We start from the raw sequence: 56,731 nt of genomic DNA on the forward strand, positions 1-56,731 counted from the left end.
TCCGCCCCGTGAGATCGAAGCCGTTTGCGGGAATCTCGAGAGTCGAGGATCCGTACTCGAGGCTGTACGAACGAGAGAGCACCGGCGGCGGCAGTTTGCCGACCTTCCGCACGGCAACGACTCCCGCACCCATCTTCGCGGCCGCACCGGCACCGAGCAGGAATCCACGAGCATCGACGGCGGCGATCGTGTCGGCGTCCGGAGCACAGGCGACAAGGGCATCGAGCACGGCCCCGAACCCCTCGGCGTCGGCGAACACCGGAGTCAGATCGGCGAACCGAACACCGGGACCGGGAAAGTTGTCCGCCCAGCGGGTCAGCCGAACAACGGCGTCCCCGGCAGCCCGGTGGATTGCGATCAATTCTTCAGTCGTGTGCAAGGCAACACCATTCGAGACGCTCATCTGCGTAGTACCCATCTGTCCATGTTCCAGCCGGTAGCGGCCCGAGTCGGATTGACCAACACTGCCGACATGCCTGGAGCTACAGCGACAGTTCGTAGTTGATTGAACAGTGGAATCGTAGGCACCTGGGTCCACAGGATGTTCTCCGCCTCCACCGAGAGTCCCAATTGCGCACTCGTGCTCGCATCCACGTTCAACTGATCGATGATCTGATCGATCCTGGCATTTCCGTACGTACCGAGGTTTGCGCCGTTGCCCGATCGCAGCGCTCCACGCGCGTCGATCATGCTCGCTGTTCCGCCTGCGCCGACTTTGCCTGCCATGCCGGAAAGCACGGCGTCGACTCCCCCAGTCTGCAGACTCGCAGGATCGAAGCTGTCGCTACTTGCGTCCTCGACCGTGATTCCCGCCGGAGCACACGCGGCTTTCGCTTCGGAGACGATCTGCGCCCGCACCGGGTCCGGTGCGAGGTACCCGACCCGGACGGTCAACTGGTCGAGGTCGGCTTCCGACAACGACGTCTTCGCAGCCTCGATGTCGGCATTGGCGTACCGATCACCGTCGACCGCAGCGGCGTCGCTGTAAACGAGTGAATCCGGCGCCATCAGTCGCGAATCGACCACGCCGGAACCCAGACCCGCCTGCGGCGCATTCTCCGTCTGCCCGAACTTCTCGAACAGGGTCGTCCGCGGAACACAATGCGCGAACGCTCGACGGGCGGCTTCGTCGCCCAGCGAACCAGAGGTCGCGAGAACGAACTGCTCGATCGACCGCGACGGAATCTGTTGGACGTCGAACCCGGACGGAGTACCGAGTTCGCCAGCCGAGCCGGAAGCGACGTCGACTACCTCGATCGAGTTCTTGTCGAGATCCTCGGTCAGATTCACACCACGTGGCCAGACGACGATGCGATCGGTCGCCGGCTTGTTGCCCCACCACCGCTCGTTCGCGACCAGCACCAGGCCGTCGTCGGCACTGTACGAGTCGATTCGATACGGACCAGCGGAGGGCAGTACGGAGGTGTCCACCTGACCTGGAGTCAGGTTCCACCCGGTGTTCCAGAAGTCCGCGATCTTCGACAACGCTTCGGTGTCACCGGCATTCACCGCGCTCACCACGTCGCCCACTCCGGCGCGCTGCGTCACGATGTGTGAAGGCATCAGCGCAGTCGCACCGAACAACGACCGCCAATCGGTGAACGATCGCCCGGGTTTGAAGAACACCGTCGCGTCCTTCGCCCCGCTCTGGCAGTCGATCCGGTCGATGTCCGCGTATCCGAGATTGTTCGCCGTGTCGAACATGGGCTTCACGGCACCATCGACGTCTTCGGTGAACTTGCCACTCGACGCCGCCCAGGTGAGGACGAGATCGTCACAGGACATCGGAATCCCGTCGGAGTACACGGACGCCGGATTGAGCTTGTACGAGACCGTGAGCACGTCACCGGGCAACTCCGACGCCGTTCCGATGTCGGTGTCGGAGACGGGTGCTCCGGCCGGGCCGGTGAACGTGAAGCCGGGAAGCACCCGGCCGAACGCGGCCATCGCCCCGGACACCGATCCAGCTGTCGTGTTGGCGTTGTACGTGGAGATGGAGTTGTCGATGGCATATCCGATGGACGGAACCTGCTCGGCGCTTTCCGAGCAGGCCGCCAACGAACCCGCAGCCACAACGGTGGCCGCAACGAACGTCATCGATCGAACCAGTGTGCGTGTTCTTGGGAGCATGTTCAGTGCCCCTTCTTGTTTCGCTTTCCGGTCGGCCGCGCACCCGGCTGCGGAGCAACCGGCGCACGGCGTGCAACTGGTGCGCCGACGGCTACCGTCTGCGTACCCTTCTCGGCCAGCGTAGCCCGGCGCGAGAGCACCTTACGAGTGTGCGCGGCAACGGGTCCCCAGCGTTCCTTCATCGACACCAGGAGCGGCGTCGCGAAGAAAATCGAGGAGTACGCACCCACGATGATGCCGACGAGCTGAACGAGCGCAAGGTCCTTGAGTGTGCCGACGCCGAGCATCCAGACCGCGACAACCATCAGAGCGATCACCGGGAGCACGCTGATGACGGTCGTGTTGATCGATCGCATCAAGGTCTGATTCACCGCGAGGTTGGCCTGCTCGCCGTACGTCCGGCGCGTCAGATGCAGAACACCGCGGGTGTTCTCTTCGACCTTGTCGAACACCACCACGGTGTCGTACAGCGAGAAACCGAGAATGGTGAGCAAACCGATCACCGTCGCGGGCGTCACCTCGAAACCGACGAGCGAGTAGACGCCGGCAGTGACGATGATGTCGAAGAACAACGCAACGATCGCAGCTACCGCCATGTCTCGCTCGAAGCGGATGGCGATGTAGATACTCACGATCACCAGGAACACAATCAGCGCGATCAGCGCCTTCTTGGTGATCTGGCCACCCCAGGTTTCACTCACGTCCGCAAAACTGATGGCTTGCGCCGACGGGTTCCCGTTCTTGTCCTTGGGCTGGAACTCGTCGAAGAGAGCCGACTGAAGATCGTTGATCTGCGTCGCGTTCAACGTCTCCGACCGGATCTGCACGGTTGCGCTGGCACCCGAGCCGACTGTCTGCACGCTGACCGGTTCGAACCCGAGTGTGTCGGAGTAGACGGTTTCCACCGCCGACGTCTCGACTCCGCCCTCGGCCGGGAACTGAATGCGTGATCCGCCTTCGAAATCGATACCGAAGGTGAAGCCGCGCAGAATGATGCTCAGCAGCGCAATGGCGACCAGAGCGCCGGTCAGTCCGTAGTAGAAGCGACGCTTGCCGACGACCTCGAACGCACCCGTTCCGGTGTACAACCGCGAGAGCCAGCTGTGCTTGGGCATCGCGCCCTGATCGACGCCTGAGTCGGTGATCTCCGACCGGGCCGCCGCATCGGCGGACTCGGCGGCGGAACTGTTGGTGGACCCCACCGGGGAGTTGTTGGACTCGCTCATGCTCGTGTCTCCTTAGCCGACGCAGCGGCGGCAACCTTACGTTCGCGGGCAACCTCTTGCACTGCGCCAAGACCGTTGACGCTGGGCTTGGACCAGAACGCCGAACGGGACGCCATGCTGACCAGTGGCCACGTCACGAGGAACACGACAATCACGTCGAGAATGGTCGTCAGACCCAAGGTGAAGGCGAAGCCGCGCACCTGTCCGACCGCAAGCACGTACAGAACTGCGGCGGCGATGAAGCTCACCGCGTTGCCGGAAAGAATTGTTCGGCGTGCTCTTGCCCAACCGCGTGGCACCGCCGAGCGGAAGCTACGGCCCTCACGCATTTCGTCCTTGATGCGTTCGAAGAACACGACGAACGAGTCGGCGGTCATACCGATACCGATGATCAGACCAGCCATGCCGGCCAAGTCGAGCGTGAAGCCGATGTATCTGCCGAGCAGAACCATGATCGCGTAGACCATGACTCCGGAGAGAATCAGCGACAACGCCGTCAGGACGCCGAGCATGCGGTAGTAGACGAGGCAGTACAGCAGAACGAGAACGAGACCGACCGCGCCGGCGATCAATGCCGCCTGCAGTGAGGCCAGGCCGAGCGTGGCCGAGACCGTCTCGGCCTCAGAGGCTGCGAACGAGAGCGGAAGCGAACCGTACTTCAGTGTGTTGGCAAGTTCTTTGGCACTCTCGGCAGTGAAACTGCCCGTGATCGAGGTGGCGCTACCCGCAGGCGTTGCACCTTGAATCGTGGGAGCGCTGACGACCTTCGAGTCGAGCGTGAACGCTGCCTGCTTGCCGATGTTGGCTGAGGTGAACTCGGCCCAGGTGTTGCTGCCGGTCGTCTTGAACGAGAGGCTGATCTCATGGCGCGACTGCTGCGAGTTGAAGACCGAAGACGCGTCGGCAATCTCCTGTCCGTCGATGATCGAAGGACCGAGGAGATAGATGTTCAGTCCGTCTTGCGAGCAGGCGACCAGCGGCAGGGTCGGGTCGTCGTTTCCACGGAGCGGATCCGCGACGGAGCAGTCGAGGTTCGCCACTGCTTGCTGCTGCACTGTCGGATCGCTGCTCTGCCGGAGGGCGCGCGCTGCGGCGATTTCCGCTGCTGCTGCGTCGCCTTCGTCGGTGCCGTCGCTCGGAGCGTCCCCGGTGGGGGCCGGAGTCGTTGTCTGCGGCGCGGGCGTTGCCTCGGGAGTAGTCGGGTCCTGAGCCAGGAACGGACGGTTCTGCGGCGTCTGCGTCCCGTCAGCGGGTGCTTCGGGGGCCGGTGCATCAGTGGCCGGAGTTTCGGCCGCCGGCGCCTCAGGCGTAGCTGTCCGATTCGCGTCACGGGTGGCGACGTCGATCGAACCCGTCACCGGGCGGATGTACAGACGAGCGGTCTGGCCGAGCGAGCGAGCCTGCGCACTGTCGTCGCCGGGAACGGTGATGACGAGGTTGTCACCGTCGACAACGACCTCGGAACCGGAAACGCCGAGACCGTTGACGCGGGTCTCGATGATTTCCTGAGCCTGCTTGAGACTGTCCTGACTGGGAGCGCTGCCGTCCGGGGTACGAGCGGTCAACGTGACGCGCGTTCCACCCTGCAGGTCGATGCCGAGTTTCGGCGTGGCCGACTTGTCTCCAGTGAAGAACACCAGGGCATACAGTGCCACTACCAGGACCCCGAAAAGGGCCAGGTAGCGGACCGGATGCACCGTTCCGGTGGAAGGTGCCACGATCTTCAAGTCTCCTCGGTAGGTGCAGAGCTTCAGTAAGTGCACGGCTCGGGTGGTCGACGACCACCCGAGCTGCGGCGTTCGAACTGCAACGATTGATCAACGGGGTGAACTGAGCTGCTGGTGTAAGAGCGGACAAACCGATCTGGACGTGTGTCCGAGTTCACAACTCTAGAACACGTACCAGTTCGACGAAGTCAGGACTCCTTGGTGAGCCGGATTTCGGTGTCGGCAGCAGACTCTTCGATCTCGGAAATCGAGTCGTCGTCGTACTCGTCGGTCTCGGTCGTCTCGACGACGCGCTCACGGATGACCAGACGCGACCAGGTGGTGATGACACCGTCCGCGATCTCGAGGTCCACGGTGTCGTCGTCCAGGGAAGCGATCGTGGCGTAGAGCCCGGCCGTGGTCTGCACCTGATCGCCGACCTGCAGCGAGTCCTGCATCTCGGAAGTCGCGGCCAAGGCCTTCTTCTGCTTGCGCATGCCCAGGAACATGGGCACCAGCAGTGCGAGGATCAAGAGGGGGAAAAGCAAACTCGACATGTGTTGATCAACCTCGGTTGTGTTGCACGTTTTACGCCGCGATGGTCCCGGATGGACCTACGCAATACACCAGTGTGCCATTAGTTGCTGAGGATTCCTGACAGATCGGCCGTTCAAGTAGGCCTTTCCAGTCGAAATTCACTCGCCGTTCGGATCGAACAACGTGGCCTGCGGTTCGTTGACACGAACCTCGATACCGCCCGCTGCGGCATCCGGCGGCGGTGTCATTCCGAGTTGAGTCCAAGCAGCGGCGGTAGCCACACGTCCTCGCGGCGTCCGGGCGATCATTCCGGCCCGGACCAGGAACGGCTCGCACACTTCTTCCACCGTCGACGGTTCCTCGCCGACGGCCACCGCAAGCGTCGACACGCCGACGGGCCCGCCGCCGAACGAACGCACCAAAGCACTCAGTACCGAACGGTCGAGACGGTCCAAGCCCAACTGGTCCACGTCGTAGACGGCCAAGGCCGCCTGAGCGACGTCCATGGTGACGATTCCGTCGGCGCGCACCTCGGCAAAGTCGCGAACCCGGCGCAGCAATCGGTTCGCGATACGCGGTGTCCCCCGCGAGCGTCGTGCGATTTCGGCACCGGCATCGACTTCGAGATCGACGCCCAGAATTCCGGCCGAACGCATCAGAATCTGTTGCAGCTCTTCGGGTTCGTAGAAATCCATGTGAGCGGTGAACCCGAAGCGGTCGCGCAACGGACCGGTCAGCGCACCCGACCGCGTAGTCGCACCGACCAGCGTGAACGGTGCAACCTCCAGAGGAATCGACGTGGCGCCCGGCCCCTTACCGACGACGACGTCGACACGGAAGTCTTCCATGGCCAGGTACAACATCTCCTCGGCCGGACGAGCGATTCGGTGAATCTCGTCGATGAACAACACGTCGCCCTCGACGAGGTTGCTCAGCATCGCAGCCAGGTCTCCGGCGCGTTCGAGCGCCGGTCCGGACGTCAACCGCAGAGAAGAGCCCAACTCCCCCGCGATGATCATCGCCATCGACGTCTTGCCGAGCCCGGGGGGACCGGACATCAGGATGTGATCAGGCGTGCTGCCACGAAGTTTTGCTCCGGTGAGCACGAGCTGCAGTTGTTCGCGAACACGAGGCTGACCGATGAAGTCGTCGAGACTCTTGGGGCGCAGACTCGCTTCGACATCACCGTCTCCCGCCACCAATTCGGCAGAGACCTGCGACTCGTCGTCGAAATCGTCGAGCGGGTCGAAGTTCATCGAGTCTTACCGAGCAGCGACAGAGCAGAACGCAGTGCGACCGACGTGGTGGCCTCGGGCGATTCCGCCAGAACTGAATCCGTGGCCTGCTCAGCCTGCTTGATCGGGAAGCCCAGACCTTCGAGAGCCTCGACGATCTGATCACGGATCGAGCTGCCGACGACGACGCCGGACGCCGCGCCGGCCGTCGTCGCGACGGCGTCGACCTTGTCGCGCAGTTCGACAACCATGCGCTCGGCGCCGCGTTTTCCGATACCGGGCACCCTCGTCAACGCCGTCAGGTTGCCTTCCGAGAGCGCCCGCCGCAGCGCGTCCGGTTCGAGAACTGCGAGAGTTGCCATCGCCAGGCGCGGTCCGACTCCGGAAACCGTCTGCAGGAGGCTGAACAGGTCCTTCGACTCGGTATCGGAAAAACCGTACAGCGTCATCGAGTCTTCGCGAACGATCATCGTCGTGAACAGTCGCGCTTCGCTTCCCCGGTGCAGCGCACCGAGAGTCACCGGGGTGGCATTGACCCGATAGCCGACACCTGACGCTTCGATGACCGCGTGATCGAGCGCAATATCGAGTACCTCGCCGCGTACCGACGCGATCATCGTGAACCTGCCTTCTTCGTCTCGGCCAATTTTGCCTGATACTTACGCATTTGTTCAGCGGCCATCGCCTCGGCGCGGGCCATCCGCTCGATCATCGGTGCTCGCCAGCAGTGACAGATCGCCAGCGCCAGAGCGTCGGCAGCGTCAGCAGGTTTCGGCGCCGTCTTCAAATTCAGAATTCGCGTCACCATCGCAGTGACCTGCGCCTTGTCGGCGTTACCGCTGCCGGTGACGGCGGCCTTCACCTCGCTGGGCGTGTGGAAACACACCGGAATGCCGCGTCTGGCGGCAGCGAGCGCGACAACTCCGCCTGCTTGCGCCGTCCCCATCGCGGTACTGACGTTGTGCTGCGCGAACACGCGCTCGATCGCGACCACCTCCGGCTTGTACTGCTCGATCCACAGTTCAGCCGCATCGGAGATCCGCAGAAGCCGAGAACCAAGGTCCATCTCGGCCGGAGTCCGCACCACGTCGACCGCAATGGGGCGCACTTTCCTGCCGTTGCTCCCGTCGACCACTCCCAACCCGCAGCGAGTCAAGCCTGGGTCCACTCCGAGCACGCGCACTTGTCACACCTCTCCATACCGAACAGCTGTTCGATAGCTTAGCGGTGCGCGGGACTACTACCCCGCATCAACACGCAACCCGGCCCGGACGCGGACGTCAGGACCGGGTTGAGTTGAAAAGCAATCAGTCTTCGAGAGCCGCGAGAACCTCGTCGGAAAGATCGATGTTGGTGTAGACGTTCTGCACGTCGTCAGAATCTTCGAGCGCGTCGACGAGCTTGAAGATCTTGCGTGCGCCGTCGACATCCAAGGGAACCTCGACGGAAGCGCGGAAATCGGCTTCAGCGGAGTCGTAGTCGATGCCGGCTTCCTGAAGTGCCGACCGTACGGCAACCAGATCCTGTGGCTCACTGACGATTTCGAAGGTTTCACCGAGATCGGTGACTTCCTCGGCACCGGCGTCGAGCACAGCCATCAGGACGTCGTCCTCCGACTGGCCGTTCTTCTCGAGTGTGACGACACCCTTGCGAGCAAACAGGTAGGAGACGGAACCCGGGTCAGCGAGGTTGCCACCGTTACGGGTCATCGCGGTGCGAACTTCACCGGCTGCGCGGTTGCGGTTGTCGGTGAGGCACTCGATCAGAACGGCGACGCCGTTGGGTCCGTAGCCCTCGTACATGATGGTCTGCCAGTCTGCGCCGCCCGCTTCTTCACCGGCGCCGCGCTTGCGCGCACGCTCGATGTTGTCATTGGGAACAGACGTCTTCTTCGCCTTCTGGATGGCGTCGTACAAGGTGGGGTTGCCCGTGGGATCGCCACCGCCGGTTCGTGCCGCCACCTCGATGTTCTTGATCAGCTTCGCGAAGGATTTGCCACGACGTGCGTCGATCACAGCCTTCTTGTGCTTGGTGGTGGCCCATTTTGAGTGGCCGCTCATGCGATTCAAGCCCCTTTCCTGCTGCGTTGCGCACGCCGAATGCGCGTCTTTCAGCTCTGCCGATGTTACCCGTCCCACGTCACAACTCGCTGCATCCCCCGACACGAATTAGTCAAACCGCGCATTGTTTGCATAGAATGCAAACATGTTGGTCCGAATAGATCACGCCTCCACAACTCCACTAGCGGAGCAGATTGCAGCCGGGGTTCGTGGCTCGGTCATCCGCGGTGAGATCGGACCAGGTGACCGCCTGCCGTCCGCTCGCGCTCTCGCCGAGTCGATCGACGTCAATCTCCACACGGTTCTTCGTGCGTACGCAACACTCCGCGACGAAGGCCTGATCGACCTCCGACGCGGACGTGGCGCCGTCATTCGCGCCGAGTTCGACTCGGGAAGGACAGCTCTCAACGAATCTGCGCGCGAGTTCGTACGGCAGGCCCGAAATCTCGGACTCGACACTGCGCACATGCTCGACCTCATCAAGGAGACCAGCACACAATGACGACCAGCAAGATCCGACTCTGGACAGCAGCTTCGCTGACTCTGATCCCGACCCTGATCCTGGTTCTCGCACGCTTCGCGTGGGGTGACCGCCTACCCGAGACCGTCGCGAGCCATTGGTCCGGATCGACCCCGGACGGCTTCAGCACCACGACGACGTTTTTCGCCATCGCGCTGGTGATTTCTCTGGTGGCTGTCGTTTGCGCCTGTGTCGTCGCGGCCCGTTCGAGCGACAACGCGCCCTTGTTTCTCGCCGTAACCTCGATCTCGAGTGCGACACTGGCGACGATCTGGATTCTGAGCGTCGCCCTGACGATCGACGCCGGGTCGCCGGAAGCCGCGCGTATCGGCTGGTGGATTCTTGCGCCGATCGCGGCGGTACTCGTAGGAGTTCTGGCATACGCGCTGCCTGACCAGCAACGAAGCGGCCCGGAGTCGCCACTGCCGACCCCGACGCTCGACACTCCGCTGACGGCCTCCGAACGTGCAGTGTGGGTCGGGCAGGTCCGCAGCGTCTGGCCGTGGATCGTTACCGCCGGCCTCGTAGTTCTCGTGATCGCGACTGCCGCGTACTCGGATTGGTGGGTTGCCGTGATCCTGGGTGTGTCCACCCTCGCCGTCACAGCATTCGCGTCGGTCACCGTGCGCGTCGACCGTCACGGTGTCGGCATCAGTTCCTGGGGCGTTCAATGGAAGAAGATCCCCATCTCGAAGGTGAAGTCCGCATCAGTCGACGCGATACGTCCGGCCGAATGGGGCGGATGGGGTTACCGAATGACACCGCGCGGAACAGCCGTCACTCTCCGCTCGGGTGAGGCCATCGTGGTCACTCTCGAGAACGGACGACTGTTCGCCGTGACCGTCGATCACCCGGAAGACGGTGTGAAGCTGATCAATTCGTTGGTTCAGGCTGGTTGATTCACGAACAACGTCAATTCACGAACAACGTCAACTCACGAACAACACGGCAGCGGCATTGCCGGCGAGGTAGAAACCGGCAATGCCGAATATCCAACCCATTGCGCTGTCGCCGTAGCGAGAAATCAGCGAGTCCACTCGGCGCAGCGGCTTGTCGAGGCGGTTGCCGGCCACGACCCGCCCGCACAACAGAAGCACTGCGGGCATGGCCATGATCAGGCAGTATCCGGCAAGTATCGACGCAGACGTGACTGCGGGCAGCCCAGCAGCGGTGATCATCGCGATCGCCGCCAAGTAGGGCAACATCGTCACCAATTCGGCGGTTCCGGCAGCAATCGCCAGAAGTACAACACTTCTCGCGGAACTGGCCGAGCCGAGCACCCGCTCTCGCCAAACATGGGTTCGATCGGCCTGACCGGATGTGCGTCTCTTCTCGGAATCGAATCGAAAGCTCCACGCGAACAACGCGATACCGAGAATCAACTGCGCAACGCGGGCGGCGGGGGTGTCGAGTAGCGGGGCGACGACAGGCATGCCTGCCCGTGCCGGCGTCCAGACGACCACCCCGACAACAAAATAGAACGTCGTGATGACCACCAGATATGTCAGCAGCCTGCGAACCTGCGGTCGTCCCGGCATCAACAACATCCAGACCGGGACGACCAAGGTTCCGATGCTCGTACTGTCCAGCAGGGCGAGCCCGCCCAGCGTGGTGAGCAGGACGAGTTCCACGTCAGTCGTTTCGGCGCTCGGGTATCGCTGTCTCCCTCGTTCGGACTGCATTCACGATGTCGAAGGCACCGATGATCGCGAGGATCACGCCGAGTGGTCCGCCGCGAAACCAGAAGAACTCGGCGTCACGCCCGAACAGCCACAGCCAGCCGCCACCGACGACCAAGAGAATGCCGATCATCAACTCGAAGCGAATTTTCATACGTCGAGCCTGTCTTCTCTATCGAATCCGCACATCAGCCATCGGAACAACGCCGACCTCATCATTTGGTATGACAAGTCAGGCGCCCCGATGTGCTCTGATAAGTCTGTGGTGACCAGAAGTCGGAGTGTCGGCAAGTGGAACGATCCGCTCACCGCCTTCGGCCTGTTCGCGATCGGGGTACTCCTCTACCTGGTCGGCCTGTACCAAATGTGGACCGATGTCGGAGGTGTCGCCGACGTTCCCGCCGGGGTTCGGATCGGGATGCTGGCATTGCTGTGTGCGATCGACTCGTTCCGGCGGGTGCGTCCGGCAACAGCTTTGGCGGCGGGGGCCGTCATCGTCGCGGTCGACGCTGCCCTGGGACCCACTCTGCCGATGTGGCTGGTCCTCTCGGATCTCACCTACGCCGCAGTTCTGTACGGGACGGCGCGGCTGGGCCGAGTGGTGTGTTCTCTGACCGCGGTGACGGTTGCCGCGCTCACCGCACTCGTCTACCTGTCCACCCAGGACGTCCGCGCTGCGGCTGGGGCAGGCGTGGTGACCGCTCTGTTCTTCGGTACACCGGTGTGGTGGGCACTGGTCATCCGTCGACAAGTCGAACTGACCGAGGCCGAACGCGAGCGTTCCAGAGTCCACGAAGCACTCGCCACTCTGGACCGCGAGGCCGCAGTCGCTCACGAACGAGCAACCATGGCGCGCGATCTGCACGACGTCATCGCAAGCCACCTCTCCGCCATCGCAATCCATTCGGAGGCGGCACTGTCCACCTCAGCTCTCTCCGGTGAACGGGGCCAACCAGACGACGGATTGAGGGAGATGATCGGAGCGATCAGATCGAGCAGTCTCGCGGGCCTTTCCGAGATGCGGTCGATGATCGAACTGCTCCACGCCGGGGACGACGAGACCCCGGATCCGCGTTCCTCTCCCCCGCGGCTGACCGAGTTGCCCGTCGTCCTGGACGCAGTTCGGGCAGCCGGCGCCGCCGTGCACGTTGCGATCGACATCGATACTGCCGACCTGCCGAGCGTGGTCGATCACACGGCGTACCGGATCACCCAGGAGGCGTTGACCAATGCGCTCAAGCATGCGCCTGGTGCACCGATCTCGATGTCGATCTCTCTCCAGCACAATGCATTACAGATCGAGATCCGAAACCCCGTCGGTCGCGACACATCCAGTTTTCGGGCGGGAACGCACGGACTTGCAAACATGCGTCACCGCGCCGAACTGCTGGGCGGTTCACTCGACGCACTTCCGGTCGACGGAGAATGGACGGTATGCGCACAGATACCGGTCCCCGCGCCGAACGGAACGGATCGGTGATCACCGTCGCCCTGGTCGACGACCACGCCGCGATCCGGTCGGGACTCGCGATGATCCTGCGGCAGCACGACGACATCGATGTCGTTGCAGAAGCCGGTGACGGAGCGTCGGCGATCACCGTCACCCGCACGCATCAACCCGACGTCGTACTCATGGACGTCCGGATGCCAGGCACCGACGGCATCGAGGCGACGCGTCAGATCATCGGGACGACCCGCAGCCGGGTTCTGGTGTTGACCACCTTCGACCTCGACGAATACGTCTTCGCGGCCCTGCGCGCCGGTGCTTCGGGATTCCTGCTCAAGACTGCGACCGCGGACGAGCTGACCAGCGCTATCCGCAACGTCGCGGCCGGAGATGCAGTGCTCGCTCCGCGCGCGGCGCGTGTCCTGATCGGCGAGTTCGTGCAGCGCGCACCCAAACCCACCGAACCGCTGGGATTGAGCGAGCTCACCGACCGTGAACGCGAGGTCCTCGCGCTGTTGGGGACGGGTATGTCCAACGCCGAACTGTCGCGTGAACTCGGAGTCGGTGCTCCGACGGTGAAGTCGCACGTGTCGCGAGTTCTGTCGAAGTTGCACCTCACCTCACGCGTCCAGGCGGCGATCCTTGCCCGCGAACTGGAGCTGTAGGTTCGGCCGAGGCTGACTACTCCAGTTATCCGCGAACCAGATCGACGAACATCTCGTGCACTCGACGGTCCCCGGTAACCTCGGGATGGAAAGAAGTGGCGATCACCGAGCCCTGCCGAACCGCGACGATCCGGCCCGCGGCCTCCCCCGCGGCGGCGGGAACCTGCGCAAGGACCTCAACGCCCGGCCCAACTCGCTCCACCCACGGCGCGCGGATGAAGACAGCGCGAATGGGATCACCGATGATGCCCTCGAACTCCAGGTCGGACTCGAAAGAATCGACCTGCCGACCGAAAGCGTTGCGGCGCACCGTCATGTCGATGGCGCCGAGATGCTCGGCGTCCGGCCGGGTGTCTAGTACCTCGCTGGCGAGCAGAATCATGCCCGCACACGATCCGTAAGCCGGCAGCCCGCCGCGGAGTCGCTCACGAAGCGGTTCCAGCAGCTCGAATACCTGCAGAAGCCGGCTCATTGTGGTGGATTCGCCACCGGGGATCACGATGCCGTCGACCTTGTCGAGTTCCTCCGGGCGCCGGATACCCACCGCATCCGCTCCCGAATCATCGAGTGCGGCAAGGTGTTCGCGAACATCACCTTGGAGGGCGAGTACACCGATCAACGGACGCGTCATCACACAGTTCCTGTCGTGTTCTCACGGCTGTTCTTGCTCTCATGGCTGTCGGGTTCGCGTTCGAGACGCGTCAAACCCTCCTGAACCACCGCTGCCACCATGTTGCCATCGCGATCGTAGATACGCCCCTGAGTGAGCGCGCGACCGAAACCTGCCGACGGCGACGTCTGGTCGTAGAGCAACCACTCGTCGGCCCGGAACGGACGCAGGAACCACATCGCGTGATCGAGCGAAGCAGTCTGCGTCTTCACGCCGCGGTGCGGGACTTTGGAAGTTCCGAGCAGGGTCATGTCACTGAGGTACGCGAGGGTGCAGATGTGCAGCAGCGGACGATCCGGCAGAGCCTCGCGGTAGCGCATCCACACGCGTTGTTGCGCGGCGAGATCCGGCGCTGACGCGCTCTGCTCAGCGGGCACAATTCTGATGTCCCAGTTCTTCCACTCCTGATAGAACTGCGATTCAGCCAACTTCGGAACGGTCTGCGCATCCGGCAAATCCTCCGGCGCCGGAACGGAGGGCATCCGGTCCTGGTGCTCGATACCTTCGTCGTCGACGTGGAACGAGGCCGACATCGTGAAGATCGTCTTGCCGTCCTGAACTGCATTCACCCGGCGGGTGCAGAACGAGCGCCCGTCGCGGATGCGGTCCACCAGGTAGACCGTCGGAATCTTCGGATTGCCCGGGCGCAGGAAATATCCGTGCAACGAGTGCACGTGGTAGCTCTCGTCAACGGTGCTCACGGCAGAAACCAACGACTGCCCGGCAACCTGCCCGCCGAACGTCCGTTGAAGTGCGGTGGGATGGACCGCACCACGGAAGATGTCCTTCTCCAGGTGTTCGAGCGCGAGGATCTCCTCGATACCAACCATGAGTCCTCCGAAAACATAGACCGCCGCACTGGGCGCGATGACGGTTCACAATATCGCCTCGGCGAGCGGGCACGGCACCATGGTGGGCGTGAGTACATTCATCCCGTCCAGTCCCCTCGCCTTGGCCGAGCAGATTGCAACGCTGAGCGGATCGTTTCCGTCGGTGGCGGTAGTAGCGATCGACGGACCTGATTGTGCACAGCCGTCTCGGCTCGCGGAACTGGTCGGCACCGCCGTCGAGTCGCGCAACAGGCCGAGTGCTGTTGTGTCACTGCACGACTACGTACGGCCGGCTTCGCTGCGATACGAGTTCGGCCACGAGGATACGCTGAGTTACCGCACTATCTGGTTCGACTATCGGGCACTCGATCGTGAAGTGATCACCGCAGCCCGCACCAAACGGGCGTTCTTGCCGAAACTCTGGGACGAACCCACCGATCGATCGGCTCGTTCGACCCGTATCCCCGTCCATGAGCGCGCGGTCATCGTGATCGCCGGTCCGATGTTGCTCGGGCGCGGGCTGGAGTTCGACGTCAGCGTCCGCCTGGACATGAGCGAACCTGCCATGCGGCGGCACACACCGGAGGCAGATCTGTGGACCGTCGAGGCACTCCTCGAACACCGATCAGAAGTGTCCGAGGAGGTCGATTTCGAGGTCAGATACGACCATCCGGCCCGGCCTGCGGTGCGGTCTCGCCAGTGAAGGTCTCACTGCGATTGATCTCACGTCGGCCGACCTCACTTCGGGCGATACAGCCTGGTCAGACCCTCCTGGACGACTGCAGCAACCATATTTCCTCGGCTGTCGAAGATTCGTCCTTGCGTCAGTGCGCGACCGAAGCCCGCTGACGGCGACGTCTGGTCGTACAACAGCCACTCGTCGGCGCGGAACGGCCGCAGGAACCACATGGCGTGATCGAGCGAAGCGCTTTGCATGGCGACGTCCATGTGGGGGCCGCGGGAAGATCCGAGCAGCGTCATGTCGCTCATGTAGGCAAGCGTGCACACGTGAAATACCGGGTCGTCCGGGAGTGCCTCGCGGGAACGGAACCACACTTGCTGCTGCGCGGCAGCGCCCGGACGTTTGTCGATGTCGGCCTTCGGCACCATTCGAAGGTCCCAATCGGACCACTCACGCGCCAGCCACGCAGTCTCGGGATCCTCCGAATCCTGGGCGATGGCCAAGGTCTCGGGGTCAGGAACGGGTGGCATCTCATCCTGGTGCTCGATGCCTTCGTCTTGGACGTGGAAGGACGCCGACATCGTGAAAATGGCTTGCCCGTCTTGAATTCCGGTGACCAAGCGGGTCGCGAACGATCGACCGTCCCGAACACGATCAACCAGAAAAACCGTCGGCTCCATCGGATTTCCCGGACGCAGGAAATATCCGTGCAACGAATGAACCGAGTAGGCCGGATCGACCGTGCGTACCGCCGACACCAATGCCTGTCCGGCGACCTGGCCGCCGAAAGTGCGGGTCAGGGTGGTCTCCGCGATGATTCCTCGAAAGATGTCCCGCTCGAGGCGTTCCAACTCCAGAATTTCTTCGATCCTCGCCATCGATGCTCCACATCTTCCCGTGTACCGACGTCTACCGACCTTCACACAATGCCTGACGCACCCCCGGCCACCAAAGTGGGCATCCGAAAACACTGAGCGACGGGGCGCATCGACTCAGAATGGCGGTGGATCGTCTCCGCCGTCGAAGGTCCTCCTCCGGGCCTTCTTCTTCATTCGGAGGTGCATTCGTAACCGCTGCCGCCGGCGTTCACCCCGCACACGAGCGGCTTTGTTTTCCAGACGTGTGCGCCGACGCCGACCACCCTCGGGCAGTACAGGCTCGAGCATTCCCGCCAGCAGACCTGACGGCCTCGTTCGGTAGCAATGTCCGGTCGGCGAGGTCAGCATGACACTCCGGTCCGGGTTCGAGATATGCAACCACTGACCGGAATGCTTGAGGCGGTGATGGTTTCGACAATACGCACTCAGATTCGACGCCACGGTCTTTCCACCACAAGTGGGATCGCGATGATCAAAGGGCTCAGTGTGATCAAGATCTGAATTCCATGCAGCGACATCGCAGTGCAACCACTGGCAGCTTCCTGCGATCACCCGCACCCAGGTGTCGAGGACAGCGCCGGGGCGGTAGACCGACGCCGAAGGAACAACGGGCGGAGGTACTGGCTCGCCCTCACCGGAAGACTCGAGCGCGGCATCGGCTGGTACCTTCACCTTCCGAATCAGCGCACCCGCGGCGATGTCACGCGCATGCTCTGCACTGATCACTCCATAACCGTCGAGGTGAGCGGGTTCGTCTGCACCTGGTGCGTCACCGCCCTGAAGCGTTGATTCCAGCATGACCACGTGAACCAACGGCCGACGCACCACCACAATCCCGCTTCGATCTTGTGGGCACTCGTCCCGGCCGCAATCGCACGGCAGAATCGTCGACCCGGATACCAACGCTCCCAATGCGTCAGCTCGTCGTTGCTCGTACTTACGGGAATCGTGTCGACACACCGACATTGCCAACTCCCGCAACCGACGGTCGAAAGCCCGTGCTTCCTCCGCCGGAATACTCCCCAATATCCGCGCCATTCCGTCCTCGGCAGCGCTCACACCCACGAACCGATCAGCCAGGGCGCGGCGTCGACGTTCGCGTATCCCCTCGGGATCCACCACGGCGACGATCCGGTCGATAGCCGCTGTCAATCGGCGACCCGTCAAGCCGGTACCGCCAGGCATCGGTGGCGCCGAGATCTTCTCGAGGAGTTGCCGTTCCACCTCGTCGATCAAATCGTCGGCTACGTTGGCCGTAGCGGAGTCGATCAATCCGACTCGATACAGATCCAGTTCTCCGCGCGCCATGGCGGCACGCGTGCGATGGAGGCGAGTCTTGAGAGAAAAGCCGAGACCGATCAACTTTCCCGCTGCGGCACGGCCCATGGTCAATGCCGCGCCGAGCTCGGCCTCAGCCAGTTCGTGAGCGGTAGACGACCAAGCACCGTTATCAGTGTGGTCAGCGCTGCGACGCTCGAAAAACTCGGCAATGGCAGCCAGTTTCCGTTCCACGAGCATCGATTCGCGCGCATGCAGATCGGCGATGAGATCGATGAGGGCGCAGTCGGATTCAGCACCGGACAGCTGCGCTGCGGTACCCGAACTTCCTACTCCGTCATCGAACATTCCTCAACATTATTCGAATATACGTTCGATATCCATGATTTCCAGGAATCCAGTCCGAACAATCCTGATTGACCGAAAATTGTTGAGGAGCAACCTTTGCGGCCACTCGTGTTCCGGCAACGGATTCCCCTACTGAACCAGGGCCTTGATAATGCGGGCAGCTTCGGCCGGGTAGATGGGGCGGTCGGACCCACCACTCAATACCCAGTGGACTGGACTACCTTCGTCTAGGACTCGGAGTTGCACGTCGAGCGGAAACGCATCGATGTCAGCCGAGTCGACTGCAAAGACATGGACAATCTCATGCCCAGGTCGCCCCTCGAACTCGAAGATGTTCTCTACGACCTCGAGCAACTCGACGCTTCCCAACGTGACGCCGAGTTCCTCCGCGAACTCGCGCCGCAGCGCTGCCTCGGCCGTCTCACCGAACTCGATACCGCCACCGATCAATCGATGAAAGTTCTCCCCCGTGACAGAGTCCGTGCCGTCGAGTATGAGTATGTGACCGGAACGGACAGGTATCCCCAGTGAGATGTTACGAATTGACGACATACGACACAGTTTAGGTGGCCAACTCGAACACCATTTTGAATCCGACGACGGCGAATATCACCAAAAGTGATGGGGTGGGCGCAAATACGACTTGGACTTGCCGAGACTCCCGATGACAGACTCGAACACCATTCCCGGACAAAAGAACCCATTGAGGAACCGATGAACGACGCAAGTACCTGGACCGCACGACTCGCCGCACTCGACCTGACGCTCCCGCCTGTTGCCACCCCCGCAGGCTCATACCTTCCCGCCGTTCAGACGGGGTCATACGTCTATACATCGGGGCAATTGCCGCTCGTCGACGGCACTACGACGTGCATCGGCAAGTTGGGCGAGGGCGTCTCCGTCGAAGACGCCGCCCAGGCGGCGCGGTTGTGCACTCTCAACGGACTCGCGGCAGTCGATGCCTTGGTCGGGCTCGATCGCATCGTTCGGGTCGTCAAGGTCGTTGGATTTGTTGCGTCCGGATCCGGATTTTCGCAGCAACCCCAGGTGATCAACGGTGCGTCCGACCTGCTGGCCGAGATCTTCGGTTCGGCTGGACAACACGCCCGCTCAGCGATCGGCGTCGCCGAACTACCCCGAAACAGTGCCGTCGAGGTCGAGTTCGTGTTCGAGGTATCGGACAGCATCTGATCGGTCTGCCACACCCCGAAGGGGCGGCGGTTGCCAACGCAACCGCCGCCCCTTCGTCTGTGAGGACTTTCAGGCACTGAGCCCGGTCGTCGAACCTGCTGTCACCAACCGCGCTCTGCGAGGCGGTGTCCGACGGGCAGGTCGTCGACGTTGATACCGACCATTGCCTCGCCGAGCCCGCGCGAGACCTTGGCGAGCACGTCCGGGTCGTCGTAGAACGTGGTGGCCTTGACGATGGCCTCGGCGCGCTGCTTCGGGTTGCCGGACTTGAAGATGCCCGATCCGACGAACACGCCCTCGGCGCCGAGCTGCATCATCATGGCAGCGTCTGCCGGGGTGGCGATGCCGCCGGCGGTGAACATGGTGACCGGCAGCTTGCCGGCCTTGGCGACCTCGACGACCAGTTCGTACGGGGCCTGCAGTTCCTTGGCGGCTACGTACAGTTCGTCCTCGCTCAGCGAGGTCAACCGGCGGATCTCGCCGCGGATGGTGCGCATATGGGTGGTGGCGTTGGAGACGTCTCCGGTGCCTGCTTCACCCTTCGAGCGGATCATGGCCGCGCCTTCGTTGATGCGACGGAGCGCTTCGCCGAGGTTGGTGGCGCCACAGACGAAGGGAGCGGTGAACTTCCACTTGTCGATGTGGTTGGCGTAGTCGGCCGGGGTCAGGACCTCGGACTCGTCGATGTAGTCGACGCCGAGGCTCTGCAGGATCTGCGCTTCGACGAAGTGACCGATGCGTGCCTTGGCCATGACGGGGATGCTGACGGTGGAGATGATGCTGTCGATCATGTCCGGGTCGCTCATGCGCGAGACGCCGCCCTGTGCGCGAATGTCTGCGGGGACCCGCTCGAGTGCCATGACGGCGACGGCGCCTGCGTCTTCGGCGATCTTGGCCTGCTCAGCGGTGACCACGTCCATGATCACACCGCCCTTGAGCATTTCAGCCATGCCGCGCTTGACGCGGGCGGTGCCGATGGCGGTGGTGGGGGCAGAGTCGGGGGTGCTCACAGCAAACTCCTGCAGTAGTGGCGTGACGAAAGAAACGAGGCACGGCGAACACACGAGTTCATTCGCTCGGAGGCCTCTGGCCAGAACTCTAGGACTAACCGGCCTTCGATTCCGTATCCAATTTGCCATTGCTGGCCTTAAACTGCCCGCGAGCACTGAACGACCGAACGATCAGCGGATGGAACGCACTTCCGGATCCTCGGTACCGTCCGCGATCGTCGCCGCTTCCACCAGGAGGTTTGCCAGATCCAACGGGTAGACCGGCTCACCGGACTTGGCCAATTGGCGGATCTCGTCGGCGCTGCACCAGCGATGGCCGGTGATGGCACGCTGCTCCAATTCCGTGTGGCCTTGGAAGACCGGCTCGAAGCCGTGAGTGCGCGTAGCGAAGAACAGCTCTTCCGAACGGATCAGCTCACCGTCGAACGGGAAGATCGCCACCCGACGCCAGAGCGGACCTCGCAGATTCTCCGGATCCACGACGAATCCGGTCTCCTCCTCGATCTCACGAACGGCAGCCGCTCGCAGATGTTCGCCGCGTTCGAGCCCGCCGCCGACGGTGAACCAGAAGTAAGTGTTCGGGATCTTGGGATCGTGCCCGCGCAACAGCAGCACCCGATCTTCCTCGTCCAGCATCACCACGCGGGCAGAGGTCCGTGACGTATCCACGGTGATGCCCTCGGGCACCGCCGCCGCGGTCGTGCGCTCCGATATCTCGAAGTACTGAGGTAGCGGTGCCGTTCCCCCGAGGTGCAGCCAGCGAACAAGTCGACGCGTACGCAACGCGAGAGTGTCGCGCACCGCGTCGTTGTGGAACCGCCGAGCGATCAGGACCCTCGCCTCGGCATCGGCCAACTCGGCCACCAGTTGAGGTCGCAGCGACGTCGTGCCGTAGGCAGCGAGAGCATTGGACAGCCGGTTCTCGGCAAGCTCGCGATCCTGACGATCCGCACGTTCGGCGGCGTCCGCCAAGGTGACGAATCTGCGGGCGTCGTCGGCGCTCATGTCCACAGCCGCCGCGCGGACAACCGCGGCACGACGGGACAGAGCCGCATCGAGCGCCAACCACGACTGATCCGAACGCACATGCAGTCGATCGAGTCGGTTCGCCGTCCCGTACGCCCACAGTCCGACGACCAGGACGACGGCAGCGACGAGCCCGAGAATGAAGATCGTCAGAGCGGAGAAGGTCATGAACCCACCACGCGTACGCCGGTACCGCCGACCGTGACGGTCTCGTAGACACGCAGGATCTGCTCGGCTACCACCGGCCAGTCGTATTCGGCAACAACACTTGTCGCGGTGTTGACCAGCGCGCGTCGTCGATCCGGGTCACCGAGAACGGAATCGATTGCCTCGGCCAAGGCATCGGAGTTCCCGATGGGGACCAGCAAGCCGGCCTGACCGTCGCGAAGAACACGGCGAAAAGCGTCCAACTCACTGGCCACGACGGCAGTGCCAGCCGCCATGGCCTCGACCAGCACGATCCCGAAGCTCTCACCGCCGAGATTGGGCGCGCAGTAGACGTCCGCACTGCGAAGCGCCGACGCTTTCTCCTCGTCACTGACCTGCCCGAGCAGGCGGAGATGCTTGAAGTACTTACCCGCCTCTTTGCGGAGTTTCTCCTCGTCGCCGCGTCCGACCACGATCACTTCGAGATCCGGGTGACGCTCGACCAACTCCGGCAGCGCACCGAGGAGGACGGCCATCCCCTTGCGCGGTTCGTCGTAGCGACCGAGGAACAGAATGGTTCCGCCCTCGCGCGGGTAGCCGGGCAACAGATCGGCCTCGGCAAACGCTGCGACATCGACGCCGTTGGGGATCTCGACCGCGTCGGATCCGAGAGACTCGACCTGCCAACGACGCGCCAACTCCGAGACTGCGATCCGGCCGCTGATCTTCTCGAGATACGGAGCCAAGACACCCTGAAACGTGCTCAGCACCAACGACTTCGTGGTCGACGTGTGGAAGGTGGCGACGATCGGGCCTTCCGCGATGCGCAACGCGAGCATGGACAGACTCGGCGCATTGGGTTCGTGGATATGTAGAACGTCGAAGTCACCTTCCGCGATGAACTTGCGGAGGCGGTTGTTCGCCGTCGGGCCGAAAGACAACCGCGCAACAGAACCGTTGTAGGGAATCGCGACGGCTTTACCTGCGGAAACCACAAAATCCGGCAACTCGTCGTCATCGGACGACGGCGCAAGCACACTCACTTTGTGACCACGTTCGATCAGCACCTCGGCCAGATCCACCACGTGCGCCTGGACGCCGCCGGGGACGTCGAAGGAGTACGGGCAGATCATGCCGATTTTCATTCACCCTCCATGCGGGCGAGCCGCGATTCGGAAAGGTCCGAGCGCCACAGCGGTTGAAGCATGTGCCAGTCAGCGGGGTGCGCTGCGATGTTGACCGCGAAACGGTCGGCAAGTGCTTGCGTGGCCGGGCCGACTCCGCCGGATACGTCGATCGGTGGGTCGATCTTGAAACCCCATCCGTCGGGTGTGAACCAGCAGTGGACCGGTAGCAGCGGCGCGCCGGTGTCGATCGCGAGCTTCGCCGGGCCCGCGGGCATCCGAGTAGGTTCGCCGAAGAAGGTAACGGGCACACCCTTCTTCGCCAGATCGCGCTCCCCCAACAGGCACACGATCTTGTTCTCACGCAGATGCTTGGAGAGTTCGACGAACGGTGGATGCTCCCCGCCGCTGAGCGGGAAGATCTCGAAGCCGAGACTCTCGCGATAGTCGACGAACCGTTCGTACAGGGATTCGGGCTTGAGCCGCTCGGCAACGGAGGTCAACCCGCCCCACTGCTGAACGCACCACACGCCGGCCATGTCCCAATTACCGCTGTGAGGCAACGCCAATACCGCGCCATGACCTGCCGCCATTGCCTTTTCCAGATGTTCTTGGCCCTCGACCAGCGCATGCAGCGCCTTACCTGTCGCGACCAGGTCCATCGACGGAAGACGAAACGCCTCACGCCAATACCGGGCGTACGAGCGCATCGAATCCTTGATCAACTGATCCGGAACTTGCTCCGGCGTCGTGCCCAGAACTCTCGCGAGGTTCTTCCTGAGTTGTTCGGGTCCGCCCTTGCGTACCGCGAAATCCGCTCCGGCGTCGAACAGCTTGACCGCCACCGATTCCGGCAGGCTTCGCACCAGACGCCAACCCGCGGCGTATCCCAGATCTGTTGCACGCTCGGCAAAGCTCATTTCTCTGCCTCGCCGTCCGTGTCCGGCGCACCTTCGACCGTCGATGCGGCCGGGGCGATCGGCAGAAGTTCCCGAGCGCCAGGCGAATTGCGCACCGCGAGCACTCGTTGGAAGACCGTCACGATACTTCCGGCGGCAAGTACCCACATCGCGATGTGAATCGCCCACGGTAGACCCATACCTGTCAGGCCAGATCCGACCAACACGATGATCAGTCGGTCCGGGCGCTCGATCCACCCGCCGTCCGCAGTCAGCCCGCTCGCCTCCGCGCGCGCCTTCGCGTACGAGATGACCTGCGAGGTGACGAGGCAGATGAGCGTCGCGACGAGCAGCCACTTGCTGTTCTCGTGGTAGACCGCCCACCAGGCCAGGCCGGCAAAAATCGCGCCGTCGGCGACGCGGTCGCAGGTCGCGTCCAGTACCGCCCCGTACCGCGTTCCGCCGCCGCGAGCACGAGCCATTGCGCCGTCGAGCATGTCGAACATGACGAAGAACCAGATGAACATGGTTCCCCAGAACAGATGTCCGGACGGAAACAGCGTCACCGCACCGGCGACGCTTGCCACCGTGCCGATCACCGTCACCGAGTCCGGCGTCAGACCGGTCTTGACCAGCGCCTTCCCCATAGGTGCCGTCACCTTGGACACCGATGCGCGCCCGAAGAAGCTCAACACCGCAGGAACCCTCCCCGTCGTGAGTTCCGGTTCGGAACTCGTTGCAGCAATGCATCCTGCCATGAAGCCGGATGCGTCAACCTATTGTTGCCAGGCACCGGCGAGTAGTCCCCTGGTCTCCCGCAGCAATTGCGGCATCACCTTGACCCCACCGAGCACGGTGATGAAGTTGGCGTCGCCGCCCCAACGTGGCACTACGTGTTGGTGAAGGTGCTCGGACAGCGAACCGCCCGCAGCGGCACCGAGATTCAGGCCGACGTTGAATCCGTGAGGATTCGACACGCTCTTGATCACCCGCAACGCCTGCTGGGTGAACGCCATCAACTCGGCGCTCTCCTCCGGCGTCAGGTCTTCGAGTGCCGCGACCTTGCGGTACGGAACCACCATCAGGTGCCCCGGGTTGTACGGATACAGGTTCAGAACCGCATAGACATGCTCACCGCGGGCAACGATCAGTCCTTCTTCGTCCGACATCTTCGGAATGTCGATGAACGGTTCACCTGTCGTGCCCGGGGTGTTGGGCGCCTCGGTGATGTACGACATCCGATGCGGCGACCAAATGCGCTGCAAATGGTCAGGGTCACCGACGCCGTGGTCGATCAGCGAACCCGGACCGTCGTCACCGGGGGCGCTCACTGCGCCACGCTTGGCTGCACCAGTTCGGCTGTCGGCGAGGCGTTCTCGCGGCGGCCGATCCACTCGGTGATGATCCGGACGGCGTCGTCGACGGGAATGCCGTTGATCTGCGTGCCGTCACGGAAACGGAAGCTGACCGCGCCGGCCTCCACGTCACGCTCGCCCGCGAGGAGCATGAACGGGACCTTTTGCGTGGTGTGGTTACGGATCTTCTTCTGCATACGGTCGTCACTGAAGTCGACCTCGGCGCGAACACCGGCTGCCTTGAGCTTCTTCGTGACGTCGAACAGGTGATCGGCGAACGCCTCGGCCACCGGGATTCCGACGACCTGCACCGGCGCCAGCCACGCCGGGAACGCGCCCGCGTAGTGCTCGGTCAGGACACCGAAGAACCGCTCGATCGAGCCGAACAGCGCGCGGTGGATCATGACCGGACGAGTCTTGACGCCGTCGTTGCCGGTGTATTCGAGCTCGAACCGCTCGGGCAGGTTGAAGTCGAGCTGGATGGTCGACATCTGCCAGGTGCGGCCGAGTGCGTCCTTGACCTGAACGGAGATCTTGGGACCGTAGAACGCGGCTCCGCCCGGATCCGGCACCAGAGTCAGGCCGGAAGCTTCGCCGACCTCGGCGAGCGTTGCAGTTGCCTCTTCCCAGACGTCGTCGCTACCGACGAATTTGTCCGGGTTCTTGGTGGACAGCTCGAGGTAGAAGTCGTCGAGGCCGTAATCCTTGAGCAGGTTCAGCACGAACTGCAGCGTGGTGGTCAGCTCGTCGCGCATCTGCTCACGGGTGCAGTAGATGTGAGCGTCGTCCTGGGTCATGCCGCGCACGCGGGTCAGGCCGTGGATGACGCCGGACTTCTCGTAGCGGTAGACCGAGCCGAATTCGAAGAGCCGCAACGGCAATTCACGGTACGAGCGTCCGCGAGCACGGAAGATCAGGTTGTGCATCGGGCAGTTCATCGGCTTGAGGTAGTAGTCCTGGCCCGGCTTGCGCACGGTGCCGTCCTCGTTCAGTTCCTCGTCGACGTGCATCGCCGGGAACATGCCGTCGCGGTACCAGTCGAGGTGACCGGAAACCTCGTACAGATGCCCCTTGGTGATGTGCGGAGTGTTGACGAACTCGTAGCCCGCCTCGATGTGACGGCTGCGCGAGTAGTTCTCCATCTCGGTGCGGATGATGCCGCCCTTGGGATGGAACACCGGCAGACCCGAACCGAGCTCGTCGGGGAAGCTGAAGAGGTCCAGTTCGGTACCGAGCTTGCGGTGATCACGACGCTCGGCCTCGGCGAGCAGTTCGAGGTATTCGTCCTGAGCCTCGGTGGACTCCCACGCGGTGCCGTAGACACGCTGAAGATCGGCGTTGTCCTGGTTGCCACGCCAGTAGGCGGCGGAGCTTCGGGTCAACTTGAAGGCCGGGATGTGCTTGGTGGTCGGAATGTGCGGGCCGCGGCACAGATCGGACCAGATCTTGTCGCCGGTACGAGGATCGAGATTGTCGTAGATGGTCAGCTCGTTGCCGCCCACCTCCATGATCTCGGGATCGTCGATACCGGACTTGTCGTCGATCAATTCGAGCTTGAACGGCTCGTCGGCCAACTCGACCCGAGCGTCTTCGATCGAATCGACCACTCGACGCGAAAAGCGCTGTGATCCCTTGATGATCTGCTTCATACGCTTTTCGAGCTTGGCCAGATCCTCCGGAGTGAACGGGCGGTCCACCGCGAAGTCGTAGTAGAAGCCGTCCTTGATCGGCGGACCGATGCCGAGCTTCGCGTCGGGGAATTCTTTCTGAACCGCCTGCGCGAGGACGTGGGCCGCGGAGTGCCGGATGACGCTGCGGCCGTCTTCGGTGGATGCTGCCACCGGCTCGACGTCGACATCGACCTCAGGTGTCCACGACAGATCCTTGAGCGTTCCCTCGCCATCGCGGACAACGACGATCACGTCGGGCCCCTTCGTGGGGTATCCGGCTTCGCGCACTGCAGTCCCGGCGGTCGTCCCCGCGGGCACCCGAAGTGGGGCGGCTGAGTGCTCTGGCGCGGGACTGGTCACGGCGATGTGCTCCTAAAGGTATTGCGACAAGTTAGACAGGCGTCGTACCCACTACGAGCACGCGCACGATCATGTTATCGGCCCTACCGACATGGTGAGACAACCGAGTGAAGGAAACCGGGCCGCGTTCAACTCACAGCGGCGACTCGAGCCACGAGTAGTCCAGGCCCACCCATGTCCCGATCAGGCCGAAAGTGCCGAGCACCCACAAAGTCGCCAGGACGATCACTGTGGTGAACAGAACGCCCAAACCTTTGACGAACAGCGACTGCTTGCCGAACCATTCCATGAACCGGTCGTATCGAGCCTTCGCGAAATGAAGGAGTCGATGTGCCCACGCGAACTCCGACGCCAGGATGCCGAGGCCGGCGAAAACGATGAGCCAACCGGGCCCGGGGTACGGAATAGCCACGATGCCGGCGGCGAACACGATCGTGCCCACGACTCCGACGCCGATGCGGTACGCAAGATTGAGGGTGGGCCGCGCGGCGATTCCCGCGCGCCACCGCTCCCAGCGGGACTCTGCGTCCTGGAAGACGGACAGGTCTGAATCGTCGACGGAAGAATCGACCTTTTCGGTACTCAAAGCAGTCACCTTTTCGGTCGCGAAATGTCTCTTCGACCAGGCTACCGAAATCGTCGCCCGGCGACCTGCGACGACGGTCTGCATGCCGAAATAACCGTGCCCTCGAACAGCTGTGCCCTCGACCAGCTGTGCTCTCAAACGACTGAAGGCGTCCCCGATGATCGGGAACGCCTTCAGTGTTTTTCTGTGGTCCCGGCTGGGATCGAACCAGCGACCTTCCGCGTGTGAAGCGGACGCTCTCCCACTGAGCCACGGGACCGTAAGTCATCCGAACGCATGCGCTCGAACGAGTTGGAACATTAACACGGCTGCGCGATGAATACGAATCACCAGGTTGGCATTCGTTTTGCTCCAGGCGACCCCGAAATCTACGAATTCGAGCTGATTTCAGACCGTATTCATCGCCAAGACGGACAGTTGCAACGCGCGCAACGGGCCGATTCGACTCCGAACACGCCACTGAGCTGGTGATTTGTGTGTATCCGACACGGTCGGCTAATGTTTCCAACGCACCGAGGAGAGCGAGCAGCTCCCCAAGCAACACGGTGCGATGCGGACGTGGCGCAGCTGGTAGCGCACAACCTTGCCAAGGTTGGGGTCGCGGGTTCGAATCCCGTCGTCCGCTCGAGAGGTGTGACTCAACCTTTTACGGTGGAGTGGCCGAGTGGTGAGGCAACGGCCTGCAAAGCCGTGCACACGGGTTCGATTCCCGTCTCCACCTCGCGCGATTAGCTCAGCGGGAGAGCGCTTCCCTGACACGGAAGAGGTCACTGGTTCAATCCCAGTATCGCGCACCACGTCAGGCCCTAGGGCCTGATGGTCAAGACCTGCTTGCAGGTCTGATAAGTTAGAAAAGTACTGAGTTCCGGTAACGGAGTTCATTGCTCATGCGGACGTGGCGCAGCTGGTAGCGCACAACCTTGCCAAGGTTGGGGTCGCGGGTTCGAATCCCGTCGTCCGCTCCATTTTTCTCCAGAACCCGCGCGATTAGCTCAGCGGGAGAGCGCTTCCCTGACACGGAAGAGGTCACTGGTTCAATCCCAGTATCGCGCACCATTTGAGAATGCAAGAAGCCGGAACCTCAGGGTTCCGGCTTTTTGCGTTCGAGCGCCGAACACACGGGCCGCAGTACTGACGCAAGCCCCCTCGGGCATCCACGTCAGTACTGCGGTTGATGTAGCTGATCAGATTGTTGTAACTGCTCAGTGAGAGAAGCGGTTCGCTGCCGAAGTCATCGCGCGCAGCGAGGACTCCGTCGACGACTCCGCAATACCCATCGCCCAGCTCCGACGGCCGTCGCACTCGGTGAAGATGAACGTCGCAGTGCGGTGGCCGATCTGGTGCTGATGGAAAGACAGGATCTCGAGCGAGATTCCCGCGTCGTGCAGCATCGACGTCATGGCTGAGATCGCGCCGGTCGAGGTGGCGGACGCTTTCTGGATACGCTCCCCCAGACCGAGAGTCGCTTCGAAGGTCCAACGACCCGGCGCAATCTTCTCGGAGGACCACGCACCCAGACGGATCGGGCCGCTCATAGCCGCATACGTGGACTCGAACTCGGTCCACGACATCGCTGAGCATTCGGCACGCAAGCCGGCGGGCAGAGATTTGCCGTGACGCGCCGCAAAGGGATCAGCAGCAGAAGAAGAATCAGAAGCGAAAGCGAAGTTGTAAGTCATGATCGTGGTCTTCCTGGAATGAAGTGGAGGACCAACTGGTAGCAAGACGACCCGCAGCGAGGGGTCGGTCCGATTCAGACCCCGCTACGGCGGCTTACTACGAGAATTCGCTTCATGAGAGACGAGGCTAGGCGGCCCGGTTCGAGAATGCAACCCAGACCGCCGCCGCACAGGTCAGACCTGAGCCGCTTTGTGCTCGGCGATCAGGGCGCGATACCACTCGAACGAGGTCTTCGGTGTGCGCTTCTGGGTGTCGAAATCGACGTGCACCAGGCCGAAACGCTCCTTGTATCCCGCAGCCCATTCGAAGTTGTCGAGAAGTGACCACACAAAATAACCGCGGACGTCGACACCGTCGTCCATTGCCGATCGGAGGGCGCGAAGGTGCGCATCGTGGTAGTCGATTCGTGCTTCGTCGTCGACGACGCCTGCGGCATCCGGGGCGTCGTGGAATGAACATCCGCTTTCGGTGATGTAGATCGGCGGCAGTGCGTCACCGAAGCGGGCGTGGAACGTCCGCAAGATCTCGCCCAGCCCCTCGGGAACGATCGGCCAACCGAAATCGGTTGTGGGATAACCGGTAATCGCGACAGGGGCAAAGGGCAGGCCCGGGGGCAGGTCGACTTCGAGCACACCTTCGGTCCCCTGGCCTTCCACCGGAGCAGCAATCATCGTCGGCTCGTAGTAGTTGATCCCGTACCAGTCGAGCGGCGCCCCGATGATTTTCAAGTCCTCGTCGACAGGACCGCTGAGCAGCTGAGCGAATTCGTCGGCCGGGTACTTCCCGACCAGAACCGGGTCGGCGAACATCCAATTGACGACGTGGTCGTAGATGTCGGCAGCCATCACGTCTTCCGGCGAATCCGAAGCGGCACGCACCGGAGCATGGTTCGAGGCGATTCCGATGTTCGTGCATCCGGTTGCCCGAAGCGCTTCGACAGCGAGGCCATGCCCGAGCAGCTGGTGATGTGCGGCTTGGAAAGCCTCGAACCCCAAGGCCAGTCCGGGGGCGTGAACTCCGAGGGCATGCCCGTAAAGCGTGTGCACAACTGGTTCGTTGAGCGGCATCCACATTCCGACCCGATCCGACAGCCGCTCGCCGACGACCTGCGCATACTCCCCCAGCCGATACGAGGTGTCGCGGTTCATCCAGCCGCCCTGCTCCTGCAAGGCAAGGGGCAGATCCCAGTGAAAGAGCGTGACGGCGGCAGTAATTCCCGCCGAACACAGTCGGTCGATCAGGCGGTCGTAGAAGTCGAGCCCCTTCGCATTCACTGCCCCCGATCCGGTGGGCAGAATGCGCGACCACGACAGAGACAGCCGATAAGCGTCGAGCCCGAGCTGATTCATCAGCTCGATGTCCGACTCCCAGCGGTGATAATGATCGGCAGCGACCGTCCCGGTGTCGCCCCCGACGACAACACCGGGACGGTCACAGAACTCGTCCCAAATCGACGGTCCGCGACCGTCTTCGGCCACAGCTCCTTCGATTTGATAGGCCGCAGTGGCGGTTCCCCAGACGAAGGAAGACGGAAATTCTGGTGTCGGCTGCCGAGTCATGTCGGTCAGTTAATCAAAGAACCGTGCAAAACACGCAGCTTTGTTGGACACTCGACCAGTATCAAGATCCAGTACCGTTCGGCCTAACCGAACGAACGAGACAAAGGCCCTGCTTGATGACGGATAACACCCGCACCCTGACGAGGGCTCGGATCGCCACTTCGGTGGCCTTCGGACTTCAAGGATTTCTGCTCGCCGCCATTCTGACGCAGCTGCCGCAGTACAAGGACTTGTTCGAGCTGAGCGAGACACTGGTTGTGGTTGCGGTTGTCACCGTGTCCGTCATCGCCGGGCTCGGCAGCGTGCTCGCCGAGATGCTGGCCGTGAGAACGTCGAGCAAGATGACCCTGCGAACTGGGCTCGCCGTCATCGCAGTCTTCGGCGGGGCAACCGGAATTGCGCCCAACGCAGCGATGTTCTTCGTCTTCCTGGCGATCTACGGCATCGGACTCGGCATGGTCGACGCGGCCGCCAACATGCAGGCAGTCTCGATCCAACACGCCAAGGGCCGCTTCATCCTCTCCTCGTTCCATGCTTCCTGGAGCGTCGGAGCGATTGTCGGCGCCCTGTTCATCTCTGCTACCGCAGGCCTCGACATTTCGATCCGCGTCACGCAGGTGATCGCGGGAGTTGTTGTCGGACTGATGCTTCTGGCCTTCGGCCCGCAACTGCTCGATCGGTCCGAGTCTCCGGTTGCCGAGGCAAACATCACGAGCACCGCGAAATTCGCGGTACCCACCCGCGCCTTCGTCCTCCTCGGCGTCGCGATGGCATTGTTCTACGCGGTCGACTTCAGCGTCGGAAACTGGTCGACTCTGTACGTCAAGGACGAACTGCTCGCCGACGCCGGGACCGCTGCCCTTTCCGTGGCGGCGTATCAGATCGCGGCACTTGTCGCACGACTGACCGGGGACTACTGGGTCGGGAAATTCGGTGAGACCACCGTCGTGCGGATCGGCTCTCTCATCGGTGTAGTCGGTATGACAGTTGTCGTCCTCGCGCAATCTCCCGCCGTTGCCATCGCCGGGTTCCTCATCGTCGGGCTCGGGGTACCGGTGATCGCTCCGATCTGCTTCAGCGCTGCCGGCAGGATGGCTCCCCCGGATCAGGTCGATGCGGTGATCGCACGCATCAACCTCTTCAACTACGTCGGCACAGTCGTCGGCGGCGGCATCGTCGGCGCGGTCGCTGCCTTCAGTGACCTTCGAATCGGGTTCCTGATTCCGCTGGCGTTCTGCGCGATCTTGATAGTTCTTGCTCCCGCGTTCGCACCGAAACGAGCCACAACTCCGGTGGCCGAGAACGCCGCTTGAGCATTGCGCCCGAGGAAAGTGGTGTACTTGATCGACCGAATTGTGTGCGCGAGAGGCAGAAACTGACGTGACGATCACCGTTGACCGGGCCGGGATCTGGGATTCCGAAGCAATCGCCGACGTGGCAGCGGTGACGTTTCCACTGGCGTGTCCGCCGGACGCGTCGGACGACGACATCAGTGCCTTCATCGACAATGTTCTCTCCGTCGACAAGTTCTCCGAGTACCTGACCGATCCGACGCGAACCGTTCTCAAGGTCATTCGCGACGGTTCGATCGTCGGCTACGCGATGCTTGTCGACGACGAGCCCGCCGACCCGGACGTCAAAGCTGCTGTGACACTTCGCCCGACAACGGAGCTGAGCAAGTTGTACGTGCTTCCGGGTAACCACGGGACCGGCGCGGCGGCATCCTTGATGGACGCGGTTGTCGACCACGCACGACGCAGCGGAAGTGCCGGGATCTGGCTGGGCGTCAATCAGGAGAACCTGCGCGCCCAGAAGTTCTACGCAAAGCACGGTTTCACACAGGTCGGCACGAAGACTTTCCTCGTGGGCGCACAACTCCACCACGATTTCGTGATGGAGCGCCCCGTCAGCTGACAGGCGTGCAGACTAGCCGGCCGCGACCTCGAAACGAGAAAGTGCGAGCAGGCGCGAGGTCGCGCGCAAGTACTTCTTCTTGTACCCACCGGCGAGCATCTCGGGGGTGAAGATCTCGTCGAGGCGTGCGCCGGAAACGGTGACCGGGATGCTCGCGTCGTACAGGCGGTCGGCGAGAACCACGATGCGCAGTGCAACGGACTGATCCGTTGCCGGGTGGACACCGTCGATGAACACGGCCTTCACACCCTCGACCAGCTTGTTGTACCGCGACGGGTGCAGGGTGCTGAGGTGCTTGCACAGCTCGTCGAAGTTGTCGAGCGTGGCGCCGTCGATGGCGTCGGCCCGAGAGACCAACTCCTCCGAGGAGACGGGCTCGGGTGCGGGCGGGAGATCGCGGTGACGGTAGTCGGGGCCGTCGACGCGAATCGTCTCGAAGATCGAGCCGAGCTTCTTGATCTCGCGCAGGAAGTCCTGGGCGGCGAAGCGACCCTCCCCGAGCTGGCCGGGAAGCGTGTTCGACGTCGCGACGATGGACACGCCGCGCGCGGAAAGCTCCGAGAGGAGGCGGGATACGAGCATGGTGTCGCCCGGATCGTCGAGCTCGAACTCGTCGATGCAGAGAACGCTGTGGTCGGCGAGCGCTTCGACCGCCTTGTTGAAGCCGAGAGCGCCGACGACGTGTGTCAGCTCGACGAAGGTTCCGAAAGCCTTCGGCGACGGAACGCTGTGGAAGATCGACGCCAGCAAGTGAGTCTTACCGACACCGAACCCGCCGTCGAGGTACAGGCCGGCGCCGGTCGCCTGGGTCTTCTTGCCGAACAGTCCGCGGCGTCCACCACTACGGATCTTGGTGACGCGCTTGGAGAATTCCTCGGCCTTGGCGACAGCAGCTGCCTGGCTCGGTTCCTTCGGATCAGGAATGTAGGACGCAAAACTCACCTCGTCGAACATTGCGGGAGGCACCATTTGAGCTACCAGTTGATCGGCGGGTACCACCGGGCTGCGATCGACAAGACGTTCATGCATCCGTCAAGGGTATCTACGTGATGTGATCTCTCATGTGCACCGTATGGATATTGCGACCTACTTCACACCAGGCCACGACGACGAACTCCGCGGCTTGTACGCCTATCCGGAGAACCTCTCGCAACCCTGGATGCGCGTGAACTTCGTTTCCAGCATCGACGGGTGCGTCGCCGTCGACGGAGTGAGCGGTGGACTGGGCACACCGGCAGACAAGTCGGTATTCGGGATCTTGCGCGAACTTTGTGACGTCGTCGTGGTCGGCGCAGGCACAGCGCGAGCCGAGAACTACGGGGGTGTGCAGGTCTCGGACGAAGCCCGGGCGCGTCGCACTGCCGACGGCCTCGCTCCGGTCCCACCGATCCTCGTCGTCTCGGCGCACGCGTCGATCGACCCCGAAAGCCGACTCCTTCGCGATACCGAAGTTCCACCGATCCTTGTTGTCGGTCGCGACGCGGACTCCGCGGCAATTTCGGCGCTGAGATCTGCCGGAGCGCAGGTGGAGGTGACGGACTCACCGAACGTCACCAGCGGCGACATCGACAGGGCCTTGTCGGCTCGCAAGCTCCGTCACGTGCTGTGCGAGGGCGGACCGTCACTTTTCGGGCAGTTGATCGAGGACAATGCCGTCGACGAACTCTGCATCACCACGTCACCTGAACTGGTGGGGAGCAAAGTCGGCCGAATCTCACTCTCCCCCAACGCAATGCCCACAGCCATGCGTCCCGCGCACATTCTCGGTGATACGGACGGCACGATCCTCACTCGATGGGTTCGTCAGCAGCCACGTCGGTGAACCTGGCACTCTGGTCGGCATGCGCAGAGTTGCTTTGATGGCCGTCGTCCTCGCGACGTGTTGTGCGTGCGGCGCCGGTCCGTCGCTTCGGCCCGCCGTCGCGGTCGAAGGCCGCACCGACGGCAGCCCTGCCCAGAGCGAGGGACCGTCGCCCGATGCGCCGCCGGTCGACCCTGGCGTCCCGACCGATGACATACCGTGGCGAGACTGCACCGGCACGTCACTCGCCGACCAGGCTCTCGCGGCGTCGAGCGCCGGCGTCATTCTCGAATGCGCGGAATTCAATGCCCCCATCGACGTGACCGGCGCCATCGACGGCAACTTCACTGCCGGCTTGACCCGCGCTCGGACCTCGTCGACGCCTGCCGACGCGTATCCGATCGTGTTCACATCGGGCACCGATCGTTCGTCGGGAAACTCTCTGGCCACGCTCGCCGCATCCGGCTTGAACACGGTTCTCACCGAACATCCCGTGGTTGCCCTCGATCGACGCGGAATCGACAGGTCCACCGCAATCGACTGCATGACGCCGGAAATTCGGCGTGGCCTTCACGATCTGGGCCAGTTCGACGCGGATTCCACCGGTGACGCCGCCGATGCGGTCGCGGCCCTCGGTCACGACGCCACCATTGCATGCACCGACTACCTCGACCCTCAAGAACTGAAGTTCGGCGCCGACTCCGCAGCCGAGGACATCGACGCTCTACGTACACGGTGGGGCGTCGAGACCATCGCTCTGTGGTCTGCAGGGTCCGGCTCGGACATCGCGCTGAGCTATGCGGCAGCCCACCCGAACAACCTCGCGAGGTTGATCCTCGATTCTCCCGCTCCGGTGGCCACCGACGCTGCCACCGAGGCAGAGAGTCGCGTGCAGGGCGAGGAAGCCGCGTTGACCGCGTTCGCTCAGCGATGTGTGGCGCTGGGGTGCTCGCTCGGACCTGATCCGAAGAAATCGGTCACGGACTTGATGGAGCGCGCTCGAGCCGATGAATTCCAGCCGCTGTCCGCCGCTGCGGTGTCGAACGCGATTTCGGCCAGCCTGTGGACTGCCGGAACCAACCGTGAGCAGGAGACCCGCTCACTGTCCGACGCTCTGTCCGCGCTCGGTACCGGCAACGCTTCGCCAATTCGAGAGCGCGCCGCCCGGGCGGAGAACGAGGTGGACGGCGACGGCCAGTTCATCGGACGGTGCACCGACGGCATGCAATGGCCGGGCATCGGGCGTGCGCGCGAGCTTGCGGACACCTGGGGCACCAACTATCCGGTGTTCGGGCGAGAAGCCGCGCTCGGGTTGCTGGCGTGCGCCAGCTGGCCGTCGACCGCCAACTCCCCCCTGCCGAATCAGTTGAAGCCCCCAGTCCTCGTGCTGAGCGGTCAGGGTGACCCGGCCGTCGGGAACTCCGGACTCTCGACCGTCACCGGCGTCGTGACCAATGCAGGATCGCGCTTCGCAACTCTGGACTGGCAAGGTGCGGGTCACCCCGCGGCACAATCCACCTGCGCTCAACAGGCGATGCGCCTCTACCTCAGCGACGCCTCCCTGCCCAGTAACGGAAGCGTGTGCCCGGCCTGACTCGGGCGCTCGTCCACCACGACCGAAAAGGGGTGCATCCCCCGATCACACCCTGCTCCGGTGTACCGTGCCGAAGTGTTCCTTCGACAGCTCGAGCCGCGTACCGGGCGGACAACCCAACAAGTCGTCAACTTCGTTTTGTGGCCGATCGCCGTGATGACAGTGCTCAATCGTGTCATCGTCACAGCAGTCAACGGCGCCATCACCGATGACTTCCGACCGGTCTACAACGCCGCGCTGGCGTTCTGGAACGGGCGCGACGTCTACACCGCAGATTTCAACTCCGTGGACCCCCATTACCTGTACCCACCATCGGGTTCCTTGTTGATGGCACCCCTGGCGATCCTCGATCCCGAGCGCTCACGGTGGCTGTTCATCGGTGTCAATGCCGTCGCCATTCTCGTGGCTCTCTACCTGCTGTTGCGCTTGTTCGACCTGACGATCAGTTCCATCGCGGCGCCGATTCTGGTGCTCGGCGCGTTCATGTCGGAGACGGTCACCAACACGTTGGTGTTCACCAACATCAACGGCCTCGTCCTGCTCGGCGAAGTTGCCTTCCTCCTGTTGCTGATGCGCAAGAAGGATCTGTGGGCCGGCGCCGCGATCGGTCTCACCATCGCAGTGAAACCCACGCTCGCGCCGCTGCTCCTGCTGCCACTCGTTCGCGGTCAGTGGAAGGTGTTCGTCACCGCCCTGGGCATCCCGTTCATTCTCACGGTCGTGGCATGGCCGCTGGCGTCGGATCCGATGGACTTCGTCCGCCGCACCGTCCCGTACCTGCTCGAATCTCGTGACTACTTCAACAGTTCGATTGTCGGAAACGGCGCTTACTTCGGTCTGCCCGAATGGTTGATCCTGCTCTTGCGCGTCGTGTTGGCCGCCATGGTCGTCGTCTCTCTGTGGCTTCTGTACCGCTACTACCGCAACGACGAACTGTTCTTCCTCACCACCGCGACCGGTGTGATCATGACCGCGTCGTTCCTGCTGCCCTCGCTCGGCCAGATGTACTACTCGATGATGCTGCTCCCGCTCCTGATGTCCGTGGTGCTCAAGAACTCGGTCATGCGGAACTGGCCGGCCTGGCTCGCCGTCTACGGCTTCATGACGTTCGACAGCTGGTGGTCGAACCGCTGGCCGACCTTCGGCCGGGCGGCCGAATACACCAAGAGCACCCTCGGCTGGAGCCTTCTGCTGATCGTGATCTTCTGTGTCCTCGGATACCGGTATCTGGTCGCGCGTCGAGAGGGCCGCTTGGGTCGGGGAATCGATCCCGCTTACCTCCTCGATCCCCCACTCGATACCGTCTCACCTGCCGACGAAGCCGAAACGGCGACAAAGCATTAGCGTGGAGGCATGAGTTCTTCACACGATGGCATCGACAGCACACCTGAGGTCACGTACACCGAGAGCGAGTGGCGCGAAAAACTGACGCCGGAGGAGTTCGCCGTCCTGCGCCAAGCCGGCACCGAACGCCCCTTCGTCGGCGAGTACACCGACACCACCACGGAAGGTGTCTACTCCTGCCGGGCGTGCGGAGCCGAGCTGTTCCGCAGCACCGAGAAGTTCGAATCGCACTGCGGGTGGCCGTCCTTCTTCGATCCGGCGGATTCGGATGCCGTGATCCTGAAAGAAGACAGCTCACTCGGAATGCGCCGGGTCGAGGTCATCTGCAAGAAGTGCCATAGCCACCTCGGTCACGTCTTCGAGGGCGAGGGATACCCGACGCCGACCGATCAGCGGTACTGCATCAACTCGATCTCGCTGGTTCTCAAGCCCGCTCAGTAGCCAGGTCGTGGGCTACCCCGTGTCACTGGTAGCCCACGATTCGAGACTTTCCACTCAGAAGTCCCAGTTCAGCGCAGTCGGGCTCAGACCAGCCGCATTCAGGTCCTCGTTTCGAGCGACAAGTCCGTCTTTGACGGAACCGATCCCGCCACCGATCGCGCCGGAAGTGATGTCCGTCAACGCGGCGTCGCCGCCCGTGACCTCCTTCGTCACGAGCGCAGCGGACGCTCCCGAGACCGCGTCGTCGAAGGCACCTCGCGCGATCTCCTGCAACCTCGAACCGGTCGGAAGCGGGTTCGGGTCAGGGCCGACACGATCCGGCGTCGTCTTCAACCCTCCGTTCGCAAGTCCCTTGATGAAACCGTCGCGCCCCTCGGTCACGACCTTGCCACCGTCGATCGACTGGCGATGATCCATCGTCATCTGCCCGAGTTGAATGGCGAGGCCGGAGAAGACGGCAGCGGCAGCTTCCACTGCCGCAGCCTCGATCACTCGTATCAACAATTGCTGCAACAACATTCGGACCGTGAGTGTTGTTGCGACCTCAGCCGCCACGACCCCGGCGGTACTGACACCCAGTGTCGGGACAGCAGCCGCCACCATGGCGGCAATCTCGAGCGCCAGTGCGCCCAGCGCCGCGAGGATCGACAGTTTGGTGTACTCGATGTCCGTGCCGGTATCGGTGCATGACTGACCCAGTTCGGCCGCGGCAGAGGACAACCGCTCGAAGACCTCCGCAACTCCCCCGGCCTCGGACCAATACCGAGACAACGAGTCGCCGGCTCGACCGTCGATCGATGCCAGTACTGCCTGCAATCCGTAACCACCGGCAGCGGCCGAAGCCTCGATCCGATCAGCCGCGCCTGACCAGGCATCACCCAACCTCGACAGTGCCGTTTCGTCTCCTTGCGGCCAGTCACTGCCCACCGCGACCGACGCAACCGCCTGTAACCAGCCGGGAATCTCGAGTCCCATCAGAGCCCACCCGCCATGTCGTCGGCAAGCGAGGTGTCGATCGATTCGAAACGATCGGTGATCTCGATCAGCGTGGCGGTCAATTCGCGCAGCGCGCCCGCGACCAGCGTCATCCCACCGACTGCTGACTCAGCACCGGGAACATATGCGCCTGAGAATGCGGATCCGAACTGGTCAGTGCCCCAGCAACCCTCTTCGGCGGCGACCACTGCGTCGAGAGCGCTCCGCGCCTCGTCGAGATCGGCAGCGACCACCGCGAAGGCTGGTGCAGCACTTTTCATCGCGGCCACATTCACGCCCAGTTCAGACATTGCCGGAGCTCCTCAGAACGGTGCGGTCCCAGTTCTCGTCGCAGGAAGCCGGTGTGGAGCTCGGACGAGGTTCGAGAATCTCGCGCAATCCGAGCACGCCCGGAACCAGGTCCGGCAAGTCGATTCCGGCCGCCTCCGTGAGCGGCTTCGTCATCTCGGCAACCTGTCGGCGTATGTCTTCTGCCGCAGACGCGGCCGTAGCCAGGATCAGATTCCCCAACGCTGCCGGCGAATGCTTGGCGTAAAAACTCCCCGAGAGATCGACTCCCACCACCGCCCCCGAGGCGTCGACGACGATTTCCACGCTGCCGTCACTCGAACGCGCGCTCGCCGTCGCTCGAGCGATCCTCTCCTGCAAGTCCGCCAGCGATCGAGTCCGCTCCAACAGAACGTGCTGCATCGAATCGATCTGAGCCCGAAGTACTTCGACTTGCCCCCGCATCGAACCAACATCCGCTGCACTCACGATGGCCCCCACCTTCGATAGATCGTGACACCTGATTCAGGCGCTCACGAGGTTCGACGCGAGAGGTGGCCGATCGGTTCCGTCAGCGTGAACGAAGCACGGGCGGATCGAATGCCTTGACCGGCGGCAGGGCCCCGTCGAATTTCTCGATCTGCACCAGAACGTGCTGGCCGGTGCACCCGTGCGAGAGTGACGACGTGCCGACGTCCGGTGTCAGAACGTTGGGATTGCCGTGCACACACAGAGAGTCGGGATCGGCAGGATCGAGCGGGTCGTACCAGGCACCGGTGGAAAGTTGGACGACGTCGCTCCGCAAGTCCGAGTCGACGATCACACCAGCAAGGCACGCTCCGCGATCGTTGAACACCCGCACCACGTCTCCTGCCGAGACGCCGCGCGCGGCCGCTGCATCGGGGTGCATACGAATCGGCTCGCGTCCCTGAATCTTCGACGCCTGGCTCGCAGCGCCGTGATCGAGTTGGCTGTGCAGACGCGTCTTGGGCTGATTGGCGATCAAGTGAAGCGGGAATTGCGAGGCTCGCGGTCCACCCAGCCACTCGTCGGGCTCGTACCAGCGCGGATGGCCGGCGCAGTCGTCGTAGCCGAAGGACTCGATGGTCTCGGAGAAGATCTCGATCTTCCCACTCGGAGTCGAGAGCGGATATTTCTCGGGATTCTCACGGAAGTCACCGAAGAGCACGAGGTTGTCTTCGGTTCGCATCCGGTAGTGCCCTTCTGCCCAGAAGTCCTCGAACGTCGGTGTGTTGCCGCCGTCTGCATCGACGAACGGCCGCCATTGACCGTAGAGATGCTCGATCCACTCCTGTGAGGATCGCCCCTCGGTGAACTGTTCCCCGAATCCGAGCGCAGAAGCGAGAGCGGCAAACGTGTCGTAGTCGTCACGCGAGTTCTCGAAAGGTGGAACGACCTGCTGCATCGCGACCAGAAGCGGGTCGTTTCGAGTGCAGCTCAGGTCATTTCGTTCGAGCGAGGTGGTCGACGGGACAACGATGTCGGCGTTGCGGGCCATCGGCGTCCAGTACGGATCGTGAACGACGATCGTGTCCGGACGCGCAAATGCCCGTCGCAGCCTCGGGAGATCCTGATGGTGGTGAAACGGATTGCCACCGGCCCAATAGACCAACCGGATGTCGGGATAGGTCAAGCGCCGGCCGTCGTAATCGAACTCCTCCCCGGGCGAAAGCAGCAGGTCGGAAATCGCGGCTACCGGAATGAAATCCGACACCGGATTCACACCTTGCGAGAAGGTCGGCAAGGGATACGGCACCGGAGCCAGACCCGGCTCGTTCATCGAACCGTAGCCGTGCCCGAAACCTCCACCCGGAAGCCCGAATTGGCCGAGCATCGCTGCGAGTGTCACGCCCATCCACGGTGCCTGTTCACCGTGTTTGATGCGTTGCAACGACCACGTGACGGTCACCAGCGTCCGGCCAGACGCCATTCTCCGAGCCAGGTCGGTGATGAACTCCGCCGACACACCGGAGATCTTCTGCGCCCAGCGCGGATCCTTCGGTACACCGTCGGAACGTCCGAGCAGGTAGTCCTCGAAGCGTTCGTAACCGACGCAGAAACGGCCCAGGAAATCGCGATCGTGCAGGTCCTCCGACGCCAGGACAAACGCCAGGGCAAGCATGATTGCAACGTCGGTTCCCGGAACGGGTGCGATCCACTCGCAGTCACCCTCGACGTCGTCACGCAACGGACTGAAGGAGACGATCTTTCCGCCGCGGGCACGAAACGCGTCGAGCGCCCCGCGCGTCGGATGATCGCTCGTACCACCGGCATTGACTCCGGTGTTCTTGATCGGCACTCCTCCGAACGAGACGAGGAGATCGGAGTGCTTCGCGATGACGTCCCACGACGTGGAGCGCGCGAACAACTTCGAGTGCGTTCCGACCACACGCGGCATGATGACGCCGGTGGCACCGAGCGAGTAGCTGTGAACTGACTTGGTGTATCCACCCAGCTGATTCAGAAATCGGTGAACTTGGCTCTGCGCGTGATGGAATCGGCCGGCGCTGGCCCAGCCGTACGAGCCGCCGAAGATCGCGTTGTTTCCGTGCGCGTCGACCACGCGACGCAGTTCACGCGAGAGGAGTTCGGTCAGTTCGTCCCAGGAGACCGAGACGAATTCGTCGGCTCCACGTCGGTCGCTGGGACCCGGCCCGTTCTCGAGCCAACCCCGACGCACCGCCGGGCCCGAAACACGAGCCCGACTGCGCACCGAACCGGCGAGGTTCCCGAGCATCGGCGAAGGATTCGCATCACCCTCGTACGGATGCACGGCGGTCACCTCGCCGGCGACCGATTCGGCGGTGAACATTCCCCAATGGGACATGTGTTGACGACGCCGGTTCGGTGCAGTTGTCACAGAAACTACTTTCGAAGCAGATCAGGGAAGGGAAAGGACCAGCTTCTCGATGTCCACGCGCGGGCCGGTGAAGAACGGCACCTCTTCGCGAACGTGCAAGCGAGCTTCGGTGGCACGTAGATCGCGCATCAGATCGACGATACGAATGAGCTCGGGTGCTTCGAACGCGAGAATCCACTCGTAGTCCCCCAGGGCGAAGGCCGGGACCGTGTTGGCGCGAACGTCCTTGTACGAACGAGCAGCCATACCGTGATCGGCGAGCATCTTGCGACGCTCCTCGTCGGGGAGCAGGTACCACTCGTACGAGCGGACGAACGGGTAGACGCAGATGTAGTCGCCCGGATCCTCACCCGCGATGAACGAGGGCACGTGGCTCTTGTTGAACTCCGCGGGGCGGTGCACCGCCGAGTTGCTCCAGATGGGAGCACTGGCCTGTCCGAGGACGGTGGTGCGACGGAAATCCGCGTACGCGGCCTGCAGTTCCTCGATGGTGGCCGCGTGGGTCCAGATCATGAAGTCCGCGTCGGCGCGCAGGCCGGCGACGTCGTAGATCCCGCGAACCACGACGCCCTTGTCTTCGAGACCCTCGAAGAACAAGCGGGCGTCCTTGACCGCAGCTTCCCGATCATCGCCCAGCACACCGGGTTCCACCTGGAACACGGAGAACATGAGGTAACGGATTTCAGAGTTCAGTTTGTCGAAATCAAGGCGTGCCATGGGTCTATCGTGCCACTCGCTCGAATATCCGTGTAGCCGCCGTCGTGCCGACTGCGACACACGCCGGAACCCCAACGCCGTGCAGCCACGACCCGGCCAGGGCGAGGCCGTCGAACTGCGTCATCCCGGACTCGATTTCAGCCACGATTTCCGTGTGACCTGGGGCGTATTGGGGAAGACCTCCGTGCCACCGCTGTACGAAGGTCGCGCCTGGCTCCTCGGTGATTCCGGTCACGGTCTCGAGATCGGCGCGCGCGAAGTCGATCAACTCACCATCCGGCCGGTCGACGATCTCCGATGCACCGAATCGACCGAACGACACCCGAACGAGGTGCTCACCGCGATCAGCGAGGTGTGTCCACTTTCGGCTCGACAGCGTGAACGCCTTGGCGGTCAGGTCGGCGTCGGTGGCTACCAGGATCCCTGAATTCTGCGGAAGTTCGACCTGCCCGGACAACCGGAGCGCCACCACCGCGGACGACGCCAGTTCGATCCGAGCGACGGTACTCGCAACATCCGCATCGACTCCGGCCAACAGCGCCGCCGCGCGCGGCGCCGGGACGGCCAGAATCACCGCGTCGACGCTTCCGAGCGGATCGACGTTCCAACCAGCCCCGTCGCTGCGCAACCCGGAAGCCTCGCCACGGACGAAGGTCGCGTCGGCGGCCTGCTGCAGCGCATCGAGCAGGATGCCGTACCCGTCTCTGAGCGCTCCGAACACCGGCCCCGGTGCAGGCGTCGGCAATGCGGCTGCGACTGCATCCGTGAGGCTCCGAGAGCCCGCATCGAGGGCCGCAGCGAGTGTCGGCAAAGCTGCACGCACGCCGATGGTCTCCGCCAGCCCCGAGTACACCCCACCGAGAAGCGGATCCACCGATCGGCTGACCACCTGATCACCGAATCGCTGCGAAACCAGTTCGGCAACACTGCAATCGGAACCGCGGGTCCACTCCAGCGGGACGCCGGCCTCGGCCGCTATGCGCGCCAGGGTCTGCTCGTCGACAAGATCTCGAACCGACTCCGCCGAAGCCGGGATTCCCATCAGGGTTCCGGTCGGCAACCGATTCAGTGAGCCCTGAGACCAGATCAACGGACTCAGGCCCGCGGGATAGACGATCTGATCGGTCAGTCCCAGCTCGGCGAGAAGCGCAGGAACTTCCGGCCGACGGGCGATGAAAGCCTCGGCACCGATGTCGATCGGGCCACCGCCCAGATCAATCGTTCGCAGCTTCCCGCCCAGCCGCGGTGAGTCGTCGACGATCGTGATGTCCGCTTCGGAGCCCAGACTGCGCCGAAGCCGGTACGCGGCAACCAGACCGGAGATTCCGCCTCCGATCACCGCGACCGACGGCCGAGTCGTTGTCACAGCGAGTGCACCAGCTCCACCGCCGAGGTGATCGCCGTGGGATCGGTGTCGGGAAGAACTCCGTGGCCGAGGTTGAAGATGTGGCCGATGGCACCGGCCTCGATCGCGCGGTCCCCTTCGGCGGCGATCCGGCGCACCTCACGATCGATCACCTCGGGGCCCGCGAACAGTACGGCGGGATCGAGATTGCCCTGCAGCGCCTTACCCGGACCGACACGACCAGCCGCGACGTCGAGCGGAATCCGCCAGTCGACACCCACGACGTCGGCGCCTGCCTCCCCCATCGCGCCGAGAAGTTCACCGGTGCCGACACCGAAGTGGATACGCGGGACGCCGGCAGCGGCAACCTCGGCGAACACTCGCTCGGAATGCGGCAGGACAAATTCCCGATAATCGGCCAGCGAGAGCGCGCCGGCCCACGAGTCGAACAGCTGGACCGCGTCGACGCCCGCCTTGAGCTGCGCCTGCAGGAAGCAGATCGTGGTGTCGGCCAAACTTCCGAGCAACGCGTGCCAGGTCTTCGGATCGGAGTGCATGAGCGCTTTGGTCTTCTCGTGGTTCCGGCTCGGACCACCTTCGACCAGATACGACGCCAGAGTGAACGGCGCTCCGGCAAAGCCGATCAGCGGCGTGGAGCCCAACTCGGTGGTGAGAAGCCGAACGGCCTGCGCGATTGCGCCTACCTCTTCGGGGACCAGTCGCGGGAGTGCTGCAACGTCGGCGATGGAGCGAATCGGATTGGCAACCACCGGTCCGACGCCGGCAACGATGTCGAGATCGATTCCCGCGGCTTTGAGTGGAACGACGATGTCCGAGAACAGGATTGCCGCGTCCACGTCGTGACGGCGCACCGGCTGCATCGTGATCTCACAGACCAGCGCCGGATCGAAACAAGATTCCAACATGCCGATCCCGGCGCGGACCTCGCGGTACTCCGGCAACGAACGCCCGGCCTGACGCATGAACCACACCGGCCGTCGACTCGGAGTGCGTCCGGTCGCCGCGGCAAGCAACGGTGCGTCGGGCAAGACTCGCCGAGCGCTGTACTCCGCCGACCCGGTAATGCCTGAATTCATGTTGTCCAACCCGCTCATCAGTCCTCGCGCTCTCCGCCAACGTGTGTCTTCGATCGACTCAATGCTGCCACGTCCCACACTCGGGATCGGACACCCGAGCGGTTCGTGAGCGGCCACACACCCGAGCCACACTCGGTCGGCGCGCCTCCACCTCCCCGCCCACATCCCCGACTAACGTCCTGACCTGTGACGACATCCGGATCGACAGCCGACCCGGCCGAGTTCCGTGCCGCCGTGGAGGCGATGACCGCTGCGCGGGTTCGGCCCGAGATAGAGGTCGGTCCCATCCGCCCGCCGCAGCGTCTCGCTCCGTACAGCCACGCGGTGGGGGCCGAGGTTCTCCACCCGGACTCCGACGTAGTGGCCGAGCAGTCCGAAGGTGACGCTTTCGGCCGCCTGATCCTGTTGTTCGATCCGGACGGCGACGAGGCGTGGAACGGCACCATGCGGTTGGTGGCGTACATCCAGGCCGATCTCGACGAAGCCGTCGCCGCGGATCCACTACTTCCCGAAGTAGCCTGGAGTTGGCTGGTGGACGCTTTGGAGGCCGGACCGGAACCTTTTGTGGCCCTGGGCGGTACGGTCACAGCTACAACTTCCGTGCGGTACGGCGACATCGCCGGGCCTCCGCGAGCCCATCAACTGGAGTTGCGAGCGTCCTGGACTGCAACTTCGTCCGAATTGGCTCACCACGTCGAGGCTTTCTGCGAGGTTCTCGCGTACGCGGCGGGGCTTCCGCCTGCCGGGATAACCACGCTGTCGCGGCAGAACGACTGACTCTGTCACTCGTTTGAGCATTCCCCCGGAAAAATACTAGAACCTGTTCTAGAATGAGTCATGCAACGTCTCAGCGGACTCGACGCGACCTTCCTCTACTTGGAAACACCGACCCAGCTATTGCACGTTTGTGGACTTGTCCTGCTCGACCCCACGACCATCCCGGGCGGCTACGACTACCGGAAGCTGCTTCGCGAGTTGGACTCGCGAATGGCCACCATGCCGACCTTCCGGCGCAAACTCAAAGATTCCCGTCTCAATCTCGACTACCCCGTGTGGGTCGACGATCACGATTTCGACATCGAGCGGCACTGCCATCGGACCGCGGTACCTGCTCCCGGCACACACGCGGAACTGGCAGAGCTCGCCGGACACATCGCGAGCCAACCGCTGGATCGTTCCCGACCGCTGTGGGAGATGTGGGTCATCGAGGGACTTGCCGACGGACAGATCGCCGTCATGTCGAAGATCCATCACAGCGCTGCCGACGGTGTCACCGGCGCGAACATCCTGGCTCAGCTGTGCAGTCTCGAACCGGATTCACCGGCGCTCGTGGATCCCACAGCACAGGGTGCGGGCGACGCGGGAACGCTGGACATCGCCATCGGCGGACTCATGGCCGTCATCGCCCGACCCGCAAGAATTGCCCGTCTGGTCCCCGGCGGAATCGCCATGCTCCCGAAGTGGGTGACGCGTGCGCGAAAGGGTGAAGCGATGCCTGCTCCGTTCACCGCGCCGCGGACCTCGTTCAACGGCGCGATCACCGGTCACCGCAACGTCGCGTTCAGCCAACTCGATCTCGCGAAGGTCAAAGCCGTCAAGGACCGTCACGGCGTCAAGGTCAACGACGTGGTTCTCGCGCTCTGCGCCGGGGCACTGCGTAAGTATCTGGAGGACCGGGACGAGCTGCCGGAGGATTCCCTCGTCGCCATGGTGCCGGTGTCGGTCCACGGCAAATCCGATCGTCCGGGCACGAACCAGATCTCGGGCATGTTCACGCAACTCGGCACCCAGATCGCCGATCCGGTCGAACGCCTGCACGCGATCAGCGATTACAACGCCACCTCGAAGAACCACAACGAGGCTCTGGGCGCGAACATGCTCCAGGACTGGTCGCAGTTCGCTTCGCCGGCGGTGTTCGGCGCCGCCATGCGCGTGTACTCGTCGCTCAAACTCGCCGAGCGTCACCCCGTCGTGTCCAACCTGGTCGTGTCGAATGTGCCTGGACCGCCGGTCCCGCTCTACTTCCTCGGTGCCCAGATCAAGGGAATGTTCCCGCTCGGCCCGATCTTTCACGGAGCAGGTCTCAACGTGACGGTGATGTCTCTCGACGGAAAACTCGACGTCGGCATCGTCAGTTGCTCCGATCTGGCCCCCGAATTGGACCAGCTCGCGCAAGGTTTCGGAGCCGCACTCGACGAACTGTTCGACGCTGAGGTGACAACCCCGGCCCCGACTGCGACGTAGAGTCAGTGACCATGTCCGAAGTCACCGATGATGCAACCGAGCCCACCTCCGACGTAGTTCCGCTGCTCGTTCCGCGTGACGGAGTTCCGGACGTCATCACCACTGCCGCCGGTGTCGCCGACGCCGCGGCCGCGCTGGCCTCCGGCCACGGCCCGCTCGCCGTGGACGCCGAGCGCGCATCCGGATTCCGCTATTCGGCACGGGCGTACCTGATCCAGCTTCGACGCGAAGGAGCAGGATCGTTCCTGCTCGACCCGATTCCGACAGCGCAAGACCTGCAGCCGTTGGCCGAGGTGATCAACCCGTTGCAATGGGTGCTGCACTCTGCCGATCAGGATCTCCCCGGCCTCGCCGAACTGGGCCTGACGCCGGCCGAGCTGTTCGACACCGAACTGGCCGGACGACTGGCCGGGTTCGAGCGAGTCGGACTCGCCGCGATCGTGGAACGAACCCTGCGAGTGGAACTTCGCAAGGGTCACGGGGCTGCGGACTGGTCGACACGTCCGCTGCCGGACGCCTGGTTGAACTACGCCGCCCTCGACGTCGAAGTGCTTCTCGAACTGCGCGACGCAATGGAAGCCGAACTCGAATCCCAAGGCAAGCTCGAGTGGGCGAAGGAAGAGTTCGAGTACATCCGTCTGGCCGGCCCGCCCAAGCCCAAACCGGACCGCTGGCGTCGTACGTCGCACATCACCTCACTCAAGACCACCCGTCAGTTGGCGGCGGTACGGGCGCTGTGGCAAGCGCGCGAGGATCTCGCACGCAAGCGCGACGTGTCTCCGAGTCGGGTTCTTCCTGACTCCGCGATCATCGATGCCGCTCTCAAAGATCCTCGGTCGCTGGATGCGCTCCGCTCGCTTCCCGTCTTCGGCGGACCACGTCAACGCCGTTATTCGCGTATCTGGATGGACGCACTGGAAGCCGCGCGCAGGCTCCCCGACAGCGAGCTTCCGCCGAAAACCCCGCCCATCGTCGGGCCGCCCGCTGCCGGCCGCTGGGCCCGCCAGGATCCAGCGGCGGCTGATCGGTTGACCGCGGCGCGCGCAGCACTGTCGGACCTGAGCAAAGAGGTTTCGGTGCCCGTGGAGAATCTGCTCCAACCCGACCTGGTCAGGCGCCTGTGCTGGGACTGGAAACTGGAACCCGACTCGGACATCGCCGAAGTCGAGAGTGCGATCGAGACCAAGCTCACTTCCGGTGGCGCACGTGGCTGGCAACGCACTTTGACCGTTCCCGTCCTCGCCGAGGCACTGAACTCCGTGGTCCCGGCCGAGCCCGAAGTGGAAGAGCCGGAATCCTGACCTGACCCCGGTGTGAGGTTGGAGCAATTCGGCACGTTAAGTTACCGGTCAGTAATGGGCAGTAGTACGCTCGATACGAGGCCGGACGCCTGGCCGTGATCGCCGAACCAACGTCTCACCGCCCTTCGGTGCGGTGGGCAGCTCCATCAGGAGGAATTCGCGTGGCTCCATCCACAAACAACCAACGCAACGTCGTCTTCGTCGACGGCATTCGCACCCCGTTCGGCAAGGCCGGCCCGAAAGGCATGTACGCCGACACGCGCGCAGACGATCTCGTCGTCAAGGCGATTCGTGAGCTGCTTCGCCGCAACCCGCAGCTCGATCCCGCACGGATCGACGAAGTTGCCGTTGCAGCCACCACGCAGACCGGCGACCAGGGCCTGACCATCGGCCGCACCGCTGCGATCCTCGCCGGTCTCCCCGAAACCGTTCCAGGATTCGCCATCGACCGCATGTGTGCCGGCGCGATGACCGCCGTCACCACGACCGCGTCGGGCATCGGCTTCGGCCAGTACGACGTCGTGATCGCCGGTGGCGTCGAGCACATGGGTCACCACCCGATGGGTGAGGGCGCAGACCCCAACCCGCGTTTCCTCGCCGACCGCCTGGTCGACCCGAGCGCCCTCGTGATGGGTAACACCGCCGAGAACCTGCACGACCGGTTCCCGACCATCACCAAGGACCGCACGGACGCCTACGCCGTCAACAGCCAGAACAAGTACGACGCTGCCAAGAAGGCCGGCTTCATCGCCGACACCCTGGTCCCCGTCGCCACCCGCAGTTCCGCGGGCTGGGGTCTGGCCACCGAAGACGAGCCGCCGCGCCCCGGAACCACCGTCGAAGATCTCGCGAAGCTCAAGACGCCGTTCCGCCCGGCCGGACGCATCACCGCCGGTAACGCAGCCGGACTCAACGACGGTGCCACCGCAGCACTGCTCGCCGGTGAGGACACCGCAGCCGAGCTCGGCCTGCCGGTCGGCATGCGCATGGTGGGCTTCGCCTACCAGGGCGTCGACCCCGCCGTCATGGGCATCGGCCCGGTTCCCGCCACTGAGAAGCTGCTGGCACGCACCGGCCTCAAGATCGAGGACATCGGACTCTTCGAGATCAACGAGGCGTTCGCCGTTCAGGTCCTCGCGTTCCTCGAGCACTACGGAATCGCCGACGACGACCCGCGCGTCAACCAGTGGGGCGGCGCCATCGCGTGTGGCCACCCCCTCGCTTCCTCGGGCGTTCGCCTGATGACGCAGCTCTCCCGCCAGTTCGCGACGCGTCCCGACGTGCGCTACGGCTTGACCACCATGTGCATCGGCCTCGGCATGGGCGGCACCGTCATCTGGGAGAACCCGAACCACGCTGACTACCAGGCAGGAGTCAACTAAATGTCTGATATTGCAACAGCATTCGCCGACGAGGTCGTGACGAACGCCTACACGAGGATCATCTCGGTCCCCGGCATCGAGGGCCCGTTTGCACTGATCACCCTCGACAACGGCTTCGACCACACCAAGCCGTCGTCCTTCGGTCCCGGCGGACTCGCAGCATTCGACGCCGCCCTCGACGAAGCCTTTGCCGCCAACCCGGTTGCCATCGCCGTCACCGGCAAGCCCTTCATCTTCGCCGCCGGCGCGGACCTCAAGGGTGTTCCCGCGATCACATCTCGTGAGCAGGGACTCGAGCTGGGCCGCTTGGGCCACAAGGTGTTCCGACGCCTGCGTGAGTCGTCCGTTCCCACGTTCGCCTTCATCAACGGTGTCGCTCTGGGCGGCGGCCTCGAGGTCGGACTGCACAGCCACTACCGCACGGTTGCCGCCAATGCGGGCGCACTGGGTCTTCCGGAAGCATTCCTCGGTCTGGTCCCCGGTTGGGGCGGAACGCAGTTGCTCCCCAACCTCGTCGGCCCGTCGAACGCCGTCACCGTGGGTATCGAGAACTCGCTGAACCAGAACAAGGTGCTCTCCCCCAAGAAGGCACTCGAACTCGGCGTCGTCGACGTCGTTCTCGACTCTGCCGACTTCATCGAGCAGTCCCTCGCCTGGGCGTCGCAGGTCCTCGCCGGCACAGTGACCCCCGCTCGCCCCGAGATCGATCGTGGCCAGGGCTGGGACGACGCGATTGCTCGTGCGAAGGCGATCGTCGACGGCAAGACCAAGGGCAACGCTCCCGGCGCCGTCAAGGCCGTCGAGTTGCTCGAACTGGCTCGCAGCACCGACATCACCGATGCCGCCTCGCTCGACAAGGGCTTCGCGGCCGAGGACGAGGCTCTTGCCGATCTTCTGCTGACGGACGAGCTCCGGGCTGGTCTGTACGCCTTCGATCTGGTGAACAAGCGCGCCAAGCGTCCCGCCGGAGCACCCGACCGCTCGCTCGCTCGTAAGGTCAGCGGCGTCGGCATCGTCGGCGCCGGCCTCATGGCCAGCCAGCTCGCGCTGCTCTTCGTCCGCCAGCTCAAGGTGCCGGTCATCCTGACCGACATCGACCAGGAACGCATCGACAAGGGTGTCGGCTACGTCCACACCGAGATCGAGAAGCTCCAGGGCAAGGGACGCCTGTCCCCCGACGCTGCGAACCGCCTCAAGGCGCTCGTCTCCGGCTCCCTCGACAAGGCCGCGTTCGCCAAGACCGACTTCGTCATCGAAGCCGTCTTCGAGAACATGGACGTCAAGAAGAAGGTCTTCGCGGAACTCGAGCAGTTCATTGCTCCCGAAACCATCCTCGCCACCAACACCTCTTCGCTCTCCATCACGGAAATGGCGTCCGGCCTCGAGCATCCCGAGCGTGTGGTCGGCTTCCACTTCTTCAACCCGGTGGCCGTTCTTCCCCTCCTCGAGATCATCAAGGGCAGCAAGACCGATGATGCCACTCTCGCAACGGCTTTCGCCACCGCGAAGTCGCTGAAGAAGTCCGCCGTCCTCTGCGGCGACAAGGCCGGCTTCGTCTTCAACCGCCTCGTCACCCGCACCTTGGGTGAGGTCATGTCCGCCGTCGACGAAGGCACCCCCTTCGACGTCGCAGACAATGCCATCGCCGAACTCGGCATGCCCATGTCGCCGTTCACCTTGCTGGCCCTCGTCGGACCCGCAGTGGCACTGCACACCGGTGAGACCCTGCAGGAGTCGTACCCGGACCGGTTCAAGAGCTCACCCGGACTCGAAGCACTCGTCGAGGCCCGCAAACCCGGCGTGTGGACCTGGGGCGAGAACGGTCAGGCCGTCGACCCCGAGGTCGCCGCACTGTGGCCGCAGGGTGACAAGGTGTCAACTTCGGAAGAGGTCCTCGAGCGCACACGTCGTGCATTTGCCGAGGAAATTCAGATCATGCTCGACGAGGGCGTCGTAGCGGCAGCCGAGGACATCGACCTCTGCCTGCTGCTCGGCGGCGGATTCGGATTCTGGAACGGCGGCATCACGCCGTACCTGGACCGGACCGGTACCTCCGAGGCCGTCAACGGCAAGCGCTTCCTCGCGCCCGGTGTTGCCAGCGTCTGAGTCAGTCGATCGACCCGTCACGGACGGCGTGCCCTCGGGTACGCCGTCCGTGGCGTTTGCGCAGGTTCAGAATAGGGTTCCCACATCGTCTTTCACGATGTTCTCGAGCGCACGCTCCGCGACGGCGGCGATGGTCATCGACGGATTGCACGCAGCGGAGTTTCCCGGCAGCAGAGCGCCGTCGAGCACGTACAACCCCCGCTGGCCCAGAACCCGCCCATCAAGATCGCACACCGAGTTCATGCAGGCACCGCCGAGGGGATGCCACGTGGAGGGCAGTATCGCGTTCGTGTCGGTGAGCAGTCCTCCTGCCGCGATCCGGTGGGCGGCCGGCCCGATGTGGCCTTGCTGGATCGCCGAATCCCCGTCCTTCGGCCAACGGAGCACCGCCTCACCCCGCGCCGAGTCGTACACGAACCGACCTCGGTCGTCGCTCACACCGAATCCGACCATCACCGTGCTGTGAGCGTCGAACGCAACGGGCGGGAACGACGCCTGAATGACGGTGAACGCATTATGCGGGTCGTCCCAGTTCCGGCTGCCGTAGACGACCGGCCCGCCCTGCGTCGCGCCGAAATTCTCGGCGAGATCCGACCAGATGTAGATCCGATCGGCATTGGTCCCCCACCCTGCGCCGAGCTCGTCCGGCAGATCCGTGATCCGCCCCGTTGCCGCGGCGCGGACCAGGAGTTTGGTGGTGTTCATGCTGCCGGCAGCCATGACGAGCGCATCCGTCGTCAAGATCTTGTTCTCGAGAATCTTGCCGGAAATGTCGGTCCGGTCCACGTACACGCGCCACCGTCCGTCGGCAGCCCGCTCGACATCGGTGACCTGGTGCAGAGTCTCCACATTCACCAATCCGGTCGCTTCCGCAGCCGCAATGTAGGTGACATCCACCGAATGCTTGCCACCGTTGTTGACACCGAGCGCGCCGTCACCGTTGGTGTAAGACGGCTTCATCTCACCCCTCAGTTCGGCCAACGCGAAGTTCCAGTCGATCGGCATCGGAATCTTCGACACGGGTAGACCGGAACGCGTTGCGTTACGCGCGAATACACGTGCCGCCTCGTAGTTCGGGCTGGAAATCAGTTCGTCTGGTGCAGTTTCCACTTGCAGCATCCGTGCCACCCGCGGGTAATGGACGCGGCCCATTCGTGCGTAATCGAGCTCCTCCGGAAAGTGCGTGTTGAAGACCGCTTCTTCCGGTTGCAGCGTCATCCCTTGGTACACAAGCGATCCGCCGCCCACACCGGCTGCGCAGATCGCGGTCATGTTCTCACCGGTCACCGTCTCCAACAAACCCGCGTATGGCTCGAAGATCGCCGGCCTGCCGAACAGAGTCGGGTTGGACTGATGCCAGAGGATGCGCTTGTCCGGGCTGGCGGGGTGCGGGAAAGTTTCGGCATTCGGCCCGGTCTGCCACCGAATCCCTCTCTCCAGCAAAGTGACCGGAACCCCCGCCTCGGCCAGGCGAAGTGCCGTCACCCCGCCGCCGAACCCCGATCCGATAACCACGACACGGTGCACTTCACGTGTCAGCGGAATCCCTGTTGCAGCCCTGGCAGTGCGTGGCGCCATCATCGCGACTCCCACGGCGGCCGTACCGGCCAAGAACGATCTACGTTTCACTCCGGACATGACTGGTGCTCCCTCGAAGAATGTCGCCAGAGAATTCCGGGCACGCCAAAACTAGACACTCTGACGCTCGAGTGTCAAGGTTTTGGCGGAGCAGGCAAGGAACTACGAGGTCGACCGGATTGCGGGCCCGAGCCACCTCGAGAGAAAGGCCCGCAAGGAGTCGTCGGAATGTACGAGGTCACTGTCGAATGCAACAACCGAAAGCCCCAGTCGCACGGCAATTTCCACTATCTCATCCAACTCCGCCTCGGTGGCGAGGCCACGTTCGACCATAGGGGTGAGCATCTGACCAGCGAAAGGTATTGCTCGACTCATCATTTCGAGATCGAAGACAGGGTTTCCCCGCTCGGCGAGGAGCAGAGTCGCGAGCACCGGGTGAGCACGCACGGCAGTTCGCGCGGCAACGATGAATTCGACGACGTAATCACACGCCGTGTCGACCGACTCCACCTGTGCCGTGATCTCCCCGAGAACCTCGACAGCGAGACCGCCCATCGCCTGGGAGACGACCTCCTCACGTGTGCCGAAAATCGAGTACACCGTCTGGCGCGAGACACCGGCCGCGGTGGCAACTGCGGCAATGTTCACAGCCTCGAATCCGCCACCTTCGATCAGTCCGAGGGCGGCGCCGAGAATCTTCTGCTGTGATCGCACGAGGAAAGTATTGCCCACCGAAACGGTGCACTGAGAAACGCGGTCCAGATCCGACTCCCACCTGCATAAACGGCACAATCGGTTTCGTTTGGCTGCCGAAATTCAGTAGGTTAGGCTGCCCTTCATGAAAACTTCTGTTCGGGGCTTCACTGCCCTCGGTGCGGCTGCAATCGCGGTCACCGCACTTGTCTCGTGCTCCTCGGATTCAGGCACATCCACGCCATCCCAAGGTACGGGCGGATTCCCCGTCAGCATCGAGAACACCTTCGGCACCACGACCATCGACTCGAAGCCCGAGCGCCTCGTCACCCTCGGATGGAACGCGCAGGACATCCTGTACGCACTCGATCTGACTCCGGTCGGACAGCCCAAGTACACCTACGGCGCGGACGACAACGGCGTCATGCCCTGGGCGCAGGACTACTTCGACGCGGACAAGACAACGCTCTTCGACATGCCGGCCAGCGGAGAACCGCCGATCGAGTCCATCGCGTCGTTGACCCCCGACGTCATCCTCGCGCCGTACGAGGGCTTCGAGGAATCCGTCTACAACCAACTGAGCAAGATCGCACCGACGGCCGCCTACCCCGGCGCGGCCTGGCAGACATCCTGGCAGGACCAGACCCGCATCGTCGGCAAGGCAGTCGGCAAGAGCGAAGAGGCCGACAAGCTCGTCGACGGCCTCGACGCGACTCTCGCCGATACCGCCACAGCCCACCCGGAGTTCGCCGGAAAGACATTGGCAGTGGTCAACTTCGACACCGATTCGAGCAACATCAACGTCTATCTGCCCACTGATCCGCGGGTCCAGGTGCTGACCGAACTCGGGTTCGTCAACGCACCGGGCGTCGAGAAGCTAGCCGCGGACAATGCAGGTGGATCGTTCTTCAAGACGATCTCCTACGAGAACATCGCCGACATCGACGCCGATGTGATCGTCGGCTTCACCGACGGCTCCGGTGATCCGTCCGGCATACCCGCAGTCGGTGGACTCGGCGCGGTCAAGCGTGGATCCACCGCATTCCTCAGCGACACCCGGGTCATCGGCGGACTGAGCAACGTCAACGTCCTGAGCACGCCGTGGGTCCTCGGCCAGATCACACCGACGTTGAGCGAAGCCGCAAAGCGCGCCTCGGCCTAGAAACGAGATTTTCCCGACAACCCTCTCCGGCGTGATCCGTATCGAACGGCTCGCCGGAGAGGCGGGTGAGCCGGAAATTCATGGCGAAGGATCTCGAAGACTTCGCAGCAAAAGCCGAGCGTCTCTCGGGCGAGTAAAGCGCCCTCACCTGCACTTACCATATTGTTTGCATACTAACTGCAATCAATACGACATTACCGTGTCAAGCTGATTCTCTGCGGGAATGGACTCAGCTGGGTAACGGCGCGTGAGTCCCCGCCAAATCTGTCCCGGTGGGCGTAGCGTGCAGAGTGCTCGCGGATGGATCGGCGCATCGGGGTGTCGACCGTAGGGCCTTTGAGGGGGCAGGAATGGCATTCAGCGGAACCGCCTCCGGCGGAGGATCAGGCGCTACTCGCGCCGACGTCGGACATGCAGTGCTCTTCGCCGGCGCCGCCGCGCTCGGCGGTTTTCTGTTCGGATACGACACCGCCGTCATCAACGGGGCGGTCGGTGCGATCCGAGACAAGTACGACATCGGCGCCTCGGGCACCGGGCTCACGGTCTCACTGACTCTGCTCGGCGCAGCACTCGGCGCCTGGATCGCAGGCACACTCGCCGACCGACTCGGCCGCATCCGCGTCATGCAGATAGCCGCGGTGTTGTTCATCATCGGCGCCGTAGGCTCCGCAATTCCGTTCAGCGTCTACGACCTCACGTTCTGGCGCGTGGTCGGCGGCCTGGCAGTGGGTTTCGCGTCAGTCATCGCCCCGGCCTATATCGCGGAGATCTCCCCCGCCGCGATTCGCGGACGTCTCGGCTCGATGTACCAACTGGCGATCGTTCTCGGAATCGCCGTGTCGCAGTTGGTCAATTACGCCCTCCAGGCCGCGGCCGGTGGTGATCGCAATCAGATCGCAGGCCTCGAAGCCTGGCAGTGGATGCTGATGCTCGAGGCGGTTCCCGCAGTCCTGTACCTGATCATGACAACCACGATTCCCGAATCTCCACGGTTCCTCGTGGCGCAGGGCAAGGACGATCGTGCTCGCAAGATCATCTCCGATCTCGAAGGTGGAGATCACGACGCCGTCACCGAACGCATGAACGAGATCCGCGAATCTCTGACGGAGAAGCAAGCCAAGACCACAGTCCGCCAACTCTTCTCGAAGCGGCTCGGGGTCTCCCATCTGGTGTGGGTCGGTATTGCACTCGCCGCATTGCAGCAGTTGGTCGGTATCAACGTGATCTTCTACTACTCGAGCACCCTCTGGCAGGCGGTCGGATTCGGCGCCGACCGATCCCTGCTGATCAGCGTCGTGAGCGCCTTGGTCAACATCGTCGGTACATTTGTCGCCATCGCCGTCATCGACCGGGTCGGTCGAAAGCCGCTG

The 56,731-nt window shown here is 63.3% G+C and carries 55 protein-coding genes and 6 tRNA genes (2 of these 61 cut by a window edge); 24 read left to right on the forward strand and 37 right to left on the reverse strand.

Features of this window, described 5'->3' with window-relative positions:
• The 9 genes from PCS43_RS01700 to PCS43_RS01740 form a co-directional block, all read right to left on the reverse strand.
• Positions 1–403, reverse strand: the 5' portion of a protein-coding gene (locus PCS43_RS01700; protein ID WP_007732962.1) for an adenine phosphoribosyltransferase. The gene continues 176 nt to the left of window position 1, outside the view; the window shows 403 of its 579 coding nt (coding positions 1–403); its start codon is at positions 401–403; the stop codon falls past the left edge of the window.
• Positions 400–2,130, reverse strand: a complete 1,731-nt coding sequence (locus tag PCS43_RS01705; RefSeq protein ID WP_064444555.1) for an ABC transporter substrate-binding protein — start codon at positions 2,128–2,130, stop codon at positions 400–402. The genes PCS43_RS01700 and PCS43_RS01705 overlap by 4 nt, the downstream gene beginning before the upstream one ends.
• Before the next feature lie 2 nt (positions 2,131–2,132).
• Positions 2,133–3,356 carry a protein translocase subunit SecF gene (gene secF / locus PCS43_RS01710; protein WP_007732958.1) on the reverse strand — a complete coding sequence of 408 codons (1,224 nt, stop codon included), beginning with the start codon at positions 3,354–3,356 and terminating at the stop codon, positions 2,133–2,135.
• Positions 3,353–5,074, reverse strand: coding sequence for a protein translocase subunit SecD (secD, locus tag PCS43_RS01715; protein ID WP_007732956.1), 1,722 nt, complete (start codon positions 5,072–5,074; stop codon positions 3,353–3,355). Before secD ends, secF begins: the two co-directional genes overlap by 4 nt.
• Positions 5,075–5,271: 197 nt before the next feature.
• Entirely contained in the window at positions 5,272–5,619 is a 348-nt protein-coding gene (gene yajC, locus PCS43_RS01720) for a preprotein translocase subunit YajC (RefSeq protein WP_209908532.1), read from the reverse strand.
• A gap of 138 nt (positions 5,620–5,757) precedes the next feature.
• Positions 5,758–6,855 (reverse strand): Holliday junction branch migration DNA helicase RuvB, encoded by a 1,098-nt coding sequence (gene ruvB / locus PCS43_RS01725; RefSeq protein WP_209908529.1) that lies wholly within the window; start codon positions 6,853–6,855, stop codon positions 5,758–5,760.
• Positions 6,852–7,451, reverse strand: coding sequence for a Holliday junction branch migration protein RuvA (gene ruvA / locus PCS43_RS01730; protein ID WP_007732953.1), 600 nt, complete (start codon positions 7,449–7,451; stop codon positions 6,852–6,854). The genes ruvB and ruvA overlap by 4 nt, the downstream gene beginning before the upstream one ends.
• Positions 7,448–8,017: a crossover junction endodeoxyribonuclease RuvC gene (gene ruvC / locus PCS43_RS01735; RefSeq protein WP_003943325.1), complete on the reverse strand. Its 570-nt coding sequence runs from the start codon at positions 8,015–8,017 to the stop codon at positions 7,448–7,450. Before ruvC ends, ruvA begins: the two co-directional genes overlap by 4 nt.
• Before the next feature lie 124 nt (positions 8,018–8,141).
• Entirely contained in the window at positions 8,142–8,894 is a 753-nt protein-coding gene (locus PCS43_RS01740; protein ID WP_007732951.1) for a YebC/PmpR family DNA-binding transcriptional regulator, read from the reverse strand.
• A gap of 145 nt (positions 8,895–9,039) precedes the next feature.
• Here PCS43_RS01740 and PCS43_RS01745 point away from each other — a divergent pair, with 145 nt between their 5' ends.
• Both PCS43_RS01745 and PCS43_RS01750 read left to right on the forward strand, forming a co-directional pair.
• Complete coding sequence (locus PCS43_RS01745; RefSeq protein WP_003943322.1) at positions 9,040–9,396, forward strand: GntR family transcriptional regulator; 357 nt, start codon at positions 9,040–9,042, stop codon at positions 9,394–9,396.
• Positions 9,393–10,313: a hypothetical protein gene (locus PCS43_RS01750; RefSeq protein ID WP_058227940.1), complete on the forward strand. Its 921-nt coding sequence runs from the start codon at positions 9,393–9,395 to the stop codon at positions 10,311–10,313. The genes PCS43_RS01745 and PCS43_RS01750 overlap by 4 nt, the downstream gene beginning before the upstream one ends.
• A gap of 30 nt (positions 10,314–10,343) precedes the next feature.
• Here the strand turns inward: PCS43_RS01750 and PCS43_RS01755 are convergent, their stop codons facing one another.
• Together PCS43_RS01755 and PCS43_RS01760 are read right to left on the reverse strand one after the other, a co-directional pair.
• Positions 10,344–11,045 carry a GAP family protein gene (locus tag PCS43_RS01755; RefSeq protein WP_065455697.1) on the reverse strand — a complete coding sequence of 234 codons (702 nt, stop codon included), beginning with the start codon at positions 11,043–11,045 and terminating at the stop codon, positions 10,344–10,346.
• Position 11,046: 1 nt separating this feature from the next.
• Positions 11,047–11,247 (reverse strand): hypothetical protein, encoded by a 201-nt coding sequence (locus tag PCS43_RS01760; RefSeq protein ID WP_209908526.1) that lies wholly within the window; start codon positions 11,245–11,247, stop codon positions 11,047–11,049.
• Between the two features lie 111 nt (positions 11,248–11,358).
• Here PCS43_RS01760 and PCS43_RS01765 point away from each other — a divergent pair, with 111 nt between their 5' ends.
• A complete protein-coding gene (locus PCS43_RS01765) occupies positions 11,359–12,573 on the forward strand; it encodes a sensor histidine kinase (RefSeq protein ID WP_270922989.1) in 1,215 nt (404 codons plus the stop codon).
• On the forward strand, positions 12,528–13,205 hold the full coding sequence (locus PCS43_RS01770; protein ID WP_054826058.1) for a response regulator: 678 nt from the start codon (positions 12,528–12,530) through the stop codon (positions 13,203–13,205). Before PCS43_RS01765 ends, PCS43_RS01770 begins: the two co-directional genes overlap by 46 nt.
• A 25-nt stretch (positions 13,206–13,230) precedes the next feature.
• Here the strand turns inward: PCS43_RS01770 and pdxT are convergent, their stop codons facing one another.
• A complete protein-coding gene (pdxT, locus tag PCS43_RS01775; protein ID WP_007732937.1) occupies positions 13,231–13,836 on the reverse strand; it encodes a pyridoxal 5'-phosphate synthase glutaminase subunit PdxT in 606 nt (201 codons plus the stop codon).
• Positions 13,836–14,705, reverse strand: a complete 870-nt coding sequence (gene tesB, locus PCS43_RS01780) for an acyl-CoA thioesterase II (protein WP_209908520.1) — start codon at positions 14,703–14,705, stop codon at positions 13,836–13,838. The genes pdxT and tesB overlap by 1 nt, the downstream gene beginning before the upstream one ends.
• A 79-nt stretch (positions 14,706–14,784) precedes the next feature.
• Here tesB and PCS43_RS01785 point away from each other — a divergent pair, with 79 nt between their 5' ends.
• A complete protein-coding gene (locus PCS43_RS01785) occupies positions 14,785–15,408 on the forward strand; it encodes a hypothetical protein (protein ID WP_042920002.1) in 624 nt (207 codons plus the stop codon).
• A 35-nt stretch (positions 15,409–15,443) separates the two neighbouring features.
• On the opposite strand, the gene PCS43_RS01790 is transcribed toward PCS43_RS01785, so the two are convergent.
• The 3 genes from PCS43_RS01790 to PCS43_RS01800 form a co-directional block, all read right to left on the reverse strand.
• On the reverse strand, positions 15,444–16,265 hold the full coding sequence (locus PCS43_RS01790) for an acyl-CoA thioesterase (protein ID WP_003943337.1): 822 nt from the start codon (positions 16,263–16,265) through the stop codon (positions 15,444–15,446).
• Between the two features lie 114 nt (positions 16,266–16,379).
• Complete coding sequence (locus tag PCS43_RS01795) at positions 16,380–17,891, reverse strand: HNH endonuclease signature motif containing protein (protein ID WP_064444551.1); 1,512 nt, start codon at positions 17,889–17,891, stop codon at positions 16,380–16,382.
• A 129-nt stretch (positions 17,892–18,020) separates the two neighbouring features.
• On the reverse strand, positions 18,021–18,443 hold the full coding sequence (locus PCS43_RS01800; RefSeq protein ID WP_042452073.1) for an NUDIX domain-containing protein: 423 nt from the start codon (positions 18,441–18,443) through the stop codon (positions 18,021–18,023).
• Between the two features lie 162 nt (positions 18,444–18,605).
• On the opposite strand from PCS43_RS01800, the gene PCS43_RS01805 reads away from it, so the two are divergent.
• The gene (locus PCS43_RS01805) at positions 18,606–19,082 is read left to right on the forward strand and encodes a RidA family protein (protein WP_050656607.1); all 477 of its coding nucleotides are present in this window, start codon (positions 18,606–18,608) and stop codon (positions 19,080–19,082) included.
• 101 nt (positions 19,083–19,183) lie between these two features.
• Here PCS43_RS01805 and pdxS read toward each other — a convergent pair whose 3' ends face one another.
• The 9 genes from pdxS to PCS43_RS01850 all read right to left on the reverse strand — a co-directional run bounded on the left by pdxS (position 19,184) and on the right by PCS43_RS01850 (position 27,518).
• Positions 19,184–20,092 carry a pyridoxal 5'-phosphate synthase lyase subunit PdxS gene (gene pdxS / locus PCS43_RS01810; RefSeq protein ID WP_003943338.1) on the reverse strand — a complete coding sequence of 303 codons (909 nt, stop codon included), beginning with the start codon at positions 20,090–20,092 and terminating at the stop codon, positions 19,184–19,186.
• Between the two features lie 171 nt (positions 20,093–20,263).
• Positions 20,264–21,286, reverse strand: a complete 1,023-nt coding sequence (locus PCS43_RS01815; protein ID WP_050656608.1) for an NUDIX hydrolase — start codon at positions 21,284–21,286, stop codon at positions 20,264–20,266.
• Positions 21,283–22,410 (reverse strand): glycosyltransferase family 4 protein, encoded by a 1,128-nt coding sequence (locus PCS43_RS01820; RefSeq protein WP_003943332.1) that lies wholly within the window; start codon positions 22,408–22,410, stop codon positions 21,283–21,285. Before PCS43_RS01820 ends, PCS43_RS01815 begins: the two co-directional genes overlap by 4 nt.
• On the reverse strand, positions 22,407–23,309 hold the full coding sequence (locus PCS43_RS01825) for a phosphatidylinositol mannoside acyltransferase (RefSeq protein WP_030536867.1): 903 nt from the start codon (positions 23,307–23,309) through the stop codon (positions 22,407–22,409). Before PCS43_RS01825 ends, PCS43_RS01820 begins: the two co-directional genes overlap by 4 nt.
• Positions 23,306–23,983 (reverse strand): phosphatidylinositol phosphate synthase, encoded by a 678-nt coding sequence (gene pgsA / locus PCS43_RS01830; RefSeq protein ID WP_007732918.1) that lies wholly within the window; start codon positions 23,981–23,983, stop codon positions 23,306–23,308. The genes PCS43_RS01825 and pgsA overlap by 4 nt, the downstream gene beginning before the upstream one ends.
• A gap of 81 nt (positions 23,984–24,064) precedes the next feature.
• Positions 24,065–24,619, reverse strand: a complete 555-nt coding sequence (locus PCS43_RS01835; protein ID WP_003943307.1) for an HIT family protein — start codon at positions 24,617–24,619, stop codon at positions 24,065–24,067.
• Positions 24,616–26,673, reverse strand: coding sequence for a threonine--tRNA ligase (gene thrS, locus PCS43_RS01840; RefSeq protein WP_007732914.1), 2,058 nt, complete (start codon positions 26,671–26,673; stop codon positions 24,616–24,618). The genes PCS43_RS01835 and thrS overlap by 4 nt, the downstream gene beginning before the upstream one ends.
• 133 nt (positions 26,674–26,806) lie before the next feature.
• On the reverse strand, positions 26,807–27,259 hold the full coding sequence (locus PCS43_RS01845; RefSeq protein ID WP_030536868.1) for a TIGR02611 family protein: 453 nt from the start codon (positions 27,257–27,259) through the stop codon (positions 26,807–26,809).
• Positions 27,260–27,446: 187 nt separating this feature from the next.
• A tRNA-Val gene (locus tag PCS43_RS01850) sits at positions 27,447–27,518 on the reverse strand.
• 293 nt (positions 27,519–27,811) lie between these two features.
• Here PCS43_RS01850 and PCS43_RS01855 point away from each other — a divergent pair.
• The 5 genes from PCS43_RS01855 to PCS43_RS01875 all read left to right on the forward strand — a co-directional run bounded on the left by PCS43_RS01855 (position 27,812) and on the right by PCS43_RS01875 (position 28,315).
• A tRNA-Gly gene (locus PCS43_RS01855) sits at positions 27,812–27,884 on the forward strand.
• 25 nt (positions 27,885–27,909) lie between these two features.
• Positions 27,910–27,980: transfer RNA gene (locus tag PCS43_RS01860), tRNA-Cys, on the forward strand.
• Position 27,981: 1 nt separating this feature from the next.
• A tRNA-Val gene (locus PCS43_RS01865) sits at positions 27,982–28,056 on the forward strand.
• Between the two features lie 92 nt (positions 28,057–28,148).
• A tRNA-Gly gene (locus tag PCS43_RS01870) sits at positions 28,149–28,224 on the forward strand.
• Positions 28,225–28,240: 16 nt separating this feature from the next.
• Positions 28,241–28,315: transfer RNA gene (locus PCS43_RS01875), tRNA-Val, on the forward strand.
• A gap of 146 nt (positions 28,316–28,461) precedes the next feature.
• On the opposite strand, the gene PCS43_RS01880 is transcribed toward PCS43_RS01875, so the two are convergent.
• Together PCS43_RS01880 and PCS43_RS01885 are read right to left on the reverse strand one after the other, a co-directional pair.
• A complete protein-coding gene (locus PCS43_RS01880; protein ID WP_003942597.1) occupies positions 28,462–28,938 on the reverse strand; it encodes an alpha-isopropylmalate synthase regulatory domain-containing protein in 477 nt (158 codons plus the stop codon).
• A gap of 174 nt (positions 28,939–29,112) precedes the next feature.
• Entirely contained in the window at positions 29,113–30,498 is a 1,386-nt protein-coding gene (locus PCS43_RS01885) for a GH1 family beta-glucosidase (RefSeq protein ID WP_030536869.1), read from the reverse strand.
• A gap of 116 nt (positions 30,499–30,614) precedes the next feature.
• Between PCS43_RS01885 and PCS43_RS01890 the strand changes: the two genes are divergently transcribed.
• Positions 30,615–31,811, forward strand: a complete 1,197-nt coding sequence (locus PCS43_RS01890; RefSeq protein WP_007732911.1) for an MFS transporter — start codon at positions 30,615–30,617, stop codon at positions 31,809–31,811.
• A gap of 67 nt (positions 31,812–31,878) precedes the next feature.
• Positions 31,879–32,412, forward strand: a complete 534-nt coding sequence (locus PCS43_RS01895; RefSeq protein WP_003942603.1) for a GNAT family N-acetyltransferase — start codon at positions 31,879–31,881, stop codon at positions 32,410–32,412.
• A gap of 12 nt (positions 32,413–32,424) precedes the next feature.
• On the opposite strand, the gene zapE is transcribed toward PCS43_RS01895, so the two are convergent.
• Entirely contained in the window at positions 32,425–33,441 is a 1,017-nt protein-coding gene (gene zapE, locus PCS43_RS01900) for a cell division protein ZapE (RefSeq protein WP_116056779.1), read from the reverse strand.
• 43 nt (positions 33,442–33,484) lie between these two features.
• Between zapE and PCS43_RS01905 the strand changes: the two genes are divergently transcribed.
• From PCS43_RS01905 to msrB, 4 genes are read left to right on the forward strand one after another with little or no spacing between them, the layout of a single operon-like run.
• The gene (locus PCS43_RS01905; protein ID WP_209908517.1) at positions 33,485–34,234 is read left to right on the forward strand and encodes a pyrimidine reductase family protein; all 750 of its coding nucleotides are present in this window, start codon (positions 33,485–33,487) and stop codon (positions 34,232–34,234) included.
• 19 nt (positions 34,235–34,253) lie between these two features.
• On the forward strand, positions 34,254–35,807 hold the full coding sequence (locus PCS43_RS01910; RefSeq protein WP_209908515.1) for an alpha/beta hydrolase: 1,554 nt from the start codon (positions 34,254–34,256) through the stop codon (positions 35,805–35,807).
• A 60-nt stretch (positions 35,808–35,867) separates the two neighbouring features.
• Entirely contained in the window at positions 35,868–37,151 is a 1,284-nt protein-coding gene (locus PCS43_RS01915) for a glycosyltransferase family 87 protein (RefSeq protein ID WP_209908512.1), read from the forward strand.
• A gap of 9 nt (positions 37,152–37,160) precedes the next feature.
• On the forward strand, positions 37,161–37,592 hold the full coding sequence (gene msrB, locus PCS43_RS01920; RefSeq protein ID WP_003942631.1) for a peptide-methionine (R)-S-oxide reductase MsrB: 432 nt from the start codon (positions 37,161–37,163) through the stop codon (positions 37,590–37,592).
• Between the two features lie 54 nt (positions 37,593–37,646).
• On the opposite strand, the gene PCS43_RS01925 is transcribed toward msrB, so the two are convergent.
• The 7 genes from PCS43_RS01925 to hemE all read right to left on the reverse strand — a co-directional run bounded on the left by PCS43_RS01925 (position 37,647) and on the right by hemE (position 44,913).
• Positions 37,647–38,567 carry a WXG100-like domain-containing protein gene (locus PCS43_RS01925; RefSeq protein ID WP_209908469.1) on the reverse strand — a complete coding sequence of 307 codons (921 nt, stop codon included), beginning with the start codon at positions 38,565–38,567 and terminating at the stop codon, positions 37,647–37,649.
• The gene (locus PCS43_RS01930; RefSeq protein ID WP_003942588.1) at positions 38,567–38,878 is read right to left on the reverse strand and encodes a hypothetical protein; all 312 of its coding nucleotides are present in this window, start codon (positions 38,876–38,878) and stop codon (positions 38,567–38,569) included. The genes PCS43_RS01925 and PCS43_RS01930 overlap by 1 nt, the downstream gene beginning before the upstream one ends.
• Entirely contained in the window at positions 38,871–39,344 is a 474-nt protein-coding gene (locus tag PCS43_RS01935; RefSeq protein ID WP_270922990.1) for a YbaB/EbfC family nucleoid-associated protein, read from the reverse strand. Before PCS43_RS01935 ends, PCS43_RS01930 begins: the two co-directional genes overlap by 8 nt.
• A gap of 82 nt (positions 39,345–39,426) precedes the next feature.
• Positions 39,427–41,703: a molybdopterin guanine dinucleotide-containing S/N-oxide reductase gene (locus PCS43_RS01940; protein WP_065352425.1), complete on the reverse strand. Its 2,277-nt coding sequence runs from the start codon at positions 41,701–41,703 to the stop codon at positions 39,427–39,429.
• 54 nt (positions 41,704–41,757) lie between these two features.
• Positions 41,758–42,453, reverse strand: a complete 696-nt coding sequence (gene hemQ, locus PCS43_RS01945) for a hydrogen peroxide-dependent heme synthase (RefSeq protein WP_003942644.1) — start codon at positions 42,451–42,453, stop codon at positions 41,758–41,760.
• A 4-nt stretch (positions 42,454–42,457) separates the two neighbouring features.
• Positions 42,458–43,819, reverse strand: a complete 1,362-nt coding sequence (locus PCS43_RS01950) for a protoporphyrinogen oxidase (protein WP_007732889.1) — start codon at positions 43,817–43,819, stop codon at positions 42,458–42,460.
• A complete protein-coding gene (gene hemE, locus PCS43_RS01955) occupies positions 43,816–44,913 on the reverse strand; it encodes a uroporphyrinogen decarboxylase (RefSeq protein ID WP_050656617.1) in 1,098 nt (365 codons plus the stop codon). The genes PCS43_RS01950 and hemE overlap by 4 nt, the downstream gene beginning before the upstream one ends.
• Positions 44,914–45,081: 168 nt before the next feature.
• Between hemE and PCS43_RS01960 the strand changes: the two genes are divergently transcribed.
• From PCS43_RS01960 to PCS43_RS01980, 5 genes are all read left to right on the forward strand, one after another.
• Complete coding sequence (locus PCS43_RS01960; protein ID WP_003942604.1) at positions 45,082–45,672, forward strand: DUF3000 domain-containing protein; 591 nt, start codon at positions 45,082–45,084, stop codon at positions 45,670–45,672.
• A 60-nt stretch (positions 45,673–45,732) separates the two neighbouring features.
• Positions 45,733–47,139 carry a WS/DGAT/MGAT family O-acyltransferase gene (locus tag PCS43_RS01965; RefSeq protein ID WP_003942594.1) on the forward strand — a complete coding sequence of 469 codons (1,407 nt, stop codon included), beginning with the start codon at positions 45,733–45,735 and terminating at the stop codon, positions 47,137–47,139.
• 11 nt (positions 47,140–47,150) lie between these two features.
• Entirely contained in the window at positions 47,151–48,440 is a 1,290-nt protein-coding gene (locus PCS43_RS01970) for an HRDC domain-containing protein (RefSeq protein WP_007732879.1), read from the forward strand.
• A gap of 161 nt (positions 48,441–48,601) precedes the next feature.
• Positions 48,602–49,822 (forward strand): thiolase family protein, encoded by a 1,221-nt coding sequence (locus PCS43_RS01975; protein WP_003942598.1) that lies wholly within the window; start codon positions 48,602–48,604, stop codon positions 49,820–49,822.
• Positions 49,823–51,928 (forward strand): 3-hydroxyacyl-CoA dehydrogenase NAD-binding domain-containing protein, encoded by a 2,106-nt coding sequence (locus PCS43_RS01980; RefSeq protein ID WP_209908465.1) that lies wholly within the window; start codon positions 49,823–49,825, stop codon positions 51,926–51,928.
• Positions 51,929–51,994: 66 nt separating this feature from the next.
• On the opposite strand, the gene PCS43_RS01985 is transcribed toward PCS43_RS01980, so the two are convergent.
• Positions 51,995–53,566: a GMC oxidoreductase gene (locus PCS43_RS01985; RefSeq protein ID WP_209908439.1), complete on the reverse strand. Its 1,572-nt coding sequence runs from the start codon at positions 53,564–53,566 to the stop codon at positions 51,995–51,997.
• A 102-nt stretch (positions 53,567–53,668) separates the two neighbouring features.
• Positions 53,669–54,220, reverse strand: coding sequence for a TetR/AcrR family transcriptional regulator (locus PCS43_RS01990; RefSeq protein ID WP_003942617.1), 552 nt, complete (start codon positions 54,218–54,220; stop codon positions 53,669–53,671).
• Positions 54,221–54,344: 124 nt separating this feature from the next.
• On the opposite strand from PCS43_RS01990, the gene PCS43_RS01995 reads away from it, so the two are divergent.
• Together PCS43_RS01995 and PCS43_RS02000 are read left to right on the forward strand one after the other, a co-directional pair.
• Positions 54,345–55,361 (forward strand): iron-siderophore ABC transporter substrate-binding protein, encoded by a 1,017-nt coding sequence (locus tag PCS43_RS01995; RefSeq protein WP_054828247.1) that lies wholly within the window; start codon positions 54,345–54,347, stop codon positions 55,359–55,361.
• 350 nt (positions 55,362–55,711) lie between these two features.
• Positions 55,712–56,731, forward strand: the 5' portion of a protein-coding gene (locus tag PCS43_RS02000; RefSeq protein ID WP_007732869.1) for a sugar porter family MFS transporter. Its footprint extends 423 nt past the window's final position; the window shows 1,020 of its 1,443 coding nt (coding positions 1–1,020); its start codon is at positions 55,712–55,714; its stop codon lies beyond the right edge, outside the window.

It is taken from the genome of Rhodococcus sp. C-2 (assembly GCF_027854095.1).
GTDB lineage: Bacteria > Actinomycetota > Actinomycetes > Mycobacteriales > Mycobacteriaceae > Rhodococcus_F > Rhodococcus_F qingshengii.

Coding starts and splice junctions, on each gene's coding strand:
- PCS43_RS01980 (WP_209908465.1), top strand. CDS start 49,823: ATGTCTGATATTGCAACAGCATTCGCCGACGAGGTCGTGACGAACGCC.
- PCS43_RS01805 (WP_050656607.1), top strand. CDS start 18,606: ATGAACGACGCAAGTACCTGGACCGCACGACTCGCCGCACTCGACCTG.
- PCS43_RS01965 (WP_003942594.1), top strand. CDS start 45,733: ATGCAACGTCTCAGCGGACTCGACGCGACCTTCCTCTACTTGGAAACA.
- PCS43_RS01800 (WP_042452073.1), bottom strand. CDS start 18,443: ATGTCGTCAATTCGTAACATCTCACTGGGGATACCTGTCCGTTCCGGT.
- PCS43_RS01790 (WP_003943337.1), bottom strand. CDS start 16,265: ATGGCGAGGATCGAAGAAATTCTGGAGTTGGAACGCCTCGAGCGGGAC.
- zapE (WP_116056779.1), bottom strand. CDS start 33,441: ATGCATGAACGTCTTGTCGATCGCAGCCCGGTGGTACCCGCCGATCAA.
- PCS43_RS01760 (WP_209908526.1), bottom strand. CDS start 11,247: ATGAAAATTCGCTTCGAGTTGATGATCGGCATTCTCTTGGTCGTCGGT.
- PCS43_RS01925 (WP_209908469.1), bottom strand. CDS start 38,567: ATGGGACTCGAGATTCCCGGCTGGTTACAGGCGGTTGCGTCGGTCGCG.
- PCS43_RS01970 (WP_007732879.1), top strand. CDS start 47,151: ATGTCCGAAGTCACCGATGATGCAACCGAGCCCACCTCCGACGTAGTT.
- PCS43_RS01905 (WP_209908517.1), top strand. CDS start 33,485: ATGGATATTGCGACCTACTTCACACCAGGCCACGACGACGAACTCCGC.
- PCS43_RS01930 (WP_003942588.1), bottom strand. CDS start 38,878: ATGTCTGAACTGGGCGTGAATGTGGCCGCGATGAAAAGTGCTGCACCA.
- PCS43_RS01705 (WP_064444555.1), bottom strand. CDS start 2,130: ATGCTCCCAAGAACACGCACACTGGTTCGATCGATGACGTTCGTTGCG.
- PCS43_RS01890 (WP_007732911.1), top strand. CDS start 30,615: ATGACGGATAACACCCGCACCCTGACGAGGGCTCGGATCGCCACTTCG.
- PCS43_RS01825 (WP_030536867.1), bottom strand. CDS start 23,309: ATGAGCTTTGCCGAGCGTGCAACAGATCTGGGATACGCCGCGGGTTGG.
- PCS43_RS01940 (WP_065352425.1), bottom strand. CDS start 41,703: ATGTCCCATTGGGGAATGTTCACCGCCGAATCGGTCGCCGGCGAGGTG.
- PCS43_RS01885 (WP_030536869.1), bottom strand. CDS start 30,498: ATGACTCGGCAGCCGACACCAGAATTTCCGTCTTCCTTCGTCTGGGGA.
- PCS43_RS01785 (WP_042920002.1), top strand. CDS start 14,785: ATGGTGGGCGTGAGTACATTCATCCCGTCCAGTCCCCTCGCCTTGGCC.
- hemE (WP_050656617.1), bottom strand. CDS start 44,913: ATGAGCGGGTTGGACAACATGAATTCAGGCATTACCGGGTCGGCGGAG.
- PCS43_RS01770 (WP_054826058.1), top strand. CDS start 12,528: ATGCGCACAGATACCGGTCCCCGCGCCGAACGGAACGGATCGGTGATC.
- ruvB (WP_209908529.1), bottom strand. CDS start 6,855: ATGAACTTCGACCCGCTCGACGATTTCGACGACGAGTCGCAGGTCTCT.
- PCS43_RS01995 (WP_054828247.1), top strand. CDS start 54,345: ATGAAAACTTCTGTTCGGGGCTTCACTGCCCTCGGTGCGGCTGCAATC.
- msrB (WP_003942631.1), top strand. CDS start 37,161: ATGAGTTCTTCACACGATGGCATCGACAGCACACCTGAGGTCACGTAC.
- ruvA (WP_007732953.1), bottom strand. CDS start 7,451: ATGATCGCGTCGGTACGCGGCGAGGTACTCGATATTGCGCTCGATCAC.
- PCS43_RS01985 (WP_209908439.1), bottom strand. CDS start 53,566: ATGTCCGGAGTGAAACGTAGATCGTTCTTGGCCGGTACGGCCGCCGTG.
- PCS43_RS01880 (WP_003942597.1), bottom strand. CDS start 28,938: ATGACTTACAACTTCGCTTTCGCTTCTGATTCTTCTTCTGCTGCTGAT.
- PCS43_RS01820 (WP_003943332.1), bottom strand. CDS start 22,410: ATGAAAATCGGCATGATCTGCCCGTACTCCTTCGACGTCCCCGGCGGC.
- PCS43_RS01740 (WP_007732951.1), bottom strand. CDS start 8,894: ATGAGCGGCCACTCAAAATGGGCCACCACCAAGCACAAGAAGGCTGTG.
- PCS43_RS01910 (WP_209908515.1), top strand. CDS start 34,254: ATGCGCAGAGTTGCTTTGATGGCCGTCGTCCTCGCGACGTGTTGTGCG.
- PCS43_RS01795 (WP_064444551.1), bottom strand. CDS start 17,891: ATGTTCGATGACGGAGTAGGAAGTTCGGGTACCGCAGCGCAGCTGTCC.
- PCS43_RS01745 (WP_003943322.1), top strand. CDS start 9,040: ATGTTGGTCCGAATAGATCACGCCTCCACAACTCCACTAGCGGAGCAG.
- pdxT (WP_007732937.1), bottom strand. CDS start 13,836: ATGACGCGTCCGTTGATCGGTGTACTCGCCCTCCAAGGTGATGTTCGC.
- hemQ (WP_003942644.1), bottom strand. CDS start 42,453: ATGGCACGCCTTGATTTCGACAAACTGAACTCTGAAATCCGTTACCTC.
- secF (WP_007732958.1), bottom strand. CDS start 3,356: ATGAGCGAGTCCAACAACTCCCCGGTGGGGTCCACCAACAGTTCCGCC.
- PCS43_RS01750 (WP_058227940.1), top strand. CDS start 9,393: ATGACGACCAGCAAGATCCGACTCTGGACAGCAGCTTCGCTGACTCTG.
- tesB (WP_209908520.1), bottom strand. CDS start 14,705: ATGGTTGGTATCGAGGAGATCCTCGCGCTCGAACACCTGGAGAAGGAC.
- yajC (WP_209908532.1), bottom strand. CDS start 5,619: ATGTCGAGTTTGCTTTTCCCCCTCTTGATCCTCGCACTGCTGGTGCCC.
- PCS43_RS01815 (WP_050656608.1), bottom strand. CDS start 21,286: ATGACCTTCTCCGCTCTGACGATCTTCATTCTCGGGCTCGTCGCTGCC.